The 57,671-nt window shown below is 55.4% G+C and carries 42 protein-coding genes (2 of these 42 running past the window's edge); 20 read left to right on the forward strand and 22 right to left on the reverse strand.

Features of this window, described 5'->3' with window-relative positions; genetic code table 11:
• The 3 genes in view from HY29_RS01050 to HY29_RS01060 are tightly spaced (each overlapping or abutting the next) and all read left to right on the forward strand, a layout consistent with a single transcriptional unit that may run on beyond the window.
• Nucleotides 1-760: the 3' end of a TonB-dependent receptor gene (locus HY29_RS01050; protein WP_034790101.1), read on the forward strand. The gene continues 1,532 nt to the left of window position 1, outside the view; 760 of the gene's 2,292 nt are visible here — the last part of the coding sequence; its start codon lies beyond the left edge, outside the window; its stop codon occupies nt 758-760.
• Nucleotides 663-2,957, forward strand: a complete 2,295-nt coding sequence (locus HY29_RS01055) for a beta-glucosidase family protein (RefSeq protein WP_081811160.1) — start codon at nt 663-665, stop codon at nt 2,955-2,957. The genes HY29_RS01050 and HY29_RS01055 overlap by 98 nt, the downstream gene beginning before the upstream one ends.
• A complete protein-coding gene (locus HY29_RS01060) occupies nt 2,947-4,659 on the forward strand; it encodes a carboxylesterase/lipase family protein (RefSeq protein WP_034790106.1) in 1,713 nt (570 codons plus the stop codon). Before HY29_RS01055 ends, HY29_RS01060 begins: the two co-directional genes overlap by 11 nt.
• Nucleotides 4,660-4,742: 83 nt before the next feature.
• Here the strand turns inward: HY29_RS01060 and HY29_RS01065 are convergent, their stop codons facing one another.
• Nucleotides 4,743-6,335 carry a S10 family peptidase gene (locus tag HY29_RS01065; RefSeq protein WP_034790108.1) on the reverse strand — a complete coding sequence of 531 codons (1,593 nt, stop codon included), beginning with the start codon at nt 6,333-6,335 and terminating at the stop codon, nt 4,743-4,745.
• Between the two features lie 28 nt (nt 6,336-6,363).
• Nucleotides 6,364-7,872 carry a S10 family peptidase gene (locus HY29_RS01070; protein ID WP_206741897.1) on the reverse strand — a complete coding sequence of 503 codons (1,509 nt, stop codon included), beginning with the start codon at nt 7,870-7,872 and terminating at the stop codon, nt 6,364-6,366.
• 358 nt (nt 7,873-8,230) lie between these two features.
• Between HY29_RS01070 and HY29_RS01075 the strand changes: the two genes are divergently transcribed.
• Nucleotides 8,231-8,713, forward strand: a complete 483-nt coding sequence (locus tag HY29_RS01075) for an Lrp/AsnC family transcriptional regulator (RefSeq protein WP_034790110.1) — start codon at nt 8,231-8,233, stop codon at nt 8,711-8,713.
• Nucleotides 8,714-8,761: 48 nt separating this feature from the next.
• Here the strand turns inward: HY29_RS01075 and HY29_RS01080 are convergent, their stop codons facing one another.
• Both HY29_RS01080 and HY29_RS01085 read right to left on the reverse strand, forming a co-directional pair.
• Nucleotides 8,762-10,804, reverse strand: a complete 2,043-nt coding sequence (locus HY29_RS01080; RefSeq protein WP_034790112.1) for an amidohydrolase family protein — start codon at nt 10,802-10,804, stop codon at nt 8,762-8,764.
• The gene (locus HY29_RS01085) at nt 10,801-12,342 is read right to left on the reverse strand and encodes a S10 family serine carboxypeptidase-like protein (RefSeq protein ID WP_034790114.1); all 1,542 of its coding nucleotides are present in this window, start codon (nt 12,340-12,342) and stop codon (nt 10,801-10,803) included. Before HY29_RS01085 ends, HY29_RS01080 begins: the two co-directional genes overlap by 4 nt.
• Nucleotides 12,343-12,518: 176 nt before the next feature.
• On the opposite strand from HY29_RS01085, the gene HY29_RS01095 reads away from it, so the two are divergent.
• The gene (locus HY29_RS01095; protein ID WP_034790578.1) at nt 12,519-13,775 is read left to right on the forward strand and encodes an aminotransferase class V-fold PLP-dependent enzyme; all 1,257 of its coding nucleotides are present in this window, start codon (nt 12,519-12,521) and stop codon (nt 13,773-13,775) included.
• Nucleotides 13,776-13,800: 25 nt separating this feature from the next.
• On the opposite strand, the gene HY29_RS01100 is transcribed toward HY29_RS01095, so the two are convergent.
• The 5 genes from HY29_RS01100 to HY29_RS01120 all read right to left on the reverse strand — a co-directional run bounded on the left by HY29_RS01100 (nt 13,801) and on the right by HY29_RS01120 (nt 22,466).
• Nucleotides 13,801-14,757 carry an ornithine cyclodeaminase family protein gene (locus HY29_RS01100; RefSeq protein WP_034790121.1) on the reverse strand — a complete coding sequence of 319 codons (957 nt, stop codon included), beginning with the start codon at nt 14,755-14,757 and terminating at the stop codon, nt 13,801-13,803.
• A 168-nt stretch (nt 14,758-14,925) separates the two neighbouring features.
• Nucleotides 14,926-17,832, reverse strand: coding sequence for a TonB-dependent receptor domain-containing protein (locus tag HY29_RS01105; protein ID WP_241765103.1), 2,907 nt, complete (start codon nt 17,830-17,832; stop codon nt 14,926-14,928).
• Between the two features lie 290 nt (nt 17,833-18,122).
• The gene (locus tag HY29_RS01110) at nt 18,123-19,463 is read right to left on the reverse strand and encodes an APC family permease (protein ID WP_034790132.1); all 1,341 of its coding nucleotides are present in this window, start codon (nt 19,461-19,463) and stop codon (nt 18,123-18,125) included.
• Complete coding sequence (locus tag HY29_RS01115) at nt 19,447-20,646, reverse strand: pyridoxal phosphate-dependent aminotransferase (RefSeq protein WP_081811163.1); 1,200 nt, start codon at nt 20,644-20,646, stop codon at nt 19,447-19,449. Before HY29_RS01115 ends, HY29_RS01110 begins: the two co-directional genes overlap by 17 nt.
• Before the next feature lie 194 nt (nt 20,647-20,840).
• Nucleotides 20,841-22,466, reverse strand: a complete 1,626-nt coding sequence (locus HY29_RS01120; RefSeq protein WP_034790134.1) for a M1 family aminopeptidase — start codon at nt 22,464-22,466, stop codon at nt 20,841-20,843.
• 570 nt (nt 22,467-23,036) lie between these two features.
• Between HY29_RS01120 and HY29_RS01125 the strand changes: the two genes are divergently transcribed.
• From HY29_RS01125 to HY29_RS01135, 3 genes are all read left to right on the forward strand, one after another.
• Nucleotides 23,037-24,071 carry a histone deacetylase family protein gene (locus HY29_RS01125; protein ID WP_034790136.1) on the forward strand — a complete coding sequence of 345 codons (1,035 nt, stop codon included), beginning with the start codon at nt 23,037-23,039 and terminating at the stop codon, nt 24,069-24,071.
• Nucleotides 24,072-24,358: 287 nt separating this feature from the next.
• A complete protein-coding gene (locus HY29_RS01130) occupies nt 24,359-25,783 on the forward strand; it encodes a serine hydrolase domain-containing protein (protein WP_034790138.1) in 1,425 nt (474 codons plus the stop codon).
• A 23-nt stretch (nt 25,784-25,806) separates the two neighbouring features.
• Nucleotides 25,807-27,546 carry an N-acyl-D-amino-acid deacylase family protein gene (locus tag HY29_RS01135; protein WP_034790140.1) on the forward strand — a complete coding sequence of 580 codons (1,740 nt, stop codon included), beginning with the start codon at nt 25,807-25,809 and terminating at the stop codon, nt 27,544-27,546.
• 59 nt (nt 27,547-27,605) lie between these two features.
• On the opposite strand, the gene HY29_RS01140 is transcribed toward HY29_RS01135, so the two are convergent.
• From HY29_RS01140 to HY29_RS01150, 3 genes are all read right to left on the reverse strand, one after another.
• Nucleotides 27,606-28,601, reverse strand: a complete 996-nt coding sequence (locus tag HY29_RS01140; RefSeq protein WP_206741898.1) for an N-acetyltransferase DgcN family protein — start codon at nt 28,599-28,601, stop codon at nt 27,606-27,608.
• Between the two features lie 135 nt (nt 28,602-28,736).
• Nucleotides 28,737-29,744: an N-acetyl-D-Glu racemase DgcA gene (gene dgcA, locus HY29_RS01145; protein WP_051601023.1), complete on the reverse strand. Its 1,008-nt coding sequence runs from the start codon at nt 29,742-29,744 to the stop codon at nt 28,737-28,739.
• Between the two features lie 142 nt (nt 29,745-29,886).
• Entirely contained in the window at nt 29,887-32,172 is a 2,286-nt protein-coding gene (locus HY29_RS01150) for a TonB-dependent receptor (RefSeq protein ID WP_034790142.1), read from the reverse strand.
• Nucleotides 32,173-32,504: 332 nt separating this feature from the next.
• On the opposite strand from HY29_RS01150, the gene HY29_RS01155 reads away from it, so the two are divergent.
• From HY29_RS01155 to HY29_RS01165, 3 genes are all read left to right on the forward strand, one after another.
• Nucleotides 32,505-33,119 carry a hypothetical protein gene (locus HY29_RS01155; protein WP_155838160.1) on the forward strand — a complete coding sequence of 205 codons (615 nt, stop codon included), beginning with the start codon at nt 32,505-32,507 and terminating at the stop codon, nt 33,117-33,119.
• The gene (locus HY29_RS01160) at nt 33,119-34,597 is read left to right on the forward strand and encodes a PepSY-associated TM helix domain-containing protein (RefSeq protein ID WP_051600991.1); all 1,479 of its coding nucleotides are present in this window, start codon (nt 33,119-33,121) and stop codon (nt 34,595-34,597) included. The genes HY29_RS01155 and HY29_RS01160 overlap by 1 nt, the downstream gene beginning before the upstream one ends.
• Nucleotides 34,598-34,764: 167 nt before the next feature.
• Complete coding sequence (locus HY29_RS01165; protein ID WP_241765104.1) at nt 34,765-36,171, forward strand: alanine/glycine:cation symporter family protein; 1,407 nt, start codon at nt 34,765-34,767, stop codon at nt 36,169-36,171.
• On the opposite strand, the gene HY29_RS01170 is transcribed toward HY29_RS01165, so the two are convergent.
• The 3 genes from HY29_RS01170 to HY29_RS01180 form a co-directional block, all read right to left on the reverse strand.
• Nucleotides 36,168-36,944, reverse strand: a complete 777-nt coding sequence (locus HY29_RS01170; RefSeq protein WP_034790177.1) for an AraC family transcriptional regulator — start codon at nt 36,942-36,944, stop codon at nt 36,168-36,170. The genes HY29_RS01165 and HY29_RS01170 overlap by 4 nt on opposite strands.
• A 262-nt stretch (nt 36,945-37,206) precedes the next feature.
• Entirely contained in the window at nt 37,207-37,785 is a 579-nt protein-coding gene (locus tag HY29_RS18155) for an FMN-binding negative transcriptional regulator (protein ID WP_051600993.1), read from the reverse strand.
• On the reverse strand, nt 37,782-38,564 hold the full coding sequence (locus HY29_RS01180; RefSeq protein ID WP_241765105.1) for an alpha/beta hydrolase: 783 nt from the start codon (nt 38,562-38,564) through the stop codon (nt 37,782-37,784). The genes HY29_RS18155 and HY29_RS01180 overlap by 4 nt, the downstream gene beginning before the upstream one ends.
• Before the next feature lie 591 nt (nt 38,565-39,155).
• On the opposite strand from HY29_RS01180, the gene HY29_RS01190 reads away from it, so the two are divergent.
• From HY29_RS01190 to HY29_RS01205, 4 genes are read left to right on the forward strand one after another with little or no spacing between them, the layout of a single operon-like run.
• Complete coding sequence (locus tag HY29_RS01190; RefSeq protein ID WP_051600994.1) at nt 39,156-40,082, forward strand: cytochrome ubiquinol oxidase subunit II family protein; 927 nt, start codon at nt 39,156-39,158, stop codon at nt 40,080-40,082.
• Complete coding sequence (locus HY29_RS01195; protein ID WP_081811166.1) at nt 40,079-42,184, forward strand: cbb3-type cytochrome c oxidase subunit I; 2,106 nt, start codon at nt 40,079-40,081, stop codon at nt 42,182-42,184. Before HY29_RS01190 ends, HY29_RS01195 begins: the two co-directional genes overlap by 4 nt.
• Complete coding sequence (locus HY29_RS01200) at nt 42,181-42,813, forward strand: cytochrome c oxidase subunit 3 (RefSeq protein WP_034790183.1); 633 nt, start codon at nt 42,181-42,183, stop codon at nt 42,811-42,813. Before HY29_RS01195 ends, HY29_RS01200 begins: the two co-directional genes overlap by 4 nt.
• Nucleotides 42,810-43,205, forward strand: a complete 396-nt coding sequence (locus HY29_RS01205; RefSeq protein ID WP_051600995.1) for a cytochrome o ubiquinol oxidase subunit IV — start codon at nt 42,810-42,812, stop codon at nt 43,203-43,205. The genes HY29_RS01200 and HY29_RS01205 overlap by 4 nt, the downstream gene beginning before the upstream one ends.
• A 96-nt stretch (nt 43,206-43,301) precedes the next feature.
• Here HY29_RS01205 and HY29_RS01210 read toward each other — a convergent pair whose 3' ends face one another.
• The 4 genes from HY29_RS01210 to HY29_RS01225 all read right to left on the reverse strand — a co-directional run bounded on the left by HY29_RS01210 (nt 43,302) and on the right by HY29_RS01225 (nt 50,326).
• Nucleotides 43,302-45,017 carry a thiamine pyrophosphate-dependent enzyme gene (locus tag HY29_RS01210; protein ID WP_034790185.1) on the reverse strand — a complete coding sequence of 572 codons (1,716 nt, stop codon included), beginning with the start codon at nt 45,015-45,017 and terminating at the stop codon, nt 43,302-43,304.
• Nucleotides 45,018-45,207: 190 nt separating this feature from the next.
• Nucleotides 45,208-46,014, reverse strand: a complete 807-nt coding sequence (locus tag HY29_RS01215) for a class II glutamine amidotransferase (protein ID WP_051600996.1) — start codon at nt 46,012-46,014, stop codon at nt 45,208-45,210.
• A gap of 49 nt (nt 46,015-46,063) precedes the next feature.
• Nucleotides 46,064-47,689, reverse strand: a complete 1,626-nt coding sequence (locus tag HY29_RS01220) for an FMN-binding glutamate synthase family protein (RefSeq protein WP_034790187.1) — start codon at nt 47,687-47,689, stop codon at nt 46,064-46,066.
• Between the two features lie 501 nt (nt 47,690-48,190).
• Nucleotides 48,191-50,326: a TonB-dependent receptor gene (locus HY29_RS01225; protein WP_162176656.1), complete on the reverse strand. Its 2,136-nt coding sequence runs from the start codon at nt 50,324-50,326 to the stop codon at nt 48,191-48,193.
• A 206-nt stretch (nt 50,327-50,532) separates the two neighbouring features.
• Between HY29_RS01225 and HY29_RS18160 the strand changes: the two genes are divergently transcribed.
• On the forward strand, nt 50,533-51,360 hold the full coding sequence (locus HY29_RS18160; RefSeq protein WP_051600998.1) for a helix-turn-helix domain-containing protein: 828 nt from the start codon (nt 50,533-50,535) through the stop codon (nt 51,358-51,360).
• 25 nt (nt 51,361-51,385) lie between these two features.
• On the opposite strand, the gene HY29_RS18165 is transcribed toward HY29_RS18160, so the two are convergent.
• From HY29_RS18165 to HY29_RS01245, 3 genes are read right to left on the reverse strand one after another with little or no spacing between them, the layout of a single operon-like run.
• Nucleotides 51,386-52,057 carry a DUF1826 domain-containing protein gene (locus HY29_RS18165; RefSeq protein ID WP_051600999.1) on the reverse strand — a complete coding sequence of 224 codons (672 nt, stop codon included), beginning with the start codon at nt 52,055-52,057 and terminating at the stop codon, nt 51,386-51,388.
• Nucleotides 52,057-53,262 carry a zinc metallochaperone GTPase ZigA gene (gene zigA / locus HY29_RS01240; protein WP_081811168.1) on the reverse strand — a complete coding sequence of 402 codons (1,206 nt, stop codon included), beginning with the start codon at nt 53,260-53,262 and terminating at the stop codon, nt 52,057-52,059. Before zigA ends, HY29_RS18165 begins: the two co-directional genes overlap by 1 nt.
• Nucleotides 53,263-53,306: 44 nt before the next feature.
• Nucleotides 53,307-53,702, reverse strand: a complete 396-nt coding sequence (locus HY29_RS01245) for a MerC domain-containing protein (RefSeq protein WP_034790190.1) — start codon at nt 53,700-53,702, stop codon at nt 53,307-53,309.
• A gap of 148 nt (nt 53,703-53,850) precedes the next feature.
• On the opposite strand from HY29_RS01245, the gene HY29_RS18170 reads away from it, so the two are divergent.
• The 4 genes in view from HY29_RS18170 to HY29_RS01265 are tightly spaced (at most 36 nt apart) and all read left to right on the forward strand, a layout consistent with a single transcriptional unit that may run on beyond the window.
• A complete protein-coding gene (locus HY29_RS18170) occupies nt 53,851-54,303 on the forward strand; it encodes a Fur family transcriptional regulator (RefSeq protein WP_051601000.1) in 453 nt (150 codons plus the stop codon).
• Between the two features lie 11 nt (nt 54,304-54,314).
• Nucleotides 54,315-54,890: a ZrgA family zinc uptake protein gene (locus HY29_RS01255; RefSeq protein WP_081811169.1), complete on the forward strand. Its 576-nt coding sequence runs from the start codon at nt 54,315-54,317 to the stop codon at nt 54,888-54,890.
• 23 nt (nt 54,891-54,913) lie between these two features.
• Nucleotides 54,914-55,615 carry a DUF3299 domain-containing protein gene (locus tag HY29_RS18175; protein WP_051601001.1) on the forward strand — a complete coding sequence of 234 codons (702 nt, stop codon included), beginning with the start codon at nt 54,914-54,916 and terminating at the stop codon, nt 55,613-55,615.
• Nucleotides 55,616-55,651: 36 nt separating this feature from the next.
• Nucleotides 55,652-57,671, forward strand: the 5' portion of a protein-coding gene (locus HY29_RS01265; RefSeq protein WP_034790192.1) for a S46 family peptidase. Its footprint extends 173 nt past the window's final position; only the first 2,020 of its 2,193 coding nucleotides appear in the window; it begins with the start codon at nt 55,652-55,654; its stop codon lies beyond the right edge, outside the window.

Consider the following 57,671-nt stretch of genomic DNA (forward strand, 5'->3'; position numbering starts at 1 on the left):
CAGAGGCTACAAAGGTCGCGCGTTCGACGTGATCTTTACAGCACCCCAAGACACACAAGTGGTGGATGCGGAGCAATCCGACAGCTATGAAGCTGGCCTGAAATTCCAAACCGCAAACAACCGCCTCCAGATGAACGCCGCAATATTCTGGACAAATTATGAGGACTTCCAGGCCCAGGAGAGAGATGTTTCAGCATCAACAGTGGTTGTCGCAAATGCGGGCGAAGTCAGCACCAAAGGGATCGAACTTGATGCCACGGCATTGCTGACGAACACAACGATGCTTCAGGGTGGCATTGCCTACACAGATGCCAAGGTTGATCGCTTCCCCTTCGCACAATGCTATCGAGGGCAGACTTTGAGCGAAGGATGCATCAACGGCGTGCAGGATCTTTCGGGCAAGGACCTTCCCAACTCTCCTGATTGGCGTTTCACCGCAAGCTTGCGGCAGGATATTCCGCTGAAGACACTTCCCTTTGATGGCTTCATCCAGGTTGACGGCAGCTGGCAGAGCGAAGTTCAGTTTCAAATTGACCAAAACCCAAATACGACCCAAGACGGATACGGTCTCCTGCACTTGAGCGCAGGCATTCAGGATAAGGATAATATCTGGACCGCTTCGGTATTTGTCCGGAACCTGCTAGACGAGACATACGCCTCAAATGTCTTTGCAGATCCACTCTATCCAGGTGTCATCAGCCACTATCTGCCACGCGACTACGAACGTTATGTCGGCGCGCGCCTGGCGGCGTCCTTCTAGTTGCCCTCCCTCCGGAGTTCGCCTGTGCGAGCTCCGGCACTTGTTGAAGAGTGGACAAGAGATGACTGTGAACACCACATCCAAGGTCGATGCACTGCGAAAAATGACACCGGAAGACATTCTCATGGCCTTGAGCCTGGAAGAGAAGGTTTCCATGATGTCAGGGAGCGGATTTTACCGCATCCATGCCGAGGCCAAAAAATGGGGAGCAACGCCTTACCCTGCTGGCGGCGCAAATGAACGTTTGGGCATCGACGGACTAAAATTCAGCGACGGTCCGCGCGGCGTTATTGTTGGTCATTCGACATGTTTTCCATGCTCCATGGCCAGAGGGGCGACGTTCGACCGCGATATGGAGCGGGAGGTTGGTGAAGCAATGGCAAAAGAAGCCAGAGCGCAAGGTGTAAACTTGCTCGGCCAGGTCTGTATCAACCTGCTTCGCCATCCTGGTTGGGGCCGTGCGCAGGAGACGTATGGCGAAGACTCCTATCATCTCGGCGAGATGGGCTCGGCCCTATCCCAAGGCACGCAGCATCATAATGTTATCTCAACCGTGAAGCATTTCGCCGTCAACAGCATTGAGAACACACGCTTTAAACTGAATGTTGAAGTCGACGATAGAGTCTTGAGAGAAATATACTTGCCTCACTTTCGCAAGGTTATCGAATCCGGATGCCTGTCAGTTATGAGTGCATATAACAAGGTCAACGGAGCCTATTGCGGACAGAATAAGTATCTCCTTACGGACATTCTTCGCGACGAATGGGGCTTTGAAGGCTTTGTACATTCTGACTGGGTTCTTGGCGTCTACAGTCCCCATGGCGCAGAAGCCGGTCTTGATATCGAAAACCCTGAACCCGCATGGTATGGTGACAAACTGATCCAGGCCATCAAGGACGGGAAGATATCAGAAACGGCAGTGGACACAGCCGTTCTCCGTATCCTGACAACACTTCAAAAGGTGATGCTGGCTGAGGACCCCCAATCGGACTACCCCATGGAAGCAGTTGCAGGAGCAACACACACGGCCCTCGCGAGAAAAGTCGCAGAACAATCTGCCGTATTATTGTGGAATAGAGAAGTTCTGCCGCTTAGCAGGTCGAAGACAAAACGCCTCGGCGTGTTTGGACGATTGGCAACGTTGGAGAATACGGGTGATAAAGGGTCATCCCGTGTGGACTCTCCTTATATCGTTACGCCCCTGAAAGGGCTGGAGACCTATCTCGGCGCTGACGCAGTCATATACGCTGGAGATGAGCTTGCACCAGATATTGCGGGCCATGCAGCCAAAGATTTTGACGCAGCCATCGTTGTCGTAGGCTATACCGCAGCGGAAGAAGGTGAATACATCCCGAGCGAAATAAATCTTGGACAGGATGATATTCCTGAAAACCTTTCCTCCATCCTCGACGGGGCACGCCAACGCGGCGGTGGCACCTCAATTGGGGGAGACCGGGGCAGTCTGTCTTTGCCACCAGCTCAAATCGAGCTCATTCAGTGCGTCGCCAAGGAAAATCCAAACACCATTGTCGTCATCATCGCCGGGTCAGCTGTCATGGTGGAAGAATGGATTCATACGGCACCTGCCTCTCTGCAGACTTTCTATTCAGGAATGGAGGGCGGCTCTGCCCTGCCGCGTCTTCTGTTTGGAGACGTCAGTCCATGCGGACGCCTGCCCTTTACTGTAGCAAGAGACCAGACACATTACCCATTATTTGATCCGTCTTCGGAGTATACCAGATATGGATATTGGCATGGCTACGCCCTGTTTGATCAGGAGAATACCGAGCCGCGCTTTCCTTTTGGACATGGCCTCACCTATAGCCATTTCGACTGCACGAACATAAGAGCAAGACGCACCCCGGATGGCGGGGTGGAAGTCAGCGTAACGGTTCAGAATACCGGAAGCACTGAAGCTATCGAGACGCCTCAGCTCTATGTCTCATGGCCCGCATGTGCTGTGATACGTCCGCGGAAAAGCCTGCGCGGTTTCAGCAGAGTCAAGTTGGCCGCTGGACAAGAGACTGAAACCACTTTCTATGTCGCGCCACGAGATCTCGCCTGGTTTGACGCAGCTTCACGAACCTGGCGCATCGATAGCGGCCATTATGGTATCAGTGTGGCCAGGTCAGCTCGTGATCCGGACGCACTGGAGACAACACTCAACTTTCCCGAGGAGATGGGCCTTGGCATTTAGACTCGCAGCCATTCTGCCCCTCTGCCTTCTTGCAGCGTGCGCAAAAAGCACCGTTCCGGCAGAGACCGCCCTGTCCCAGAAGGCGAGCACACTTGTACAGACAGATGCCGGTCCAGTTATTGGCGGCGTATCTGAAAACTCCGCCAAAACCTGGCTGGGCATTCCCTATGCAAAGCCACCCGTGGGTGAGTTGAGATGGCGCCCCACAGAAGCCGCCGAGCCATGGCAAATGCCGGTGACGGCGCTGGAACATGCCAATTGGTGCCCTCAGCTGACGAATGGACTGGATGGCCTGTTCGGCATGCCAAAAGGTGAGCTCCGCGGCGACGAGGATTGTCTTTATCTGGATGTCTATGCTCCTTCCGGCTCGTCCGCAGACAGCGACCTGCCCGTCATGTTCTGGATCCATGGCGGTTCAAATATCTGGGGCCGCGCGGAACAATATGACGGCTCCAAGCTCGCCGAGTCTGGTCAGGTCGTGGTCGTGGTTGTTCAATACCGGCTGGGGCCTCTCGGCTGGTTTGCGCACCCCGCCCTTGAGGACGGAATTGCGAACTTCGCCCTGCTTGATCTGGTCCAGGCGTTGCAATGGACGCATAACAACATCCAGAAATTTGGCGGGAACCCTGACGCCGTCACCCTGTTCGGAGAAAGCGCTGGCGCAAACAATGTGCTCGGCCTGCTTGCCATGCCGAAGGCTGACGGCCTGTATCGCGCAGCGATCGCGCAGAGTGGGCTCCCCGCTAGCGCGCCCCTGTCGCTATCCCGGGATGGCCTGGATGACAGAGTAACGGGAGCAGTTCCTGCAGCCCGTTCGTTTACGAATAAAGAAAGCCCCAAGGCAGAAGACCTTCGCAGCGCGCCGCTGGATAAAATCTTCGCTGAATATGGCTCGGGCCTGACGCCCGCTGTCATCCGCGATGGCACGACTCTTCCCGACATGCCGCTGGATGATGCCGTAGCGCAGCACCAGTCCGGACGTGGCCTTCCGATCATTATCGGATCCAATCGCGATGAAGCCAAATACCTACTGGCGTTTGACCCCGACATGACCAAAAAGGCCTTGCTGCTCTTCCCGAAAGCAAAAGACAAAGCCTATTACAATGCCCTGTCATACTACATGACCGGTGTCTGGCGGACTATTGGCGTAACAGATTTCGCCAAGAAACTGGTCGAGCATGACGCCGGGCCCATACGCACCTATCGGTTTGACTGGGACGAAGAAGCAAAAGTTGGCATGAGCGACCTTGGCCAATTGATCGGCGCCGCGCATAGTATGGAAATTCCATTTGTCTTCGGACATTTCGAACGCTTTCTTGGCAAGCTGGACAAGCGGCTGTTCACAAAAGGCAATCAGGAAGGTCGCAAAGCCGTGTCAGAGACAATGATGAGTTGTTGGACCGAATTTGCACATAACGATGCCCCCGGCTCTGTCACTGGAGCCTGCCCGGCCTGGCCCGCTATTGAAGCGAACGGTCCACGAACGACTATGATCTTCGACACACCCAGAGATGGTGGCAGCCGCATAGAAACAGAGACATTGACCATCTCAAAACTGACCACCGAAATGAAGGCCGACCCAGCCCTGCAGAATGACAACCGGGCATGCGAGATGTCACAGCGCCTGGTCCAGGCCTTTGGTCTTGTTAGGCTGGAAATGGAGAGTGACCTTGAGGGTCTCTGCCCCGCAGATGAATTATAGCCGGGCACTTAGTCGGATATAATATAGTCCGCCATCGGTGATGCTTCCGCGCCTACTATGCTTGGGCTAATGCGCTCTCGCCGTTAGCGTTTGGGATCTGGCTGCAGGAAGTGCCTCAGATCATTGGAGAACTTCTCTGCCGTTCCGCCCAGATAGAGCATATGGCCTGACGGATAATCTTCAAAGATGACCCGATCCATGGGAAGATCAGCTGCGTCAAGCTGTGCCCGTGCTTCTGTCGGCGTTGTCACAAGATCATAATAGCCAGACGCCACAAAAAGACGCAGAGCGGGATTGCGACGCATCGACCATTTCAGGTCAACCGCAAAACTCTGACCGGGCGCTACACCGCGTCGCTCCCAGTTCCAACTCGGAAGAAGGTCTTTCCAGTGTATGGCAATGTAAGGCCGCGTCATGTCGACTTCCAGATCCTCATGAAGCATCTGATTAAAGGCCGCGACAAATCCTGGAACGTACCGCCCCATGGCAGGATCATCCGCAACAGGATCCCCCCCGCTGCCATCAAGGGGCAATGTATAGCGGCTGTCATACATGCCGACTTCAAGGTTCTTGCCTTGCAGAAGTGTCTTGGCGAACTCCCGCTCGTCAATATGGATGTCATTTCCAATCTGCTCAGCCGCAAGGCCCGTCATGCCTGCTAGACGGCGAAGAATGGCGTCCCGCTCATCTGGCGGCAAAGTCCCTTCAGCATGCTTCAACAACGCGGCCTGATAGGCATTCTGCGCAAACTCCGTGGACTGTTGATAGATATCTGCCGGAGAGAGTTCGGCCATATTGCCCAGCCCGTGATAGGCTGCAGTCAGCACCAGCCCAGGAAGGTCACGCGCCAGCTTAGCCGCCTGCTCCTGTTCACTGAGCTCCGCTACATACCTATTGGACTCAAGCGTCGTACCGAGGAGGATAATACCATCGAGCGTAATGCCACGCATCACACCATTATAAATTGGGCTTCCCATTAGCGCCCGTGGCAGAACCGAGGCCCGCTTAGACCCATAACTTTCACCCATAACATATTTTGGGGAGTTCCAGCGGCCATGCTCGGTGAGCCAGAGCTCGATGAATTGGGCAACGGAGTCGGCATCCTCATCCACACCCCAAAAGGTTTTCGGGTCGACACCCTCTTCAGCCAGGCTGAACCCCGTTCCCACAGGATCGATGAAAACGAGATCAGCAACATCCAGCACGCTGTAGGGATTATCCTGTATACCAAAAGGCGGCACATTGGATGGGTTCACCTCGGCATCGAGAACAACCCGCTTTGGCCCGATAGCGCCCATGTGAATCCAGAGCGAGGAAGACCCCGGTCCGCCATTGAAAATGAATAGAACCGGGCGGTCCGGCTGCTGCACATCTGTACGAATGTAGCTGAAGGAAAAGATACGCCCCGTGGGCCTTCCGTTCATATCTGAAAGGACGGTCTCGCCGACAATCGCATCATAGGTAATCTTCTCACCCCTCACGGCCAGATCATGGCTCGTGATCTTGCGGTATGTATTTGCAGGTGAGGCGCCGGTAGGATCTGACACGGAACCGTCAGGCGCCGCTGTCTCGACAGAGGTCGGAATACTGTATTGCTGGGCACTCGCACAATTCGCCAGAATAAGCGCCGATAGGATGGCAGCAGAGCCCGTGATTTTTCTAACCGTGCACAACATACTTTGTATTCCCTTGCCAAATCGCGGCTTATTCTACGTTTGCCCAGTTGCCCTGACCGGTAACCCAGTCACGAATATCCTGGCCGAAGCGCTCTGCTGAGGTATCCAGAGAATACGCCATGTGGCCGCCTGGATAAAACGACAACCTGACTTGAGAGCCAGGCCAATTTGCCTGTGCCGCCAGATACTCTGCAGCGCCAACAGTGGTCATAGTGTCATGATATCCGTTGCCGATCAGGACGCGCAGATCGGGGTTGGCCTCAAATGCCTTGTCGATTCCGACACTGTAATCATATGCACTGAAAGGGGATGAGCCGCCCCAATCCCATGCGCTAAGACCAGCAACCTCGGCAGAAGGTTTGTAAGTCCCCTCAATGTCGAGCCCGAATGTTTCCGTCATGTATTGCCGGAAGCCATTGTAATACCCGTAAGAAATGACACCAGACGCATCTTGCTTCGCATCGTCACTAATATAACGACCGTCAGCGACGCCGAGGACTTTGCCCTCATCAGCTAATAGCGCAAGACGGTATTCATCCTTTTTGACCTTCAGGCCCTTTTCAACAAAATACTCCGCTGGCAGACCGGTGTAGGACTCAAGCTTAGAGGCGACCGATTGCAGTGCATCGTCACTCAACCGGTTTCCCTGGAAAAGGGCCAGAAGATATTCGGTTTCAGCAAACTCACTTGCTTCGGCCATGTATTCCTCAACGCTCTTGCCGTGCGTATCGACCTTGCCCTGCTCTACCCCCATTGCGACCAGCGTAGGAAGTGACACGACATAGCTGATGATGTTCTGGCGGCGCTGGGCATATTCGATAATGTTGACCGCCTGCCCCATCAGGAAGACTCCTGCCGGAGCATTGACGTCTTCAGCCTCGGCAAACTGACCCGCCGCCTCTGCCGCGCGCATGGTCCCATAACTTTCACCCAGAATGTAGACCGGCGCTTCCTGCCGGTTATGGCGTGACAGCCAGGCCGCAACAAAATCTGTGAACTGCTGTGCGTCCGCCTCTACAGAATAATATGCTTCAGGATCCCCCCCCTCTACGACGCGACTGAAGCCTGTAGACGCCGGATCGAAAAGCACGATGTCTGCAACATCCAGTGGGGAGTACGGATTATCGACCAGAGTATAAGCGTCGACGGACGCGCTCAAATCCTCTGGCACATGCACACGCTTCGGCCCTACGGCGCCCATGTGGAGGTAAAGCGATGCTGAGATCGGCCCGCCATTAAAGACAAACAAGACCGGACGAGGCGGCGCATCAGCCTTCGGCTCAGCCACATAGGAGACGGATACCAGCTCGACACCGGGCCGCCCCTCCTTGCCAGAAATGTCATAGGTTTCGAGAGCGGCCTCATAGCTGACCTGCTCGCCACCGAACACGCCTTCGCCTGTCACGCGCATTTCTTGCGTAAATGGCGCCGCAACAGAAACAGCTCTGGACTTGTTGGCGGGCGCGATACCCGTAGAACACCCTCCTAGTGCCAGGAGCGCAATTGCGCATACAGCCGTGCTCGCAGCAAATTTCATGATGTCTCCGCCTTATTTCACTGCCTCATGCCATGGATTTTATGCCGGCGCATGTTCTGCTCTGCAGCCGGCGCCCAAGGCTTGTCTATGTTCATGATGCTATGAGGCCGAGAGAGGTATTTTTATACCTTATGCGAGACGCCCCCCGCTTGTTGCGCAATTATTATTCCCTACCGGGGCGCATGGGCATTCCGTTCTCATATTCACGGAAACGAATGGAAAGGAGCAGAAAGACAATCGCGCGCCCGCTGTAATAGAATATACATCAAAAAGACAAAACACATATAGATATTGCCATTTTTCGCATAATGACGGATTATGTCTTCCCGATCAGATAATATCAATCATAGAGCCACCCATGACCGAAGAACTCTCCTCATTTGACATCAAGATTCTCGAACAGCTTCAGAAAGACTGTTCTGTCTCAACTGTTGAGTTGGCTGAAATTGTCGGCCTGTCACAGTCGCCGTGCTGGCGCCGACTGCAAAGGCTTAAGGAAGAAGGCTACATCAAGCAACAAGTCGCCATTCTCGACAGCGAGCGGCTTGGCTATGGCCTGCACATCTTCGCATACCTGAAAGTGTCACGCTTGTCGGAAAAGGACCGCGCATCCTTCAGTCGCAAGGTGCAGAACACCCCCGAAATTCTGGAATGCTATTCCATCTTTGGAGAGATGGACATCATGATGAAAATCCAGGCTAAATCCATGAAATGGTATCAGGACTTTCTGATGAACTTCCTGATGAACCTGCCGGGCGTCGAGAATGTGAACTCCACAGCGACACTGGGTGAAATCAAGTGTACGACGGCCGTCCCTGTTCGGGGCAATATGGCTTACTAGGTTAAGCCAGGAACGCGGCCGCAAGCACAACACTGCCGCAAGGCGCCTCTAGTGAGAGGCGCCTTTAATTTCGTCCGGTTTCGAAGCAAATGGCTCAATCGATAGAGCCTGATAGATTTCTTCCGGGAAGTATACATCACCATTCTTTACCACCATGCGTGGGGTCTTGATAACGTTGAAGGTTTCCAGAGGATTGGAGGGCAACAGGACAAAGTCAGCGTATTTACCCGCCTCAATCGTGCCGAGATCGTCGCCATAACCGAGATATTCAGCAGGCTGCAAAACCCCAATGCGCAATACATCTTCGGCAGGTATACCAGCGATCCTGTAAAGCTCCAGCTCGCGATGAACAGTGAAGCCTGTTCCGTCATCTGTGCCAGGCAAAATTACGATGCCCGCATCATACATGCGCTGCAAAGTATCCATGAGAACCTGGAAGCTGTCTCTGTACGCCTTGTCCGCGGCCTCGTCCTCCAGTGTGACAAATGTGCGCTTGCGATACCGCTGATATGAGATCGGCATGTGGTCCAGATAGTCCACATCTCCCGGAGGGGTCTCACCCGCCCGGCTCATCATCAGCCGTTCAAGTATGACAGCTGTAGGATCTATGCCGACATTATTTTCCTGCATCAGGGTCAGGGTTTCCTGAACCTTGTCAGAGTCCAGATCCAGCCCGGCTGCACGCGCCATACCCGTGAGACGTAACGGTGTCCGCGTATCCTCATCCGGTGTCAGCAACCAACCCAGCATCAACTGGTTGATATGCGTTATTTCGTCATAGCCAGCACGGATCATGGCGTTTGCATTCGTGAATGCCGGAACGTGGCCGATCACACGCATACCGCGGCCATGGGATTTCTTCGCCATGGCAGGCACCCAAGCCGGATTCATGGAATTATAGATCTTGATGAACGTATAGCCTCGCTCAGCATACCAATCGACGGCATCGAGGGCCTCCTGCTCACTCGCGACGACAATGCCGTAACGCGCTGAATAGGGGCTGCGCCCCTCAATGAAGCCAGCTGGGGTAATGCGGGGTCCGATCAGTGTCCCGTCATCAAGATCTTTCATGAGCTGTTGAAGAAACTCATTATTGTTGCCCATATCACGCGTGGATGTGACGCCCGCCGCAATATAATATAGGCCTGAGCTCAATGAGGCGTGTGAGTGCATGTCCCACATGCCGGGCATGATCGTGCCGCCTGCCCCATTGAACACCGTGACATCATCGGGATAGGTCTTGCCTGGCTGATAAGGCTCAATCGCCTCGATGCGCTCGTCTTTCACCAGTATAGTTGAGGGCGCGCTGATGCCTGCTGTGCGTGGGTCCAGTATATGGACATTCACGATGGCATATGGAGCGTCATAGGTATGACGCAGTTGCTGGGCCAAATCCTTGTAGCGCTGCGTTTGAAGCTCACGCGCCAATTCCATGAGAGAATTGGCCAAAGCCACATAGCCGTCCTTCACAACAACTGAGGCCTCAGAGAATTGAGAGAAAAACTTGCCCTCCTCGTCAAGCGCGATCAAGGTGGGGGCAAGGTCAATACCTGACAGCCTGTACACTGACAGAACGGCCTTCTTGCCGTCCGCTGCCAGGGTGACGTCCTCGACCTTCTCCAGCTTCATCTCACCGGTCGGAATGACAGGCAGTCTATGGTCTGCGTCTGCAAGCAGTGCCTTCGCGTAAACATAGTTTGCCCATGGACTGCCATCATTAACAGCATAAAGAACATCTCCCTGAACATCAGCATGCCCCTGGTCGGCCTGGCTATTCCAGATTGCCACGCCGTCTGACAGCTTGAAGCTTTCCTCGACATCCCCACCCATGAGAGACTTGCCCACAATAGACCATTCTAGCGGCACATTGTGTGGCCCCATAATGATCTGCTCAGTGTGCTTTGGGCCCCTGCCATTATCGTCCATGTAATATTCTACTGACGTCGAAGCTCCATCTTCGATGACCTTCAGATACCCGATCTCTTCATCATTCTGAACAAGACTATAGGAATAGGTTTCCTGTGCTGCAGCCGTCAGGCCTGAGCAGACCAGGCCACAGGCGGCAACCAAAGCACCAGCGATATACTTCATTCTTTACCCTCAAAATCCTTTGACGAAGGCAGGGAAGCGTGCGTCAAAAACCTGTAAATCCTGTTCGAAAAGCGCGCCCTGCCGTCCACCTCATCAAAGGGAGAATGCCCAGTCGGCATCTTGATCAGGTCAACACGCTCTTCGGGCAGACCCGCATGGCTGAGCGCGTATTGTGTGGCCAATACCGGCGTAGCGAGATCACGGTAACCGCCAAACACCAATAGCGAGACATTGTCATGGTCCTGCAGGAAGTCTCCCAACAGAGGCGCTCCATTGGTATAAAATAGACCGCTATTCTGGCTGGACCAGCCCCAGGCAAAGTTCGCATCCAGGTTAAGGGACCAGTATCCATCAAGGCCTGCCAGGCCAGTTGCCTGCTCCAGATAAGAAGCAATGTCTTCCGCGATAATCTTGTTGGAGCTGCCGAGTCCAAGTGACGGGTCATTTGCGGCAGCCGGCCTATCCGAATTTTCCGGTTTCTTCACCGGGCGAACAATCGCCGTATTGAGGCGGCTCACCAGCATGCCCTGATCTGCCATGACGTTTTCAAGAAACATCTGCGTATCGATACGCAATTTCGACGTGAGGATATCCTGCTTGGCAAGACCGGTCATTGCAGCCAACTTCGCCGCTATATCCTCAGCCGTTTGAGGACTTAAAAGATCGCCCTGCTGCAAGGCGACGAGATACTCTGTTTCAGCAAATTCACGGGCGACATTCCATACTTCGCCTTCGCTATCGACTTCAAGGTGAGACTTGCCCAAACGCCAGGCAGTAGCTGCCATGGTTGGCAGAGCAAAAACATAGCCGAGATCGCTCTCACTCCCACTGGCATCCAGCATGGGTGAGACAAGGACAAGACCCGCGACTTTCACGTCCCCTATCGACGGCATCATGTTTGCCAGCCGGAAGCCGCCATAGCTCTGCCCTGTGATGAAGACAGGCGCGTTTTCCCGGTCGTGCTCTGCCAGCCAAGCATGAATATATCTGCTGACAGCCTCCGCATCGCCATCAATGCTTAGATACGGGCTCTTGCCATCAGGATCTGAGGCGCGGCTAAAGCCAGTTTCGACCGGGTCGATGAAGACCAAGTCGGCTGCCCTAAGAAGAGTGTCAGGATTCTCCGGGAATACGCCATCTGCGCCAGTCCCCTTCTCCGGACGACTACGCGGGCCAAGAGCGAAGTGGAGAGGAGAAGAAGAGGCCCCAGGCCCGCCATTGAACAGGAACATGACGGGCCGTGCGGCGCCCGCCTCGCAGGATTGACACAGATAGGATGTACCGGAAATCGTAGTGGCATGATCGTCACTCGTAATTTCGAGCGCGAAGCTGTCCCAATGCACCACATAAGAAAGCGGGTCTGCGCCGTAAGTATCAGAGACATGGAATGTCTTGTCGGTTTGCACATGCTCCCAAACGGCAGGCGCGGGCTCTGCTGCGGCATGCAAGGCCGCTGCACCAAATGCAGATGCCAGCGCAGCAGCGAAGAGAGACTTTCGACAAAACATGCTCATCATATCCTCATTTTCAGCCAACATGCCCTATCTTTCCTATGCCTATTTCCACGCCCTGGATGATAGAACCGAAAAAATCATGCTGGAGGGCGGTATTCCCTGAATGATCCATTCTGCGAGCCTGTGATTCCTGCATGTCTTCACTGTCGACTAGCCTCAGTAAAGAGTTAGACTCGGTAGCGTAATCGAGAGAGATGATCATGCTGCTGTCCCGCCGAAACTATTTGCTCTTGTCTGCTGCGGCGCTTGCTGGGTCGGCCTCCTGCAAATCTGCCTCCGCTTTAGAGACGCCGCTGCCTACGGCGCGCAAGAGTGATGTAAAACTGCCTGATCGCAATGACTTTCGCCTTGGCGATACAGTCTATCTCGATGCCGGATCACAGCACCCGATCTCAAACATGGCACGCGCATCGCTGGAAGCTTATACCGACCACCGGCAAACCCTTGCACCTGACGACGACTATTCCCTGAACAGCGACGCGGCGATTGAAAAATTCGCGCGCCTGGTCAACGCAGACCCCGACGAGATCACTTTTGTCCAGAGCACGACAACTGGAGAACAAATGATCATCAGGTCACTCGGCCTACCTGAGAAAGGCGCAAAAGTCGTCACCGATACGCTGCACTTTTTCGGGTCTTTTCCGCTCTATGAAGAGCTGGAGAAGCAGGGCTGCGACGTAACTTGGGTATATGCAAAAGACGGCCGCATTGACATGGCTGACATGGACAAGGCCATCACGCCGGGAACTCGGCTCGTCAGCCTGTCACTTGTATCTACACTGAATGGATTCGAGCATGACCTCAAGGCTGTGTGTGACCTAGCCCACTCGCGCGGTGCGCTTGTCTATGCAGACATCATCCATGCGGCAGGCTGTGTCCCAGTGGACCTGCATGCCAGCGGCGTCGATTTCGCTTGCTGTGCCAGCTACAAATGGCTGATGGGAGATTTCGGACTAGGCTTTATCTATGCACGGCGTAATGCCATGAAGCACCTGCAGCGTACAAATTACGGCTATTATGGCATCAGCCAATTCACCTCTCACGTCTATCCGTATGACACGCCGGGAGACACAGTAGCTGATTATGCTTTTGCAGATGATGCTGCCGGATGGTTTGCGCTGGGAACTTATTCCCACACGACCGTGGCAATGCTGAATGCCGCTCTGGACCTGATCCTGGATCTTGGAGTGGAGACGATCCAGAACCATGCCATCGGACTGACGACCAGGCTGAAAGAAGGCCTTCTTTCCAGAGGGTACAATCTCATCACTCCGCCAGAAGCGACGACACCTCTTGTAGCGTGCGCTTATGAAGGTGCGCGTGAGAATCTGAAAGAGCCGATGAAGAAAGCCGGTATCGTAACGACACTGTCTACCAACCGCTTTCGTCCGAGTGTCTCCATCTTCAACACGGAAGATGATGTGGACATGTTCCTCGAAACCGTCGGAACAGCCTGATTGGAACAGTCACAGGGTTCACGAATTAGCCCGGCTCCTGAGACATGCTCATCCAGACATGGCCAGCTGCGGCGATGTCCTGAATGATGTGACCCAAGGATTTGTAGATTGTAATGTCTGCATCGGATGTACGGCCGTCTACCTTGCTCAGAAGAACCTCACCGATCTCTCCCAGAAGATGGCTGGCCTGTATGGCACCGCTTGCAAGAGCGTGACGATATTCCGACCCTTGAGCCTCAACAGAGGGCCGGGAGTCGGCAAAGTAACGAGACCGGCTCACCAGCGCATCATCCACCTCGCGCGGGCCGTCAAAACTTGAGCCGACAACATTCACATGTGTGCCCGGCTTTACCATATCGGCCAGCAAGACGGGTAGATCCGAAGACGTCACTGTACAAATGATATCCGCCACGCCTACCGCCTGTTCAACATCATGATGAGCCGTCGCGCGTATGCCCATCTCGTCTTCTACCTTTGCGGCTAATGCTGAGGCCTTTTCCGGCGTTCTCCCCCAGATGCGAATCTCATCCAGATCGCGAACTTCCGGCAAGGCCCTGGCATGGTGAAGTGCTTGCTCACCCGTGCCCAGAATTGCCAGAACCTTACTATCCTCGCGGGCCAGAACATCCGTTGCCATGGCACTGGCACTCGCGGTACGGCGCGACGTGATCTCTCCTGCTTCCGCTATGCAGGCGGGCGCACATGTTCGGGGGTCAAAAACGACCACGACACCTTGGTGGGACGGAATATCATTCTGAGCGGAGTGCGGCGTTACGCAGATCAGCTTGGAACCAAACGCTGCGCTCGTGCCCATCGTACCAGCCATGATCCCGAACATGCGGCCTTCATCCAGTGGCAAGATCTGCCTCAGCATCTGCTCCGTCGTGCCACCGGACAAGCGTGCCATGGCCGCGCGCATAACAGAGATGCAATCATTGTAACTGAGATGCGCTTTGATGTCGTCTGCACTTACAACAAACATGGAGTTTTACTCTGCTGTCTGAAATTAACTTGCGCCGATGGCCACAGACCAAAGCCTGCGAACATCGGCGCAAGACCGGAGGGGGAGATAGCAAACAGACATTTACAGACGCTGTTCGGAGGTACCCCAGCACTGCGTAGCATGTAAGTTATCTCCCCAAGCCGAACATCAGAACTTGTAGTTCACACCGGCGAAGTAACGACGGCCCAGAATATCACCATAGGACAGGGTCGGGTAAGACGGCTGCTCATCGGTAAAGTTCGTGATACCTGCGCGGATCGCCAGACCATTGTCGAAATCATAGATAGCAGAGATATCGTGGGTGATGTTACTGTCGATGAACGGGTTCGGATTATTTTCGATCGTCGCCCCTTGCTCAGCGCTGACATTGTCCAGATAGTTCAACTGATAAGAAACGATCAGAGGCCCGGTTGCATAGCGGGCGTTGAAACGGCCCGTCCAATCAGGATCATCAACCGTGTTATCGCTGCGATTGAAGGTCGTGCCGGTAACTGATGTGCTCAACTCTGACACGTGTGTTGCCTCAAGGCCAAAGGACATCTGACCAGGCGCACCATTCCAGACAGCATCAAGGTCGAAATCATAGTTCGCGTAATATACTTCGCCCTTGAAGATGATTTGACCGGCATTGAAGGTCGTCGTTCGCCCCGTCACCACCGTGCCCGCCGGGTTCGTGCCGTCTGCCGCCTGAAGGCGGGTAAAGGCAGAACACACCTCATCAGAGGGGCTAGCGCTGTCATAACAGGCGGCCATGAAGTCTTCCGTCGTGAAGGCCGAAAGACCGTCTGTCAGGTCGATTTCGATGCGGTCCGCAGACAGAGTCAGACCCGGGACTAGGAAGTGGTCAAATACGATACCGTAGGTGACCGTATCAGAGACCTCGTTGCGCAGCTCCGGGTTACCACCGACAGCAACGCTCGTGATCGAGAAGTTCTCGGCCGGATCCTGGAAGGATGCCAGATCACCATATTGAGGATTAGCAGCCCATTCGGCTTCACAATTGGCGCGGCGGATAGACGGGTTCGGCCCCGCATCGATCCGATCAGCGTCACATGGGTCATTCCCCGCATTGGAGATCGTCGTGTTGGCGGGTGCAAACAACTGCTCAAGCGTCGGTGCACGGAAGTTACGGCTCTTCGTGGCACGAATCGTCACGCCATCTGTCACTTCCCAGCGCGTGCCTACACTCCAGACAGATTCCTCGCCTGCGATGGAGTTGTCGACAAAACGGTATGTACCATTCAGCTCAAGAGCCTGAGCGAAGGGCAGAGTTACATCACCGCCCAGAATAGGCACCAGAACCTCAGCTGACAGCTCGTTCGTATTGTAGTCGCCGGATGTCGGCACTTCCTGCGTGCCGCCAGAGAGAAGGCCAAGCTGGTTGGCTTCATAAGGCGTGAAGCTGGCTTCCTCACGGCGATGCTCATAGGCCAGCACCATGTCGATTGCGCCAGCCGGAAGCTGATAAACTTCCGTACCGATGGTGGCCAGGAAATCGAACTGCTTGTTCTTGTAGTCCATGCCGGACATCACAGAGACATAGCGAGATGCAGCTTCGCTGATATTGCCGGCACCGAACGGGTTCAGCGGGGCACAGTTCGGGTCGTCATTCGTCGTGTCAGAATCTGCATTGATGGCACAAACAATGTTGCCGGCGCCGTCATCTACAGCCCGAACGGCATTGTTGAACTTGGCGATATCCGCATCCCAAACGGACTGTGAACCGCTGACTTCAGCATAGCTGCCTGATACGGTCCAGTAGAAGTTCCTGTCGGCGGCATCAAAGTCACCTTCCAGGCCAACGAGACCGCGCCAGACTTCTGTTTCGTTCTTCTGAACATTGGATGGGAACGTATCATTGTAGAAGTTCCGAGACAGCCACAGAGGCGCACCAGCCGCAAAAGATGGGCTTGCGGCGGAAAGTGACGCAATCGCATCATCCGTCAGGAAGGGATTGCTGCGAGTGAATAGAATTGCACCAAGCGCAGGATCTGTCTGGTTCAGAACCGTACGCGCATATCCCTGTGGAACGCTCTCAGCATCCGTCTTGGAGTAAAGAAGCTCCGTATTGAGACGGATACCCGGCGTAAGGTCATAATGGCCAATCAGGTTACCGCTCAAGCGGTCAACACCTGTGCGCAGGCCTGCAAGATCGCTATAGCGCGTGCCCTGGCCACCTTCCGCGAACGGGATCCCCAGGACATCACCCGGATCGTAAGAGATGATCGAGCCATCAGGCGCAAACTGGATAGGCGTACCATCCAGCGTCGTCTGGAACATTTCCAGCGGCGCCGGGACGCTGTAGACAACACCGTTGCCATTGAAGTTCCAAAAATAGGCCGGGATGACTTCCCTCAAGGACGGAATGCCGTCATTGGGCCCCGTATCATCCGGGTTGCCCTGCGTGATGCGGGAGCGATTGGACGTCGGGAAATCCGAGAAGCGGACAAGCGGCGTGCTGGAGCCTTCGATATTGATCGCGACATTACCGCGGTCATTGTCGAAGTTCTGCCCCGCAGTTACGCGCCAGGACGTCTGCTCGTAATTGTTGAGTTCGGTGTCACCATACTGAAAGTCCAGTTCGACGCCTTCGAAGTCATCGCGCAGGATGTAGTTTACAACACCGGCAATCGCGTCAGAGCCATATACAGCGGCGCCACCAGCCTGCACGACTTCGATACGGTCAATCAGGCCCGTCGGGATGATATTGGCATCAACCTGAGCATCACCGAGACCGCTGGAGGTCGTAACGAAACGACGGCCATTAACCAACGTCAGAGTGCGCCCGGCTCCCAGACCGAACAATTCGGCATATTGCTGGCCGTCGCCACTACTGCTGCCGTCGCCTGCTGCCTGGTTATATTGCGGCACCAGAGAAGTTATCTGGTTGAGGGCGTCTGCAGCGCTGACAAGTCCGCGCTCGGCGAAGACCTCGTCACCGATGCTCGTCACCGGGGCAGACGTTTCCGCGACGCTGCGGCGGATACGGGATCCGGTTACAACAACAGCATCCATGGTCGCCGTTTCATCTGCGGCCTGCTCGGGAACTGACAAGGTGTCACTTTCCTGGGCGTTTGCCGACGATGCGACGAGAACAGGCACAAGGGCCGCAGCGGCACAGGTGCTAAGCAGATTTTTGATAACAACGGCACGTTTCATTGAGGACCCCATTTTCCTGCACGACTTTTGTTGGCGCACCAACTTTGTCGGTCGGCGCAAATTTCTCTCTGAGAACACGCTAGAAACAGGATGACGAAAATTTTATCCTATTTGCATGACTTGCCTGCTGCGTAGCGCAACAATTATTCTCCAGGCCTATTCCCATGAATATTCATTTCAGATGGTCAGGAGACTGGTGCAGCCTTGGACGCACGGCCCTGGCGAAACACGATGAAAGCGTAATAGGCGCAGCCCAAAAGTGACCAGACCAGCAACAGAGCATAAGGTCGCCAATCGGCTGACCAGCCTGCTACGATTATGAATATGCCAAGAACTATGCCCAACCCGGACAGAAAGAAAAGAAGTGTTCGGGAGGGACGGAATTTCGAGGCTTCATGCAGGTCCGGCCTCTTTACGAGCAGGGAGATCGTGGCGAGGCAGGTCGCGGAATATTTGAGAATGGTCGGGATATTCACCGCCAGAAACAAAAAGACCAGATTGCCTGGCAACAACAATCCCGCACAGCACATGACAAATGTGCATAAAATAGCCGCGCGCGGCACACCATGCCGGCCATCCACCGTCGCCAGACGGGCGGGCAACATACCCTCCCTTGCCATGGCGTAGAGGAATCGGGACATGATGATGAAGGTCGCGTTCACTGAGCTGCCGATCGCAACAATGGCGCTCAGAACGATCAGGTAACGCCCCCAGTCGCCAAAGACTGCCATGCCGGCATCCAGCAGAGGGGCTTCGGAAGCGGCCAGCTTTTCCGGCCCCAGCACACCGAGCGCAGCAAACGCGACCATGAAGTAGGTCGCCGCTGTCAGCAGAATGGAAATCGTGATCCCTAGCGGAATTGTGCGAGCGGGGTTCTTTACCTCACCACCAACTTCCGTGGCACTCTCAATCCCCAGAAAAAGGGAAATCAGAAGCGGAATGGCTGCGAAAATGCCCACCACCCCTTCACTCATAAAGGGGTGAAAGCGGGAGATCTCAATATCCGGAACACTGCCGACAGTGAACAGCACGCAAGTGGCCAACAAAACGAGTAGCATGATGAACTGGCTCTTTGCGGCAGCAGATACACCCATCAGGTTCACCAGCATGACGAAGACCAGAAGGCCAAACATGGTGGGTTTCAGAGGCAGCGCGAAAATGCTGCTGACATAGGAGACAAGCACCATGGTGAGCACGATCATGGCTGACGTGCTGCCAGCGATACGCAACCAGCTGATAAAGAAGCCCAGAAACGGGTGGACGAAACGGCGCGGCCACTCAAAGGACGCTCCCGTCACGGGAACCGCAGCCCCCATAAACGCATAAATTATGGCGTAAACCACCATCGGGATCATCGCCAGCAACATGGCAACCAACATGGCAGGACCAGCCAAAAGCGTCGCGGGCGCCATGATCGAGAAAACGGAAACGCCCACAGCTGTGCCCAGCCCGAGCGATACAATTCCGCCTACCCCGACATCCCGGTGAAGCTCCTGAGAGGCCTTGGCCTTATCGGATGCCGACATTGTCACTTACCTTTTTCACTGCGCTCTCGCCGCGTCGACGATACTCAGCTAATCCTTTGGCCAGGCGCTCAAGACCAGACTTCAGCTGCATTTCCTCATGCGCAAAGCCTATGCGGATGTGCCCTGCAATTCCGAAGCATTCGCCCGGCACAACAACAACGCCATGATGGCTGATAAGCCAGCCGGACAGGGCCCGTGTGTCACTGACGCCAGGAACGCGCGGAAAACACGTGCAGCCGATCAGCGGCATCTCGATGTCCAGCAGATTGTCCTCAACCATTTTCGAGATGGCGGCTTCAGCAACAGGCCGCGCTCCATCCATGATCCGTGTTCTCCAGGTGTCATATACATCTGACTGTGACAGCACTTCTGAGGCTACAGCATGGGAGAATTTGGAAACACCAAAATCGATATTGTTGAAATATTTTCTAAGCTTTTCCTGGATATCTCCAGCGGCAAAGACCCAGCCACACCGCAAGGCATTGAGGCCGAAATTCTTCGTCATGCTGCCAATGCGAATGACGTTCTTATGCTTATTCATATTGAGGCTTTGGCACCCTTCAACGGCGTAATCCTGATAAACCTCATCAATCAACAAAGTCACATTCCGAGCTTCCAGCGCGATCGCCAGCCGCTCAAGCGTGTCCAAAGGAATGCAAACACCGCTCGGATTGTGTAAATTGCTGATCACAACCATCCGGGTTGTGTCTTTCAATTCACCAATGACTTCATCGACAGAGACTTGAAATTCGGGTGCCGGACGATCAAAAAAGGCCACTTCCAGCCCGGCATGTTTTGCGAAATTCGCGAAGATGTCGAAGCCCGGTCTTTCAACCAGAACTTCCTCTCCAGGCGACAGTAATGCCTGATAGATCATCGAAAGCGCGGTTGTAGCGCCGGTTGTGCAAATCACGTTTTCCTGGGACACGCCATAGCGTTCTGCCAATTGAGCCGCGAGGACAGGATTACTCCTCATAAAGACGCTCTGGAAGCTGCTTGGCAGCCCAAAGCGAAATGCGCGTGAGGTGGTTTCTGCCAGCAAGGTCGACGGTTCCGGTACGGAGCTGTCGAACAGCCCTACCTTGCCCGGTGCCCCAGCATGCATCAAGCGGCTCGCATCACGCACCCAGTGCGCATAGCTAAGCCAACTGTCTTCCGAAAAGTAATCGCCAGATGAATTCACGTGAGCAGACCCCAAATATCACTTCAGCTCTCAGGGTCAGGAACCAACAGCCTCACATAACCCGATAGTTGCAAGAATACGGAAGGCGGGAAGAATTTTTATGCGAAGCCTCCCCAAAGCATCCCTCAGAACGCATAAATGTTCTGACAGCGCCTCATATTGGCCCGCAGCTAGCCCGCCTCATCCTGTTGCAATCAAAGCTTCTCCCGGCACACTTCCACGGAAACATCCGGGACGATGCGCCATTCCATCAGGTCATAGCTTTGGCCGTCGATGTCCTTGGTTACGCGCTCCCCTGTGATACAGGGACCGAAGCTTTCCGGATCAGGATAGAGTGTCATACCATCTTCATGCAGCTTCTGAACGAAGATTGCTTCATCCTGGCCCAGCGCCTTGCTCACAAAGCCGCTCCACGCATCAACAGTCAGATCCACTTCACCAGACTCGCGGGCCGCAAAGACATCCTTCATGAACTCATGCAGCCCGCTTTCCCCGTGGCTGGCATGCTTCAGTCGCGCATCCAGATCAGCGAAGTAAAGCGCGCCGCGCTGATAAGGGACATGCCTGACAACATCATTGCCGAAGCCAACCTTCATGATCTCTTCAATTGAGCCGTCACGCGAGGGATTCGTGTAGTACATCTCGCTGAGATGATTGAGACCGGCGACATACTGCTCAAGTGAAATCTCACCGGCCTTGAACGGCAAGGTGTATTCGTAATACGTCGTCAGGCCTTCCGAGAACCAATTGGTCTGGATAGGATGCCCCACAAGTGAGCCGGTCCACTGATGCAGCAACTCATGCGCTAAGGTTGATCGGGGGCCATCCCTATCGTCTAGTTCTTCGGGTCGCGCAGGCCCTCGTGACAGCATGAAGGAGTTCGCCAAGGCTGTGCCGCCCCCATAAGGCTTGGTCTCCATCAGGCGCATGAACACACGATACTCCGGTGCAGGATCAAGGTGATCAAAGTACTGCTCGAAATAGTCGTACATGTGGCTTGTGAAGGCCATTGCCGCCTGCTCATCAAACGGAAAATCCCCAAGCCAGTATGCATGGAAGTCGCTCTCGGCATCGCCGGAGGGATAGTATTCAGCGGGGCCAGCCATATACCATCCCTGGATGATGTTCGCTGGTGGGCCGTCCACCTTCACCTTATCCTCGCCAAATGTTGTGACACCGACGGAGGGTCGTTCGAACGAAGAGAGGTCCCAATTCAGTTGCGACGTTTCTGACTTCACATTCACCGGCACAAGCATAAAGCCCGCACCTGCCCCGCTGATGCCCCCAGCCGAAGGTCGAATACCAAAGGCAGGACCGCGCGGCCCGCCCGGAGGCTGCACCAGGGCGCGATAGCGGATATTGACCGGAAAGGAGACATCGCGTGTCGCTGTCCAATGGCGAAAATACGGATAGCCACCCGGCGCGGGGTCATCATCTTCAATTGTGAACTCGACGGGACCATCTGAATCGGTAACGGAAAGATTCATGATGCGGTCGGCAATGTGCTCCACATTAGCGTATACCACGGGGGCCATGAGCTTCAGGCGGCCCTCTCCTTCAGCCAGCCCTCCATTCATGACGCCAGACACTTCGATTGCATCGACCTCCTTGTCGGCCCCAAGCGTAGGTTTGAGCGTGACAGAAAAAGCCGCAACTTCCTGCTCCTGCTGCGCGGGAACAGAAGACTCCCGAGCATCCGTCTCGGCCTGGCCACAGGAGGCCACTGACAGGCATGTCAGCACTGCCACAGTCGTGAAGACAGTAGAGGCAGAGCGCCCCCTCACCGCCTGCGCCCCACGAATTCCAACATTTTGCGACATGCTTACGCCTCCCAGGAACAATTACAGGTTTCAGCATCTCTGAGCGTTCAGGCAATAACAAGCCAAGGCATTTCGTCCACACACCGCTTGCCGCATGATTTGCCTTACCGGCCCGCAGTTCGAACATAAATCTTGCGACCACCCCGAAACGTGCATCGAGACCATCGCCGCCGCAGCGCTTCACGAGCAGACATAGACTACGCATCCGCCAAGTTGCTTTGATGCAAAAACAGTCCTGAGGCTGACCGCCTTCTCAAACGCTATCGTTTCAGGCTTCCGGCCTTAGTGAGCCTCTGACGTATTTTTCGCGGTTTTACTGGGATGAAGCAGAAGCGGAGCGCAGCGCCCGAAGCAGCATTAAATTACAAGACGAAACCAAATCTTGACACACTGCCCCAGGCTGCTGGCATTTCAGATTCTCCATATTCTGCCCAACAGATGAATTGCTTCGAAAGGGCCAAACGATCACTGGACTGGGCCGATGTCTGCCAAGACGGTTGCAGGCCTTGTAACAAGAGGCCAAATGCTGGCCCGCAAACGACGCCCGATATCTCTCAAGAAAGTATGTGCATGCTGGTATTCCACACAGATCGCTCGCTTGGACATGACCCTGATAGATACTTCCGCCGAGGCAAAATCGTTGCACATCCGGAATCGGCTGAGCGTTACGATGTATTGCTTGGCGCGGCACTCAAGGCAGGCGCACTATCACAGGCGCCGGAAGACAACGGCCTTGAACCTATTCTTCGTGTCCACAGCCAGGACTATGTGGACTTCCTGGCTCAGGCCTGGAGTAGACGGGCAGAAATTCCCGGCGGCATTTCGGATGAGATCCTCGGAACACATTTCGCCAAACCGCAAATGCATCGCCGCCCGGTGGGGCTTCTCGGCCAGATGGGATATTACACGTGCGATACGTCAACGCCCGTCCGCGCAGGCACATGGGGGGCCGTTTACTGGAGCGCTCAGGCCGCGATCAGTTCTGCCGAGGCCGCCTTGAAGGGTGAACCGGCCTATGCCTTGTGTCGCCCACCGGGACACCATGCCTTCTCAGATGCCGCCGCAGGCTTTTGCTATTTCAACAATGCCGCCATCGCGGCCCGCCATATGGGTCATCTGACAGGTGGCAGAATCGCCATTCTGGATATTGATGTGCACCACGGAAATGGCGCGCAGTCGATCTTCTATGAAGATCCGAATGTGCTAACCATCTCGCTGCATTGCGATCCGTCAGACTATTACCCCTTCTTCAGCGGCTATGAAGATGAAACAGGATCAGGCCCTGCCGAGGGACTTAACAGGAACTTCGCGCTTCCGCCGGGTACTGGCGACGAGGCCTTCCTCAGCGCGCTAACAACTGCCATCGAAGCGATCCGTACTTTCAATCCGGCAGGCCTGGTTGTGGCACTGGGACTCGACGCCGGTAAGGATGATCCGGTCGGGGCCTTCGGGATCACGGAGGACGGTTTCGCGCAGATTGCGACACGGATCGGCGATGCTGGCCTGCCGACTACCTTCATACAGGAAGGCGGCTATCTCTGCGATGCCCTGCCAAAGAATCTGACGGCCTTTCTGTCAGCCTTCCAGTCTACCCAAGCAGACTAGACAATCTGCCTGCCTGACAGGCCCTGAATGCGTGGAATCCATTCAGCTGGTGCTGGCTACTGCGACGCATTTGTGTGCATAGGAAAGCCCTGCTGGCCCGTCTCACCTGACGGCACCTTTTGCCATGGGTCAAAGGCTGTTCGGGCCGGGCCCCGGCCTTGCTACGGCTCGCCTCAGCCGAATACGTTCAGACCAGACCAATCCACGCATCCTCGCCGCTATACCGGTCCGGCAAACCACCAGAACCGGATCGGTGTGATCCCAAGTGCCATTGCAGGAGACTATTCATGAACCGCAGAGAGATGATGTTTGCCACGCTGGCCGCAGCCACTCCCCTGGCCTCCTGCGCGAGTGCCGCAAAAGCGAGTGCCCGCCAGGCCATGTCACCCTCCGCCTCGTCTGAAGTATCGGACATCGTTGAGGAAGTGATGGCACAGGAGCACATTCCCGCCGCGTCTGTGTGCGCTGTGCTCGGGGATCAGACTGTCCTGTCTCAAACACATGGCAAAGCCAGCCTCATTTTTGATGCGCCAGTCACCTCATCGACCTTGTTCGCCATCGGATCCGTCAGCAAGCATGTGACCGCAATCGCCGTGCTCAGACTGGCTGACCAGGGCCGCTTGTCTCTGGACGCGCCCCTTTCGCACTTTCTTCCGGAAGTCTCGCCCGAGTGGGGCACGCGAACTCTCAGACACATTCTCTCCCATGTCAGCGGACTGCCGGACTATTTCAACGGTTTCGGCTTCAGCAGCTTCGACCGCCCCGTGACCCGCGAGACCATGTATGAGCTAACTCGGAACATTCCTCCGATTGCTCCGCCAGGAGAAGCCTTTTTCTATTCCAATGCCGGATATACGCTCATTGGTTATGTCATCGAAGAGGTGACAGGTGAGTCGTATGCAGATCATATCGAAAAATTGTTCCGGGAATACGGCCTGCCCCACGCTCGCGGAGATGATGGTCAAGCCGTAATCAAGAACCGCGCAGACGGCTACAAATGGCAAGACGGAAAGTATATGCGGTCTGTGCAAATGGCCAGCACCACGTCTGCCGTGGCGGCGGGTGGACTGCTCATGACAGCCGAAGATATTCCGGGCTGGAGCGCTGCGCTGGCCAGCAGCTCATTGCTGTCAGACGAGTCACGCGAACTGCTCTACGAAAGCTGGGTCTACCCAACCGGCCGATCAAGCGGATATTCCATGGGCTGGCGAACCGATACGCTGGACGGAAAAACGCCCTTCTATCACCATACCGGCTTTGTGCCTGACTACACGACTCTGCACCTGCGCCAGCCTGCAACGGGTCTCGAAATGATGGTGATGTCGACCGGCAATGGCGACATTCAGGATCTGGGCTTCCGTATCGCCGAAAAGATCTGCCCTCAAAGCACCCCGATGTCCCTCAAAGAAATACCGGACGGGAATCCTGATCTGACGGCGACGATATCAGACATCGCGCTGCGGTCGACACCCGTCGATAGCGGATACTTCGCAAAAGAGCTGAGAATACTGCCTGCCTTTGTGCAGGACTATGTCACGCCCAAACTATCGGAAGCGCAGCGCGAAAACCTGCAGTCCATCACGCTGGTGCAAGACACGCGGCAAGGGAAAGATTGGTGGCGCCGCTACAGGGTATTGGCAGGCAACAAGATCAGCCACCTGATCGCAGCATATGACGAGCAGGGAAAAATCGGGTTCCTGCGCAGGGCTTAACTCCAGAAACAAGGTAAAACCGAATGAAGATCAAGCGATGGATTGCGCCCGCGATGGTGGCGCTTTTGACAGGCTGTCAGACGCCTGGTGAGCAAACATACTATGACCTGCTAATCGAGAATGCCTCGATCTATGATGGGCTGGGCAGCACAGCGCAGGCCGGTGAAATTGCGATTATTGGAGACCGCATCGCCTATATCGGGCCGGACGCGCCGTTTCAGTCAAAACAGGTTATTGATGCCCATGGCCTCGCGGTAGCACCGGGCTTTATCAATATGCTCAGCTGGTCGAATGAAGCCCTGTTTGAGGACGGCACGGGCGAAAGCTCTCTGCGCCAGGGGATCACCCTGGAAGTCATGGGCGAAGGCATTTCAATGGCGCCGCTCACCGGCCCCATGGCGGCAGCCCTCAAAGCACAGCAGGGTGAAATACAATATGACGTCAATTGGCGCAGTCTCGACGAGTATTTCAAAGAAATGGAACGCCGGGGCGTGGCCTTCAACATCGCATCCTATGCCGGCGCCGCCACCGTGCGCATGAATGTGCTCGGCACGGATGATGTCGTTCCGACAGACGCGCAGATGCAAGAGATGCAGGATGTTGTGCGCGATGCGATGGAAGATGGCGCCATGGGCGTGGCCTCCTCCCTGATCTATCCGCCAGGTGCTTTTGCCGAAACGCCTGAGCTGACAGCGCTTGCATCGCAATCGGCCAAGTGCGGCGGCATCTATGCCACCCATATGCGCAGCGAGGGAGACCGCTGGATCGAGGCGATTGAGGAGGCCATAACAATCGGGCGTGGCTCAAAAGCGCCGTTGGAGCTGTTCCACCTCAAAGTTGGCGGAGCGAAAAACTTCCCCAAGACAACAGAAGCGCTGAAGATGATGGACGATGCCAGAGCCGATGGCGTTCATCTGACGGCCGATATGTACGTATACAATGCATCCGGCACGACCCTCGCAGCCTCTATCCCGCCCTGGGTACAGGACGGCGGACTGGACGCCATGCTTGGAAGCCTGCAAGACCCAGACACACGGGCAAAGATCATCGCCGAGATGAAAGATCCCGATGCAGGCTGGGAGAACGTCATGGAACTGGCAGGCGGCCCGGACAATGTCATGCTGGCCGTCGCGAAAAGTGCAGAACTGAAGCCCTATCTTGGCATGCGTGTAAGTGAAATCGCCGAGGCGTGGGGCGTCTCCCCCGAAGAGGCCATTCTGGATCTGATCCTCAAGGAAAAGGGCCATCCGGAAGCGATCTATTTCACGATGTCTGAAGACAGTATTCGCGAGATCATTCAGAAGCCATATGTCAGCTTTGTGTCAGACGGTGTCGCAATGGCACCCGAAGGCGTTTTCCTGGAAAGCGGTACGCACCCGCGTAGTTATGGAAACTTCTCCCGTGTCTATGCGCACTATGTCAGGGATGAGAATCTGCTGTCCCTGCCGGAAGCGATCCGCCGGATGACGAGCCTCCCCGCTGGCGTCCTTTCGCTTGAAGACCGCGGCGTTCTGAAGGAAGGGAATGTGGCCGATATTGTCATCTTCGATCCCGAAACCATTCAGGACAAGGCGACTTATCTGGAACCTCACCAGTTCTCAGTGGGAGTAGATGCTGTGATCGTCAATGGCCAGGCAGCCCTGCAGGATGGTGAGCCAACAGGCGCGATGCCTGGTAAAGCTCTGCGCGGAAGAGCGTGGAGCGAAAGATCTGACGGCGGATGCCGCGCCAGCGCGGATGACTGGACATGGTCGGATAATTAGAAAATCACGAAAACACCAATAGGCGCCCAAGTGGCGCCTATTGGCATAATGGATCTGGCTTAGTCCAGGACGGCGTCAGCGATGCTTGCAACGCCAGTCCGGATAGGATCAACACACGGCAAGCCAAGGTCGTCCTCTGTCGCCTGCAGGAGCGCTTTGGCATCCTCGTCAGAATAGGACGACGTGTTGAGGCTAACCCCAACGACTTTCGCACCGGGATTGGTCAACCGCGCCGCATCCGTATAGCGGCGGACACATTCAGCGAGGCTCGGCTGCGGGAAAAGTTCGAACGCGGCAATCCGGGTGCGTGTAGGATCTGAGCACAAGACCAGCGCATCTGGCTGGCTGCCGTGAATAAGCCCCAGTGTGACACCCGCATAGGCCGGGTGGAAAAGGGAGCCCTGCCCTTCAATAACATCCCAGTGGTCCGCGGCTGCTGGCGGGCTCAGCTGTACGGCTGCGGACGAGATGAAATCCGACACGACAGAATCGATCGGGATGCCCTCACCCGCGATGAGAATGCCGGTCTGTCCGGTTGCGCGGAAACTTGTCGATGTTCCGCGCTCAGAGAACTCGCGGTGCAGAGCAAGAGCCGTGTATTTCTTCCCGACGACGCAATCTGACCCGACAGTGAGAAGACGCTTGCCCGACCGGCGCTCGAACTGGCCCATCCCGAAGCTTTGTTTGACGGACCGGATGTCCCACAGATTGCGGCCAAGCTTTTCGGCCAGCTCGCGCAGTCTCGTATTGTCGGCCAGCTTATCATGTAGGCCGCTGGCAATATCGAGCCCTGCTTCCAACGCGGCGCATATATCATCAATCCAGTGTTCCGGAAGGCCGCCGCCAGCTGGTGCTCCCCCCAGGAGCATTGTACGCGCACCGGCCTCATAGGCTTCAGCGAATCCCATCTCCGGCAGGCCCAAATCAATCGGGTTAGAAGGATAGCGATACTGGGCGATGCACTGATCCGGACGCCAGTCGCGCACACCACGCGCCGTTTTCACGAACTCGGTGTCACCCGTAAAGATCAGATAGGGTCTTTGAATTTTCAGCATGAATGCTCCGCATACAATAATATTGGCCTTGTGCCACAATAGGCATTTTCACGGCTCAGGACTGCTGCAGGAGGGTCAAATTGGAGATCAAAGTGGCAAACTTGGCAGTCGGCGACATTCGCCCACTTCCTGGCGCTAGCCCCACAATTCCGGCGAAGACGCCGATACTTGTCCGCCATTATAGTGAAGGCCGCCGGGGCGGTCCTTTCCAATAAGAAGCGGGGCATCAATGTCTACATAGGCGCAATTCTGAGCAATGAGATGAGCCGGCGCCATGGCAAGCGATGTGCCCAACATGCACCCCGTCATGGTCTGCAGGCCGAATTCCTCTGCCTTGCTTTTCAAGCGCAGCGCTTCTGTCAGTCCACCCGTCTTATCGAGCTTGATGTTCACGACATCGTAATAGTCCCGGATCTTGAGCAGATCGCCTGTGACGTGGCAGGATTCATCGGCCCCGACCGGAACCAGCCGATCAATACCGTCCATGTCGCTATCGTCACCCGCCTTCAAAGGCTGCTCCAGCATGTTCAGCCCAACCTCTGCCATGACTGGCAGGAATTCTGCCAGCATCCCGCGCGTCCAGTATTCATTGACGTCGGCAATCAATGTCTTTTCCGGCACGGCTTCCCGGATGGCTCTGACACGGTCGCAATCAATTGCCCCGCCGCCGAGCTTCAATTTCAGTTTTGAATACTGTCCGGCATTGCGGGCGGCGGCCGCCATATTTTCTGGCGTGTCGACACTGAGTGTATAAACGGTCTCAACCGTCTTTGGCGCCTGCAGGCCCAGAATTTCATATACGCGTTTTCCGCTCGTCTTCGCGACCAGATCCCAAACGGCGCAATCCACCGCGTTACGCGCAGCGCCGGCTGGCATCTCGTCATGCAGGTCCGCCCAATGCATACCTTGTTCCAATAGAAGTAAGGCCGCTCTGATCTGCTTGCAGACGCTCTCTGGCGTTTCTCCATAATGGAGAACCGGACAGGATTCCCCACGGCCTGTGATGCCCTCACTCTGTAAGGTCACCAAAGTGAGAACGATATCGTCCTGCCTGCCCCGCGCAATGATGAAGGGGCTCTCCAGCTCCCATGTTTCAATGTCGACCTGCGCCGAAATTGAAACAGGCCAGGTTTCATCACGCATTCTCATCAGGGGCTGCATTGGAATCACGCTCCAGTATCAATTTCAGAAAGCAATTCCCTCCGTATACTGGAGGAAATAGGGCACAGAAACCATCCTCGCCTAAAGTAAAGGCAGAATGGTTTCTGGCTAAGGAAATATCGATCTAGAAGTCGAAGCCCAGTGTCACGCCGACCACACGAGGGTCGCCAACCATGACACGGGAGGTCAAGACCTGATAATATTGCAGGTATTCTTCATCAAACACATTGTTGACGAAGACCGACAGACGCCAAGTATCGGCATCATATCCCGCATTCGCGTTGACAACGACACGGCCGTCAACCTTCCCCAGAGCCTGGTCAGCGGCGACCGTGCTGTACTGCGAAGAGCGATAATTGGCGCTGATATCCGCGAAGTAACCAGAGCTGGTTTCATAGTGACCACCAATTGACGAAGTCCAGTGCGGCGCAAAGGCAAACTCTGTCCCCGTCAGATCGCTGGCGATTGTTCCTTTATCCAGCTCGAACTCATCAAACTTGGTCTTTGAATACCCAACAGATCCATAGATATTCAATTCGTCGTTCACCCTGTAGGACGTATCGAGCTCTGCACCATAAAGGGTCGATTTACCCGCATTCACGGTATTATAGTCATACTCGTTCAGGCCGAAGTAAACCGTGACCTGCTGATCCTTCCAGTCTGTATAGTAGACGTTGGCATTGGCCGTCAGTCTGCCATCCAGCCAGCTTGACCGCAGGGATGCCTCATAGTTCCAGGTGTATTCCTGATCGTAAGGAACGACAGATGCCCGCGCGACATTGTAGGTAGAACCGCCGGAGCGATAGCCCCGCTGAACAAGGAAGGCCGTGGAGAGATCATCCGTCCAGTGATAGGTCAGGCCTGCCTTAGGCAAGAAGGCCTCGAAAGTGCGCGGCTCGTTGCCCAGGACAGACCCCTCGGCGCTGGCAACAAGGCCCGCGACACCGGCATTGATGCCAATGATGGCATTATAGAAGGCAGAGCCTGGCGCGCCATAATCAGCCGGATCAGGGTATGTTCCAACGAAGTCCGTTGTTGATACAGCCGTTTGCGTGAACTCTTCATAATCGTAGCGGAAGCCTGCAAGAAGATCGAGTTTCGGCGTTACGGCATAGGTGCCGTCGGCAAACAGGGCATAGTTCTCGGTCTTGAAGAACCCGACACCCCGATAGTCGACCGGAATGATAGGCAAGTCCGCCGCATAGAGCGCAGCCAACGCATCCGCGCTCGCCTGATCCACACCGCCGCCCTGAAGTAGCGCGGAAATCGTCCCGACCGGCGTGACGACATTGGACAGGCTGGTATCTACGAAAGGACGTTCACGGTTTGAATAGTACAAACCGACCAGACCCGTCAGGCGTTCTGTTTCATAGTTTGCCCGCAGTTCCTGAGAGAATGTCTCATAGCTCTCATCAATACCGCCATAGTTCTGGGGCTTTGCGGTATAGTCGAGGTCATATGTGGCGCTGATATCTTCACTAGACCAGGCCGTGATTGAGTTCAGGGTAACAACGTCATTCAGGTCATATGACAGGTTGAGCGATGCAAAATCGGAGTCCCGCTTGAATGTGTTTGCTTCGTCAGAGAGATCGATGCGGCGATTATAGACATCATCGACATCTGCCCGGCTGTAGCTGAACATGTAGCCGCCATCATACTTGCTATGAGAGTAGCTGAGACCGGCAGTCAGCTCAGGAATGCTCTCCGGCTCCCAAAGCAGCTTGATGCGACCAGAGCTGAGTTCCTTGGCGTTCTCTTCGGTGTTGCGCGTAACGTTCTGCACAAACCCCTTGTCGTTTTTGTATTCCGCAGACACGCGAAAGGCGAGTTGGTCCTCAATGATGGGACCACCACCAGCGATCGAGTAGGTCTGAGACCGGTGATCCGTGTGGGTTACGCGGCCGCGCAGATCCCAATCATATGTCGGCTTCACGGTATTGATGATCACCGCACCTGCCAGAGTGTTGCGTCCCTGCAGGGTGGATTGCGGCCCGCGCAGAACTTCAACCTGATCAATATCCCACATATCGGTCGGCGCGCCGGTGATATAGGCGTCCGGTAGTGCGGCCCCATCCAGGAAGACTGTGGCCAGGCCGCTTGCGCCGCCGCCGGAGACGTTACGGTTTGACACCCCGCGAATGGTGAACCCTGCGCCTGGGTATGTCTCTGTCACGTTCGCGATTTGATCAAAGACATTACCCAGTGTGATAATGTTTTTCTCTTCAAGCTGCACTGATGACAGAACCGCTACGCTCGAGACTGTGTCCTGGAGTGAGCGCTCAACTTTCTCGCCCTTAACCACCACAACATCAAGTTCATGCGGCTCGTCTTCTTGTTCTTGAGCAAATGCATGCCCTGCCGCGCTAAAGGCACCCATCCCTAAAAGTAGTGTTGCTACCGTCCGTTTCATGACATTCCTCATTTCAATAGAACCATCCCTACGAGTCCCGGCAGCTTGACTTTGTATCTGCGCGAATTGAATGCAATCATCCGCAACAGCCGTCGCATGCGGATAATCCGAGAGTCGCTTCCCGGATCGGACGCTACATTTCTTTCCTGCGGTATACTTTGTGATCGGGGCCTTAAAGCATTGCGCTGAGGCCCATAGGCGCATGACCTGCAGCGAACCCTGAGCCGGATAACCCGTTCGAGACACAAAATGACCGAATCGAAACAGCATGCGCCTGTTTCATCTCTACTGTCAGATCCTGAGAAGAGTGTGTTTGATATGGGGAGGATCTTTTGGAAAAGATCATGATTGCGTTGGGTCTAACGCTTGCGATCTTGCTGAGCTGGGTCGGCCTTTATCTAATTAAATCAGTATGGTCACAAAGAGGTTCAGCCCGCAGGCATGTATTACTGGCCGCATGGATCATTTTAATTCTGGCTCACTGTCTCGCCTACGCGATTTACCAGGATGCGGGCGCCGCAATCTGCTCAATGGCCACAGCTTGTGTGGCGTGTTTTCTGGTCATGGCATCAAATCGCGCTGAGTTGAAGGCAGCCATATCACCAGAAAAGAAAACTCGGAAGCGCACCAGGACAGCACGAACTAAGGCAGATCCTGACATATCCAAAGGCGGGCGCTTTCGCGCTGGGACCGTCTTTCTACTCGCCGGTCCCGGCGCCATTATAGGCGCAATGTCTGCCACACTATTAATCTATCAGGTCTGTGCACATGCGGGCGCCGCACCGGCAGACTCAATCGTAATCGCTTTTTTTGCGTTCCCTGTTTTGGCTGCCGCCTTGTCCACTTACATCCTGATGGGACGCGAACACCTTCTCCGCATGACCTCATGGACAGGGGGCCTGATGATGGTTTGTGCTGTCCTGATCTCAATAATGGGAGACTACTGATGCCCAACTGGCCAAAGCTCCCGCCCCGTCTGGTTCAGAAGGCGCTCAGCGCGCATTTGCTGTTGGGCCTTGCGCTCTCCGCCTTGCTCTACATTGTTTCAATCACAGGCGTGGTGGCAACATTTGCACACGAGCTGCGCATATGGGAAACCCCGGCATCACCTGTCATGCACTCTGTCTCTGCTGAGGATATTGACCGGGCCTTGGATAATGTTCTGGAATCATCCACTCCCCTTCCCAGCCGCATCAATCTTTATCTGCCAACAGATGAGACCCCCCATTTCAGGCTTATGGCAGACAGGGCCGAAATTGTGCTCGACGCGGAGGGCAATGCTCAGAACTCCCCTCAGTCGCCGTGGACTGATTTTGTTGTCGGGCTGCACCATCAACTAAATCTTCCACGTATTCTGGGGCTCGCCGTCGTCGGACTCGTCGGCATGCTCATGCTCGCATCAATTATGAGCGGGTTTCTGGCGCATCCGAAAATCCTACGCGACGCCTTTATCTTTCGTGTTTCGGGCAGCAAACGCCTGCAGCAGGCAGATATTCATAACCGCCTAAGCGTCTGGACATCCCCCTTCCATATAGCCATCGCCTTCAGCGGGGCCGTACTTGGCCTATGCACAATCGTAGCTGTAGCAATCGCGCCGCTGGAGTATGGCGGCAATAGCGGCGCGGTCTTTCAAACTATATTTGGCAATGGACCTGCTGGCGCGTCCTCTGGCAGCACGCATGCGGCCAGCCAGGCATTTTCCTGGTTTCGGTCGGAGCATCCGGATCTGGAGCCAGACATGATCAGCCTCTCCAGTCCAGGCACAGATCATCAGACGATCCAGATTCTCGCGCGGCACCCGCGCCGTCTCATCTCAGGCGAATATTACTATTTCAGCGGCGATGGCACATTCACAGGTTCCGCTCATGTCTCCGACGGCTTTATTGGACAACAACTCATGTCTTCCATGTATCGCCTGCATTTTGGAACCTTCGGTGGGCTCACCATCAAATGGATATATGCCCTACTCGGACTTTTTCTGAGCGTGATCGTGGCGACCGGAATGAATATCTATTTCATGAAGCGGCAGGCGGCTGGACGATCTGCCCCGAAATTGGAGGCGCTCTGGGCATCCATTGTCTGGGGCGCTCCGGCATCAATTGCCTGCGGGTTTCTCCTGGAACAGCTATGGCCGGATTTTGGTAACCTGCTCGTCATGCAGTTCTGGTTGCTGCTCTGTATGATTTCGCTGGCAACCATCAGCGGATGGCTAGCCCGACCGGCCTTTCGTTTACGCTTGCTGACATTTGCGGCGATTAGCGTCGGTGTCGGCCAGCATTTGGCCCAAAACTATCATCACCTTGGCAAGTCCCCATCGCTCATGACCAGCGGCACATTGCTGGCCGTCGCAGTGTGCTTTCTGGCACCTGAACTGGTAGGTCTTTTTGGCCGAATCCTTCACGCCCGGAATTTGCCGGATGTATGAGCAGCGCCTCACATTCGTACAGGCGATTTTCATGATACGGGCCAATCACCCTCGCCTGCGGGCCAGAATACACCCATGAGGTTTCAGGGCACGCCCGCATAAGGTCCATTGGCTGAAATGGCAGAGTCGGCTCGGCTTGCGAAAAATATGGAAATACAGTGGTCTCAGTGTTGAATTATATTGAGCTATTCTCGCAATGGCTCGTTTCCGTCGTGTTCTTTTCCGTCTCCATAGGCGGGGTGGATGTAAATTTGATTGTCGTCTGGCTCGCCAGTGCAATGGTCTTCTTTACGATCAGGCTGCGATTTCTGAACATCCGGGGATTTGGGCTGGCATTGGCTCTGGTGCGGGGTAAGCACAAGGAAGAAGATGCTCCGGGAGAAATGACTCATTTCGAGGCCCTTTCCACCGCGATCTCCGGCACTGTGGGCCTCGGCAATATTGCAGGTGTCGCGATCGCTGTAGCAATTGGCGGACCAGGCGCACTGTTCTGGATGGTCATCATTGCACTCTTCGCAATGTCGCTGAAATTTGCCGAAGTCCTGCTCGCGGTGAAATACCGGACAACCCTACCCAATGGACGGCTGTCAGGCGGCCCGATGTGGACTCTGCGCAATGGCCTCGCCTCCTATGGCCGGCCACGCCTTGGCCGTCTGCTTGGGGGTGTCTATGCAGTTTTCGCCCTCTTCGCATTCATTCAGACAATCCAGGTAAACCAGTCCTATTCACAGGTCCGCACGGTCCTGAGTCTGGGAGACGGGATCGGCCCGGCCCTGATTTATGGCGCGGTGATTGCCAGCCTGGCTGCGGCGGTTTTGCTAGGCGGCGCGCATGCCATTGCAAGGGTGACAGCCCGGCTGACCCCCATCATGTGCGTGGTCTATCTGATGGGCATCCTGACCATTCTTGTCCTGAACGCGTCCGAATTGCCACATGCTCTGGCGCTGATCTTCAGCCAGGCATTCGTCCCGCACTCTGTTGTGGGCGGCGCTGTAGGCGCATTCATTGCCGGAATGAGACGAGCCGCTTTTTCTAATGAAGCCGGCATCGGAACGGCTGCGATTGTTCACGCCGTGGCCAAGACGCGCGAACCCGCCTCCGAAGGGTTTGTTGCTTTGCTCGAGCCTTTTATCGACACTGTCCTGATCTGCAGTGCAACCGGCCTCGCCTTGATCGTGACCGGTGTCTGGCAGTCTGACTATTCGGACATCGCCATGACATCTGCGGCGTTCGGCACAGTGTCATCATGGTTTCCCTATGTGCTTGCCTTGGCGGTCTGCCTGTTCGCGTTTTCGACAGTGCTTTCCGTCGGCTATTACGGGCTGCAAGTCTCCGCATACCTCTTTGGATCTACGCCGGCACGTAATCGCCTTTACCTGATGTTCTTTTGCGGAACGCTCCCGCTCGGCGCGCTGGTAGACGTCAACACGGTCATCAATTTGACCGACAGCCTGTTCTTCCTTCTCTCGGTTCCGAACATTATCGGCCTGTACATCATGTCAGGAGACATTGCCCGGGAGTCTGAATCCTACTTCAAACGCATGACCGGCAAGTCAACTGGTTCAGCGTCTTAATCTGACACCCTGCTAGACAGATACTGACTTGGCGGAACTCCAAACGACCGGTTGAACATGGCGGTGAAGGCGCTTGCACTTTCATATCCTACATCGAAGGCAATACTGGTAATCGGCCTACCCGTTGAGAGCAGCGAAATGGCCTCCATCAGTCGAACCTGGTGGCGCCATGCCGCAACGCCTATACCGGTCTGCTGCTTGAATAGGCGTGTAAACGTCCGCCGTCCCATGCCCGCCTTTCTCGCCAGCTCATCCAGAGAGTGGGTCTCTTCCGGCCGCTCCATAATTGCCTGACACACACGCATCAACCGGAAGTCTGACGGCATCGGAACCGCATATGGCGCATCAGGCGTTTCCTTCAATTCGCCCACCATCAGTTTGATGATGCTGTGCTCGCGCTCCGTGAACGCTCGCTGCGTCTCGAGTCTCGCAAGCTCCACGATGAGCGCTCTTAGAAAGTCAGACACCTCGACCACATGGCAGTCCCTGCCCGCCATGCCAGTCGCCTCTTCATCAAAATAGAGCGTGCGAAGAGACACCGGCCCCCGGCACGAGACGCTATGCATATGACAGGACGGGATCCAGACGGCTCTTTGAGGCGGAACGACAAAGCTGGCATTCTCGACCGTGACGGACATCACACCCGACGACGCGTACAGAAGCTGCGCGCGGCTGTGGGAGTGGGGCTCATCCCGGAATCCGGCGCTATACTCATCATGCAAGCCTACGACCGGCCACGCTGAAAGGTCCCCAAAATCCTCAAAATGCTTCATGGCCCGGCCTCGATATTTTCAATTAAACTGTCGTATCGACCCTATAATTACGTAGCCTCTCGTCAACCATGCAGGCCCGTATAAAACAAAAACAGCTGTAACTTTCCTATCGGGAAGCATGCTTGCGCACATAATAAGCATCGCCTGCAGCACCAATGCACAGGCCTATCTACCTCTTTAGGGCGTCTACCAAAGAATGGGATCGAAGTGTCAGCCCTCTTCGTATCTTGCGAAGAGGTGCGAAATCAGCCGGTGCGCAGGCTCAGCGCATCCAGTCCTGAAGGGCATGGCCGGTCAGAGCATCATAAATTTCGGAATATGTGACACTGTTCTCATCCTGACCAACTTTGAAGCGCGGCAGAACCGAAGAGATCCGGATACGAAACCCGGTAATCCCCTTCAGCAGCGAAGTGTAACGCTCGCCCATTGCGGCAATATCCCAATTCGCGCCTGTCAGGCCATTCATGTGCGCAACGAGGCTGCGAATGGCTTCATCGGTCAGGGCCTCATCCAAGACCAGTTGCCCACTTATCTTGAGAGACACAAAATTCCAGGTCGGCGCCCAGTCCGGCTTGCTGACCCAGTCAGGTGATATGTAGGCATTGGGGCCCAGAAACAGACAGACAATTTCCGGCTGTTCCGTCAGAACAGATGCGGCAAGCGTCGATTTCGGTAGGTGGCCCAGTAGGGACACAGGCATGCCTTGCGCGTCCGTTTCCAGCAGCAATGGCATAAGGGTGGCCGCCGAAGGGTCCCCGACCGGTACGATCCAGGCAAGTGGATGGACCGCAGCAAAGTCTACGATTTGGCTATTCGGCACAGTCTCAAAAGCAGAACTCATCGCGAAAAGAGGTCCGATACCCAGTCAGCCCCGACCTGAACCGCACGCTCTGCACATGACGAAACCCCAACGGCTTCAAGAAAGCTGTGAGTGGCGCCCTTGTAGAGATGGGCAGAAACATGGACACCCGCGGCTTCAAGCCGGCGCTCAAGTTCCAGATTCTCATCCCTTAGAATGTCACATTCGGCGATGCAGAGATGGACAGGAGGCAGCTCCGCAAGATCGGCCAAGAGCGGCCGCGCATACGGGTTCTCCGTGGACTCCGCGCCAAGATAGTTCTTCCAGAAAATTTTCATTTCGGAGACATCCAGCATGTAAGGCGCGCCATCATAACGGTCATTCGACGGGTAATGATCCGTCTCCAAGGCAGCATAATTGAGCAACAAGCCATCTGGCATGAAGCGCCCCTCATCCCGGCGCCGCAGCGTGCTTGCCAGCGCCAGATTGGCCCCGGCTGAATCTCCTCCGATCACGACATGCCCCGTCTCAAGGCCTAATGATTCTCCGGCGCTCAGAACCCAGTCATGACATTGGTCGACGTCATTCAAGGCAGTCGGAAAACGGTTCTCTGGAGACAGGGAATAATCGAGGCCAATAACCGCGCAGCCAATGCGCTCGGCATATTCGCGCATCAGGCGATCGTGCGTGTCGATGCTGAAGACCGACCATCCACCCCCGTGCAGATAGATCAATGTGCCCTTGCCAGCCCCTGCGGCCGGAATATGAATACGGGCGCGGCGTTCCCCCGCCCCCACACGAACCATAAGAGTTTGCGCCATGTCGGGCCCGCCCAAAGTCCAAGCTTTGCGGGCCTGCTCAGAAATTTCACGCATTCTGTCCATAGTTAGTGGGTCAGGCCCTGCCAGAGCCCTGAAATCTGCACAGGCCCGTTCGACGAAAGCCCGGATTTGGGGGTCGATATCGTCACCTTTTAAAGAAGACTGCGTAGTCATGACGGCCCTGCCTCTCTCAATATTGAGACCTGATAAGCAGGCAACGATAGGAGGCGAGATAGAACGCTGATACCATCGCACGGGCCGAAAACGTCGTCTTCCGGGTCAGCCGCAACAAGACTGCTTGCGACGCAAAAAACCGGGCGACCTGCCGCCTCTTCGTGGCCACTATATGCATGATACGGATAAGCGAAAAACTTTTCGGCATGTTGCTAGCTCACCCCATACGAAGTAAGCTTTTTCCTCTCCCTGACGATGTGTGGGTGAACGGTCGCAATATTGCTGGATACGCGACGTGTTTGCTTCTTCTTCAAGGGCCCGCACAATCACGCTCCCAGCCAGAGTTCCTATGCTGCAAATCCGGTATCGATGAGATCGCTTAAAACCGTCCGACTTTTGGCATTATCCGCAAGCCTGATGTCTGCCTTGATCCTGACGATGTGGCCCGGAGCCGCTACGGCTGAGACCTTGGCGACTCAATCCTTTCTGCAACCGATGGGACCTGTCGCCGAAGAGCAGGCCGCGCACCTGCTGCGCGTTGTCGCGATCACCATGATTGTGATCCTTCCAGTGCTCGTCGGCGTCCCGCTGCTCCTGTGGCGCTATCGACTGAACTCCGACAAGGCGAAATATACTCCCGAATGGGAGTATTCCAACAAACTCGAACTCGCGCTTTGGGGCGTGCCGATTATTATCGTCGTCGTGCTTGCCAGCTGGCTTTGGTACTCAACCAGCAAACTCGACCCTTATAAGCCGATTGGAGAAAATCCGCTGCAGGTCCAGGCGATCGGGCTCGATTGGAAATGGGTCTTCATCTACCCTGAAGACGGCGTCGCGACTGTCAACGAACTGGCCATTCCGGTCGGGCGCCCGGTAGAACTGACACTGACGACAGATACCGTCATGCAGAGCATGCTGATCGCGCCTCTCACAGGTCAGATCTACGCGATGCCAGGCATGACAACGAAATTAAACTTTTCCGCTACGCGCACCGGAACGGCAGAAGGTGAAAACACCCAATTCAACGGCACCGGATTCGGACGGCAGAAATTCACCGTGATTGCGTTGGACTCAGACAGGTATGATGCATGGGTTTCAGACGCGCGTAGCGCCCCCACACTGGATGACGCGACCTATACAATCTTGCGGCGCAGGTCCGTACTAGCCGAAACCCGGACAGACCTAGGCCTGACCAAGGATGCGACCCCGATCTATTTCAGCGCCCCAGACACCGCATTGTTCGACAGGGTCGTACAGAAGTACCATCAATCAAGAACAGCCCACACAGTCGACGAACTCGGGGGCACGGGCCTGCCTCCGCAAGGTGGTGGAGGCCCCGAATGATCCAGCAGACCAACCCTATCTTCGGCAGGCTAGACTGGAGTGTCACACCGTACACTGATTTGCTGAACAAGGTAACCAGCAGCACGATTGTTGGCGCCGGGGCGGCCACCGTGCTTGTTGTTGGCGCGATTGGTGCAGTCGCGCTCCTAACCTGGATGCGTTGGTGGAAGCCTCTGTTTCGCGACTGGCTAACCTCGGCCGATGCCAAGAAAATTGGCATCATGTATATCGTGCTGGCTCTGGTCATGATGGCCCGCGGCATCATCGAGGGCTTCGTGATGCGAGCCCACCAGGCGACGGCACTGGGCACACTGGCAGCACCGGAAAGCGGGCTCGTCGCGCCTGACCATTTCGCCCAGCTGTTCAGCACGCACGGGACAATCATGATCTTTTTCGTCGCGATGCCGCTGCTGATCGGCCTGATAAACTTCGTACTGCCGCAGCAGCTTGGCGCACGCGACATGGCATTTCCTGTGCTGAACCAGGTAAGCCTCGGCATGACGGCCGCGGGCGCGGGACTGATCATGATTTCGCTGCTGGTTGGCCAGTTCGGAACCGGAGGGTGGACAATGTATCCGCCCTATACAGGCATCGAATACAGCCCCGGTGAAGGCGTGGATTACTGGCTCTGGGCGATAATGATTTCAGGCATCGGCTCTACGCTGACCGGCATGAATTTCGCGGTCACGATCTTCAAGAAACGAGCGCCGGGAATGCATTTCATGCGTATGCCGCTGTTCTGCTGGACATCGCTTTGCGTCGCGATCATGCTGATCTACGCTATGCCGGCTCTGACGGTCTCCAGCACAATGCTGCTGCTGGATCGATACGCAGGCTTTCACTTCTTCACGAATGCCGCGGGCGGCAACATGATGAACTATGCGAACATCTTCTGGATGTTCGGCCATCCGGAAGTCTACATTCTGGTCCTGCCGGCATTCGGCGTATTCTCCGAAATCTCTTCGACCTTTTCTGGCAAGAAGCTCTATGGCTACACCTCGCTCGTGATCGCCAGCATGAGCATTTCGGTGATCAGCTTCACCGTATGGCTACACCATTTTTTCACCATGGGCTCCAGCGTTCCTGTCAATATTGCCTTCGGGATCGCAACGATGGTCATCGGCATCCCGACCGGCGTGAAGATCTATGACTGGATGGCGACGATGTGGCGAGGCCGCATAAGGGTGACGACGCCAATTGTCTATCTCGTTGGCTTTTTCATGCTGTTCGTCATCGGAGGGCTTTCTGGAATCATCCTCGCCAACCCGTCGATTGATTACCAGGTCCACAATTCCACTTTCCTTGTCGCGCACTTCCACAATGTGATCATACCAGGCGTGCTCTTCGGTATGCTGGCCGGCATCCATTACTGGTTTCCCAAGGCGTTCGGCTTCCGATTGAGCGAGACGTGGGGGCGGCTGACAGCTTATCTGTTCATCGGTGGCTTCCTGTGCACCTTCATGCCGCTTTATGTTCTGGGGCTTATGGGCATGCCACGCCGATCACCGACGTTCCAGAACCCCGATTTCATGCCGTGGATGTATATCGCCGCTTTTGGCGGGGTCCTGATGCTGGCGGCTCTGACGAGTCTGACATGGACCTTCTGGACGAGTTGGCGCAATCGTGAGCGGCTGGCCGTTCCCGGCGGCGATCCATGGAATGGTGCGACGCTGGAATGGTCGAGTCCGGCGCCCGTGCCTGAGTGGAATTTTCCGCATATTCCTGTTGTCACCGCGCGTGACGATTGGGGCGCCACCAAGCGCGGCGGTGACCCCTGGAGAGGCCCGGATGAATACGTCGATATCGAGATGCCCGCCAACACCTATTTCGGCGTAACCCTCGCCGGGGCGGCCTTCCTGCTCGGCTTCGCCATGACCTGGCACATCTGGTGGCTGTCTATCGTGAGTCTGTTCACCATAGTCGCAGCACTTTTCTGGCGCGGCCTGCAGGTTGTCGAGCCGGTTATTGTGCCCGCCGAGGAAGTCGAGCGAGCCGACAAACAGTACCGCGACAGGATCGCCAGCCTCACCCCCGTGCGCCGCGTCGAGGAGGAGACGGAGCACAATAGAGGCGTTCCTGACATTACGGAGTTTGCGGGATGAGCAATACAGACAACAGTCTATATCCCGGCCTGAACCTGACCGGCGTCCAAAGTGAAGCCAATGAAAAGGCTGAGACCAACGTCTTCGGCTTTTGGGTCTTCCTGATGAGCGACCTCATCATTTTTGGCATCCTGTTCGCCACTTATGCTGCGTATCTGAACCCCGTCGGCCTCGCCGGTGGCCCGGGACCACAAGAGCTGTTCGATATAAAAAGCGTCGCGATACAGACCGGCCTTCTTCTGCTTGGCGGGGTCGCTTATGGCGGCGTATCGCTGGGAGTAAAATACGACAGCGCCGCGAAAAAAGTCATGCTCTGGCTCGCAATCAGCGCGATCCTCGGAGCAGGATTCGTCTTCTTCGAGGTTAGCGATTTCATAGACCAGGCGCATAAGGGCGGCATCCCTCAGGCAAGTGGCTGGCTCAGTTCATACTGGACGCTGGTGGGGCTTCATGGCCTGCATGTCAGCGTCGGCATACTCTGGATTATCGCGATGATCACCCAGATCAAAACCCGGGGGCTGGATGACACCGTGAAGATTCGTCTCTCCATGCTGGGGGTCTTCTGGCATTTCCTCGACCTCATCTGGGTCGGGATTTTTTCCTTAGTCTTTCTGGTGCCGCTCTCATGACCAAGCCCAATACTGGAGAGGTAAACCCCAAAGACACTGCTGCGCATGAGATACGCAGCTATGCGACCGGATTCGTCATTAGCCTGATCCTGACAATCGCGGCCTTTGCCGCCGTGCTTTCGGATCTGTCTCCGACACTCAAGATCCTCATCATCTGTATTGCGGCGCTGCTACAGGTGACCACACACCTGCGGAATTTCCTGCATCTGAGCTTCTCCGGAAACCAGTCTCGTGAGGATCTGCTGCTGGTTCTCTTCTCCGCCAGCCTCCTGTCGATCATGGCGGGTGGGACGATTTGGATCCTGTCGGATCTGCACGGCCGGATGCACGGCGACCAGGCTGCGCATGCAGAACCTGCTGAGCATTCCCACAATAGGGCACCGGAAGACTGAAGACCTCAATCATCGGAAACCGCTGCATCGATGGGCTGATGGAACGGATTCCGATGAAGCTGACTGTTTGCGCCAGCCAGCCCCAGAGAGGCCGGGCTATCGCAGGAAATTATTCCGCAAAAGATCCACGACTTCCTTTGTCCTGCCGTCGAGAACCGCCTTCATTCCAAAGAGGGCGGTTGATGCGACCTGAGAGACCTCAATCTTTGGCGGCATGACCAGTTCCATCTGGTTTACATGCACATCCAGCAGAGCCGGTCCTTCAGCCGCCAGCCAGGCATCCATTGCCGTTTCGAGATCGTTACTGTTTTCAACATGCCAGCCCGTGATTCCGCAGGCTTCCGCCAGTTTCGAAAAATCGGGATTGGTGAGACCTGTGAAGTGGTCGACCAGCCCCTCGACACGCTGCTCCATCTCTACGAAACCCAACGTGTTGTTGTGGAATACCACCAACTTCAGCGGGATCTTCTCCTGCACCAACGTCAGCAGATCGCCCATCAGCATGGTCAGCCCGCCGTCGCCGCACATGGCGATGACCTGGCGATCAGGATAGGCCAGCTTGGCCCCCATAGCCTGAGGGAACCCGTTGGCCATGGTGCCATGGAGAAGGCTGTTCAGGAAGCGGCGCTTGCCGGTGGCCTTGAGGTGACGGAGCATCCAGACCATAGATGTACCGACATCGGACACAAAGATCGCATCATCCGCCGCCTTTTTATCGAGCATATTGGCGACGAATTGTGGGTGGATCAAATTCGGATCGTTTTCCTTGCCTTCTTCGAGGTAGCCTTCCAGATCCTTGTTCCACTGCTCCTGATACTCTTCCAGATGGCCGGTATCCGACTTTGCGCTCACCATCGGAACGAGCGCAGCAAGCGTCGTCTTCGCATCTCCGACGAGCCCCATATTGATGGCAGAACGCCTGCCGAGATGTGTGGGATCAATATCGATCTGCACGATCTTTTTCGACTCTGGATAATATTGCGTGTAGGCAAAGTCGCAGCCAATGGCGATCACAAGATCCGCATTCTCCAGCGCCTCCACCCCCGCGCGATTTCCGAGAATGCCGTTCACCCCGACATTGTACGGATTGTTCGGCTCAAGGAATTCCTTTGCACGCGTGGTATGGACCATCGGCGCTTTGACCTTCTCGCAAAAGGCCATGATTTCCTCGCGGGCGTCACGCGCGCCGATTCCTGCATAAACCGAGACCTTCTTGGCAGCATCCACCAGAGCGGCGAGATCGGTCATTTCCTGGTCGTTTGGCCGGCATACTGGTTTGGGCCGGTAAACCTCCCAATCCATCTCGTCAGCATCCTTCTCAGAAAACATGTCGCCATTCACGATGACGACTGCCACCCCCTTCTTGTTGAGGGCAGCCTGCGCGGCCTTGGTGATAATGCGGCGCGCTTGTGAGGGGTGCGAAATGTATTCGCAGAAATGCGAATGCTGTTCGTATATCTTCTTCTGATCGACCTCCTGCGGAAAATTGAAGCCGCTTTCCGTGCGCGCAACGTCTGATGCGATCAGCAGCACAGGCGCACCATTGCGGTGGCTTTCATAGATCCCATTCACGAAGTGTAGCGAGCCGGGACCGCAAGTCCCCGCGCATACGGACAATTCGCCGGTCATGTAGGACTCACCGCCAGCGGCGAACGCGCCGGCTTCCTCGTGGCGGACGGTGATCCAGCGCAGATCGGATTTGGAGACTGCGTCAGTGAAGTGATTGATGGTATCTCCAGGAATGCCGTAAACGCGCTTGGCGCCAGCCTTTTCAAGAGCATCGACAACGATGTGAGCTACAGTTTTTGCCATGTCATTCCCTTTCAATACCACGCTGCCGGCCAAGGATTGAGAGCAGCAGCGCGGCGGACGGCTTTATATTCAGGCGCTCTGGGGTTGGGTCCTTATACCTCTTCCAGATGCCTCAGCGAACTGACCATACATAGCCTCATTGATATCGTCTTCCATGAAATCGGCCGGTTTCGATCAAGATCTCGCGATGCTACGCTTTAGAATGGGCGTGGATCTTACCATCCCTTAACATCATACAGGTTCCGCGTGGCAAAGGTTCCCAGCCTTCTGCATCAAGAGGCACCGAGGCGAACAGGTGGACCGGGCCGGATATCTCGTTGATGCTGACACCAGGTCTCTCCCACTTCTTCCCGTAATGCTCAGTATCAAAACTACGGATGTTGAGGCCAGGTTCGCGTGGCTCGGTCACCCCGGTCTCGGTTTCGAAGCGCCGGCGATCTGCGTGAACGAACAGGTACAGTCCATCGAAGAAAAGGAAGTTCGCACTCCCCAGTTCGCGCATCTCGGCTGCAAAGCGTACGAAGGTTTCAAATCGGGCTGCAGGATCGTCGCCCTCGAGTTTCCGGAGACGTGAGAGCAGTAACATAAAGGCCAGCTCGGAATCCGTGTCGCCGATGGTTTCGACTGCAAGTTCGCTGGTATCTTCGCGATCCTCGATGCCTGACAATGCGCCATTATGGGCAAAGGCATGCCGCCGTCCATGAACCACGCGGTCAAAGGGATGTGTGTTTGCCAGCTCTGGTTTGCCCGCTGTAGCCCTTCGAACATGTGCGATAAGATGTTTGCAGGGACGCTCGTTGCGGACCACCATCTTGGTAAGCTCGCTTGTGGCAGCCGGATCAGGCTCACGAAACAGATATGCGTCTCGATCCTGCGCAAACATAATGCCCCAGCCGTCGCGGTTACGATGACGCTCGCCCCCTTCGGCCGCAAAACGATCAAGCTCGTAGCGAACTCTCTGAGGGGTCGATGCGCTCATCGCGAACAGCTCACACATAGGTGCCTCCTGTCAGGATTGTCGGTTTTCTGAATGAGACGGGGCGAGGTCACATCACTGGTTTGAATGAGTCGGGATCCGCCATGCGCCAGTATTCCGCGAAAGACGTATCGTCGGGATCACTCAGAAGCTTGCCTGCCTCTACCTCATCAACAATTTGAGACCACGGAATCATCTCCGAATTGTTCTTCCATTGTCGTAAGTGGCGCGGCGTGAAATCGTCTGGCGTTTCCAGTCCGCACGCGACCACGATGTCGTGAAGGCTATCAAGCGTCTTTGACTGGAAATTGGCCACACGCTGAGCCTTTTCAGGAATGACCAGACCACGTTGTCGCGCAGGCGAACTCGTTGCCACGCCGGTAGGACAGTTTCCGGTATGGCATTGTAGCGATTGCACGCAGCCAAGCGAGAACATGAAGGCGCGGGCTGCATTGCACCAGTTGGCGCCGAGTGCGGCATTCATCGCGATGGAGGAGCCGGAAAATACTTTTTCCGAAGCTGCCAACCGAACCTTGTCTTTCAGGCCGGTGCCGATGAGCGCGTTGTTCACATAGTAGAGACCAATGCGCAGCGGCAGCCCCACATGGTCAGACAGTTCCAGAGGTGCCGCGCCCGTACCTCCCCCGCCGCCATCAACAACGATGAAGTCGAGATAGATACCGCTATCAACCATCGCTTTGCAGATGGCGAAGACTTCATGCGGCATGCCTACACAGAGCTTGATGCCAACCGGTTTGCCCCCGGACAGCTCGCGCATTTTCGCTGCGAATTCGAGCATCTGGCGCGGCGTTGAAAAGGCCGAATGGCCCGGCGGTGACAGACAGTCCTGGTGGGCCGGCACTTGGCGCGTGTTTGCAATCTCCTCAGTGACCTTAGCAGCAGGCAGTAGCCCGCCATGCCCTGGCTTTGCTCCTTGGCTCAGTTTGATTTCGGTCATCTTGACCTGATCGTGCTGCGCTTTGTCGCGAAAACTCTCGGCGTCGAAATTACCGTCCTTGTCGCGCGCACCGAAATAGCCAGACCCCAGTTCCCAAACAATGTCTCCGCCATGCTTGAGATGATAGGGAGACAGACCGCCCTCACCGGTATCGTGATAAAAGTCGCCGATCTTGGCGCCCATGTTCAGCGCCTCGATGGCATGGTTGCCGAGCGCGCCGAAACTCATTGCGCTGATGTTGAGGCGTGCGGCATCATAGGGTTTGCTGCATTGCTCTGTTCCGACTTTCACACGCGTCCGCTTCGGCGCACTGGGATTTGGATTGATGGAGTGACAGAGCGCTTCATACTCTTCCGAGTAAACATCCAGTTCGGTGCCAAAGGGGTGCGCATCCTCTTGTTTTTTCGCGCGCGCGTAGATGAGTGTTCGTGAGACCCGGTCGTAAGGTCGGCCTTCCAGCGGCCCCTCGACGATGTAGCTGCGCAGAAAGGGACGAAGATCCTCGAAGAGCCAACGAAAACGGGCGGTAAGGGGATAATTCCGGCGAAGAGAATGCCGGGTCTGGACCATGTCCCAGATGGCGATCAACAGCAGTGGAACAACGGCTATCAAAGCCCAGAAAAACCCCTCGGCGACCCATACCCCCAGAGCGCAGATCAGCAATGTGAGAGCCAATGGGCCCCAAAAGCCGAGATTTCTTGCGAGGCCTTTGTCGGCAAACAAACTCTGAAACACCATTGAGCGTATCCTTTTGGCAATATCCATGCCGACTATTACGGATCGCATGAGCTAAGTACATACGCCAAGTGCGTGCTGATCTGGTGCATCACCACCGGCACAATCTTCTGAGGCCGGCCCGCTATACACATAAGGGCTCCGGTATCGCTCACAATCAAGCCTGAAACCGCTGAGCAGATCCGCGCAGAGTGAACGCGAAAATAATCCTGACAACCAGACTGCCTGAACGGCTTGGAAGTATCCTTGTTGAGAAGCATGCATGACTACCAGCCGTTGCGATAGCGCGTTGCCACCTCTCGCGAGATATCCGGCAGCGGAATATTGCCGTGCCTTTCGATGAAACTGTCGCCCGAGACCTGCTTGCGTTTCACCTGGGATCTGCATGAAGAGATCGACTTGTTATGATGATCTCAAGGAAGGCCCAAGAGGAGAAATGGCGCTATTGAGCGGCGCGATGGGCCAACGCGAAATCTGTATATCGACCACTAAAGGCTTCTAGCATCAGTATCTTGCTTCGAGTTCAATGCCGACGATCCGCGGGGCGTCCAGCGGCGCGTAAAAGAGTCCATCTGAGCCAAACGCCAAGTTTTCGATCGCGAGGCCGCTACCTCTACGCTCATCGGTCAGGTTCTCACCGAACAGGCGGATAGCCCAACGGTCTGATTCATATCCCGCCTGGAGCCCAAATGTCTGGACAGCGGCCTGTACCACATCCCCGCGCGACCGAAGCGAGGTCTCTCCGGTCAGGCCAACTTCGCCACGCAGGAAGACACCGTTTGACCACTCATAGCGCAAGGCGATGCCACCATCATATTCCGGCACGAACTGGATGGGCTGACCTTTTACATTCGTCACTCCATCAAGTTGGAGATCGCGATATTCAGCATCCACGTATCCGACATGCGCATCAGCTGAGAAGGCCTCGTTGATCTGCCAGTGGGTCTCGAACTCAGCACCTTGACTGCGGATTGAAGCATCCGACCCGATAAAATCAGAGCTGACAGGCCGACCAGTATCATCCGTGGCAATCTGAACTTCCTGCCAATTCTCGGAGGTGATGTAGAAGATAGCGCCAGACGCCCGTATGCTGTGGTCTTCAGACTGCCATTTGAAGCCGATTTCCCGACTCCACAGGGTCTCACTGTCATATGAAATAACGTCCTCGTCCTCGAAACCTTCCTGAACAGCCACCAGATTGAAGCCGCCCGGGATATAGCCCTTTGAAGCCGTCGCGTGGATAGAGAGACCATCTGAAAACTTGTAGTGTGCGGATACGCGCGGAAGAAGCGCTTCGTAGGTCTTTGAGAGATCAGCATCGACATAGTACACGATTGAGCCCGCACCGAGATCGAGTTGGCCTTCCTTCTGCATGGTGCTGCGCGTGGCATTGTCGTATCTTAGCCCGCCACTGACACGCAGCTTGGGTGTCATGTACCAGTTGGCAGACCCGAAAACACTATAGTCCTCGCTTTCTTTCCGCTGGGCTGGCGCTGCAATATAGGAATCCAGATTGCCGGCCCCGATAAAGCTGGCTTTGGTGTTCTCTTCGTAATCCTCATAATAGGACGCACCGAGAATATAATCGAAAAAGTCGCTCTCTGGTGAGCTGAAGCGGACTTCGATATTCGTGAACGCTTCCTGCTCTTTTTCCTGCCCTGAAACCACAGGCGTCGCCGTGAGGTCGAAGTCCAGGCCTTTGGCGTTCTCTTCAAGTTTGCGGTAAGACGCGGCGAAATCGAGTTGTCCGTAGCCTAGTTCCTGAGTGGCGCTGAGCCCCGCGACCCACTCCTTCTCTGTCGTATATTTGGGCGCATCCTCAAAAGAAGTCCACTTCTCTGCGCGACGCCCACTATTGAAGTAATCAGCATAGAGCGTGTTGTAGAGTGAGAGGTTCAGAGGGACGTATTGCTGATCGAAAAGGCCGGGGGCATCCATGTCCAGCAGGTAGGCCGTGGCATTCACTGTAAGCTGATTTGTCGGTGTCCAGCGGAGGCGCCCCTGAACGAAGGTTTCGTTTATTTGCCCGGTTTCACCGGTCGAGCTTCCCACATTCTTCACAAAGGCATCTTCCTCTGCGAGATTAAACGCCAGAGAGCCTGCGAGTGTATCGCGGATCAGTGGCCCGGATACAAAACCATCGGCCTCAATGCCTGACCCGGATTCGAAGTTAGTTCCGGTCAGTCGAAATTCCGCACTAAAATCCTCTGAAGGCTGCTTGGTCGTAACGATGATCAGGCCGGATTCCGAATTCGCACCATAGAGGGTGGCCTGAGGTCCACGCAGCACCTCAATCGACTGGACCTGATTGAGAACAGAATTGCTGAGTTCCCGGAAAGGTATCCCATCAATGTAAACGGCTGCCCGGTTGATGATGAACGGGTTGGACTCAACGCCGCGGACCGAGATGTAGATGCTGCCGCGCTGCCCGGACTCATTGAACTGCACATTTGGTGCAAGATCGTCGATCCTGCGGAAATCCCTCAGGCGAGCCTCTTCGATTGCTCTTATATCAAGAACGGTTACGGACAGGTCGGAATCGATAAGCGCCGTGTCGCGCTTAGAGCCGGTCACGACGATTGTGTCCTCCCGTCGCTCTGCTTCGGCTTCGCCTGTTTCGGTTTCAGCTGACTGGGCCAAGGCGGATGCGCAAAAACAAGGAAGCATTGCAGCGATTGCGCTGCAGAGGAGGCGATTGGTCATAATCTGAAATCTCGGGAGGTGGTGTTGTAAACGGTTCGAATTCTCAATAAGAATAGTTATATTGTAACTCGCTTTGGGTGCGCCACTCCGTTCCTGTCGTTGGGAATTTTTAAGGCAGCTCTTCGAAGATCTAGGGGCATAGAATGCGCGAAGACCTGGACAAATACGCCCTGACGCCCTTGCAATATGTTTCAAACGAATCTGGATCTGTTGTGCTGATCCGGTCGCGCTTTCTTGCCTTTGAAGGCGAGATCGCCGCCTCGCACTACACCAAACTGGCGCTCAACATCGGGCGGACAAGCCATCTGTTCCGAAGATCAAGTGCCGGGCAAATCGATGCCGCCTGGCGACGAAACAGCATCGCTGTCCAACTGGCCAATGATGCCGCCATTGGTAGATCAGAGGCGTCCACCATGATCGGGCTCGCGATTGATCTGGTAGCGCTCGGACTCGAGGCTGAATCTGCAGCAGTTGAAACCCGGGCAAATCACGTCGTTTCGGATACTGTTGCCGCTCATCAGCTACGGTCGATGATCTTGGGTGCCGAATATCATGCGCGATCAAATGCTTTCTTTGAGCAATCAGCTCAGGCAATTATGCGGCAACTCACCTTCGGCCGGACCAACTCCAGTAAAAAAGCCGTCAGTCCACTGGGGATAAATCAGCTGGCTCGTATTCAGGAGTTCATGGATGCCAATCTTGCCGCAAATCTCTCAGTGCGCGAAATGGCATATGAAGTGGGCATGTCTGAAGCCTGGTTTGCGAAACGCTTTACCGCTTCCACCGGACTTGCGCCTTTCATATATCTGACCAGACGGAGAATGGAGCGAGCAAAAGAACTCCTGGCTGCGGGTAGCACGGTGACGGAGACGGCGCTCGAAGTCGGTTATGAAAACGCGAGCAAGTTCGCGGCGGCCTTCAAACGCTCTAGTGGGCAACTCCCAAGCGCATGGCGACGTTCATCAAATTAACACCTCAGCTTGGTGTCTACTCAGACTACGTGATTCTTTGGACGGCGCCTTTCAGAGAGTGGGAAACCCAGCCAGGCCGTTCGATATCGAGAACCAGAACGAGCCGGGACAGATCAGACGACTGTATGGGCGGCGAACGGTGAAATACACGCTGAGCCCTGCCGTCCCGCCTGCCAAGAAAAGCACCGATATCGAAGGTCGCAAGATCCTGTATCAGAGGCTCGCTTTCAGAACTGGCGATATCGACCCATTGTGTGCCTGCGCCCCGATAGGTGGTGATCAGACGAATATCTGTCCGATCCTTGTGAAACTTTCGGCAGGCATCGTCATCGACGCTTTCGAGGCGGAGCGCATAATGTGGCGACCAGAAGGCGCTGGCGTCGATTATCGCCCGAACATCTTCGAGCACCTGCTCAACGACAAGTCGTGACCAGTTCAGAGAATTGAGCTTACTCTCAAGCGTAACAAGCACTTCGACGCCTGCGCCTTGCAAACGTATATCTTCGAAAACACAAAGATCGAGATTGGCGAAGGCATCGGCGCTATGCTGAGAGAGTGTGCGGTTCCACAACGCAAGTTCGGCCTTTTCACGGCCAGCCTCTGCCACTAATTCGGCAAGGCCTGAGCAGAGGCGCGCGGCGGTTGGATCTGGAACGACGCCCTCAGCCACTGATCGTTCGGCCATAATTGCACGCATCAGCCTCGGCTCCATAGCGGAAACGGATCTGTGCTGGATTTGGAAGCGACAATCCCGCCGGTAGAGTCTCGCCGCGGATTGGTGAGGCAACTATCCAGCCTCCGGGAAATTGCCTCCTGATCCATGCCGATACCGATAAAGACGATCTCTTGGCGACGGTCGCCGAACTCATCATCCCAAACAGAGTTGAGATAGGTCTCGAGATTGTCGGCGTCCGGCCAGCGCTCACGTGGCACAGCCGCCCACCATGTGCCGACACCGCTATGCCTGACAAGCGCCCCCGCTTGGCTGACCTCGCCTAGCCAGTCCGGCCGGGTCGCCAACCAGAAGAAGCCCTTTGCACGCACAACATTCGGCCATGTTTCATTGAAGAAAATATGTAGCTTCTCCGGATCGAAAGGTCTGCGGGCTCGATAAACGAAGCTTTCAATTCCGTATTCATCCGTTTCCGGAACATGCTCTTCGAACCCATAGAGTTCCTTTGCCCAGAGCGGATGATTGTGCGCCTTCTCAAAATCAAATCGGCCGGTTCCCATGACTTTGCTGAGCGGGACCTCGCCGAACGCGGATTCCACAATATCTGCATCGGGGTTCAGGGATCGCACGAGCTTCCGTACGGTTTCCAGGTCATCCGCCGCGACAACGTCCGTCTTGTTCAGAATGATCACGTCTGCGAACTCAATCTGATCGACCAGCAGCTGAACCAGCGGGCGGTCATCACCTTCGCCGAGGCTTTCCCCACGATCAGCCAGAAAGTCTGAACTGCTATAGTCTTTCAGCAGGTGCGCGGCATCCACCACCGTCACCATTGTATCAATCTTGGCAACGTCTCCCAGAGAGAAGCCCTGTTCGTCCCGAAAATCGAAGGTCGCGGCAACTGGCAGCGGTTCCGATATCCCGGTCGATTCGATCAGCAGATAATCAAACCGGCCTTCCCGCGCGAGCGCGGTAACTTCCTTCAACAGGTCGTCCCGCAATGTGCAACAGATGCAGCCATTGCTCATTTCGACCAAGGCTTCGTCTGTACGGGACAGGTTCGCGCCGCCGTCACGTACCAATGAGGCGTCGATGTTGACCTCACTCATATCATTCACAATGACTGCCACGCGGCGGCCTTCGCGATTGGCTAGCACATGGTTCAATAGGGTAGTCTTACCTGCGCCGAGAAAGCCGGAAAGGACGGTGACCGGTAGGTTCGGTGACATGGAAATTCCTGACATGTTTTTTTGTGGATGTAGTAGGCGCCGCTTCAAACACACTGGTCTGATGGGCAATTTGCATGACGTGACCAGCGCCAGATATGCGCTGAGGCGAGCATCAAGGCCCCTAGGACGGTCAAAGGCATCTCGACCTCATGTAGTGCTTCGACGAAGGCTGCGGCTATCAGCAAGACGAGCCCCGCTACGGCGAGACTGGTAAAGCCAAGCCATCCCTGCGAAGACAAACCACGCAGGATTGCAAAGCCCGACAGAGGCAGTGCCAGGACCACAATAACCTTGTGCACCCATTCCGCCTCTGCCCATGTACCGGCGATGGGGAGAAAAGCCGCAATTAATGGCCGAGCCAGGCAATGAACGCCGCAAAAGCCAGAGAGCGTGATGGCCGAAGCGTCGATGGTGGCAGCCCGCGAAGCGCGACTCGCCATCAGGTGCGCCAATCTGTTTGGGCTGCAGACAAGTGGAAATCAGCTGCAGCGGGCAGCATGGGTGTGGACATTACAAGACCTCAAGTTGCGTTATGATATAACATCATGCTACAGAACTTAAAGTGCTTTGCAAGAGGTCTTATCAATCATGTCCGGATTTCAAGGTGATAGGCGAAAGCAGGCCCTATTGCTTATAGCTGAAAGGACAGCCCTACGCGCCGGTGTCACCCTGACCCAGATTCGCCGACATGTTTACAGCGTGCTGTTGGATGCTGATGCTCCCTTGGGCGCCTATGACATTGTCAAAACACTTGATGGCGTAGGGGCGGTGGCGCCTGTGACGGCTTATCGTGCCTTAAACTGCCTTCAAGAACTCGGCCTGATCCACAAGATCAGGTCAACAGCGAAATATGTGGCCCTCACTTCCGGGCCCAGTGATTTACCGGTTGCTTTCGTCGTCTGCAGGGAATGCGGAACAACCGAACAAATCCCGCTCGACCTTGACCCTACGCGCCTACTCGCTTCGGCGGAGGCCCATGGATACGGAAATCTCGACCCCACAATCGAAATCACCGGATTTTGTCAGAATCATCAGACCTAAGGAGACACCACATGACCCTTCGACTTGGCCGGATAGCAATAAGCGCCACGGCCCTCAGCCTACTGTCTATCCCCGTTGCGAATGCGCAATCGCATGCCCCCCATGTTCATGGAGAGGCAGAAATGGCGATCGTCATAGAGAATGACGCTGTTTCGGTCTCTCTCATGAGCCCGATGTATAATATTACAGGTTTCGAGCACGCGCCTGAAACAGATGCACAAAGAGTAACACTGCAGTCTGCACTCTCCACACTCGCCGACGGATCGCAACTCTTCGAAGTGAATGAAACAGCAGGCTGTGTGCAATCATCCGAGCATAACAACCTTTCCGATGAGAAAGCTCATCACGAGGCCGAACATGAAGATGAGACAGATCACGATGATGGCGACCATGACCACAAGGATCTTGAAGCTGACTATGAGTTTACCTGTTCGCATGCATCCAAATTAAAGTCCGTTCACGTCGGATTGTTCGACCATTTCGAGAACTTGTATACAATCAACACCGTTCTCATGCGCAATGGCCGCCAAGCGGCCGTCAAACTGACGCCTTCAAACGCAATCCTGACACTGGATGATCTGTTTTAATGACGCTTACGGGCAAACTAGTAATGACCCTGCTGGCTCTGGGCCTGACCACAGCCTGTGAGCAACACTCAGGATCAGACACCAGTATAGACCGGACACCCCCGCCCCTCCCTGAAAATGCCAAAACGGCAGACTTCAAAGCAGCGTCTGAAACAACAGGCGAGGCTTCCGTTGACAGCCAAGTATCAGACCAAAAATCGGCCTATTGGGGCGTCAAACCTGGCGACCCCATTCCGCTCAAATGGGAGGATTTATTGCCTGATGGGGCCGAAGAAGCGCTCGTTCACCAGCAGGAAGAATTCTACGCCATGCTGGAGCAGCGCTACAGGGCCAATGCCACAACATTGGCAGACGCCAAGCCTTTCGATCAGATCGATGAAGGTTCAACACTCGATTACATGCCACAGCTCGGAACATTTGACGTCGTTGAGGGTCTCAATGGCCAGGTCGTCCGTATTCCTGGCTATGTCGTGCCCTTCGATTTTGAGAAAAACAGGCGGCAGACAGAATTTCTGTTCGTGCCATATATGGGCGCCTGCATTCATACCCCGCCCCCGCCCCCAAATCAGGTCATCTTCGTAAACGCCGCAACACCCATCCGGCTCGGGGATATCTGGTCACCCTACTGGCTGGAAGGAACGCTTTCGACAGAAGCGAACCGGAACGAAGTTGGAAATGCAGCTTATACGCTAGCGCTTGAACATCTCGAACCATACACTCGGTAAAATTTCATACGTCACAATTCCATTCATGGAGTCCACATGCCCCTTTCCCTACGCCTTCTCAGCAAGACCACCGCGTCAATCCTGGCAATCACCACTATGGCAGGCAGCCAGATTGCAAACGCCAAGGAAGGAATGTGGACGCCGGATCAACTGCCGGCCATTGCGCAGGACTTGAAAAAAACAGGCCTTGAACTCGACCCGACTTCGCTGACAGATCTGACCGGCTTCCCGATGGGTGCGGTTATCTCTCTTGGCGGCTGCACCGCAAGCTTCGTGTCGCCGGAAGGCCTGGTGGTCACTAACCATCACTGTGCGCGCGGCTCGATCCAGTATAATTCCACTGCAGAAGAGAATTTTCTGGAGAATGGCTTCCTCGCAGCAAACCTCAAAGATGAACGCCCGGCGGCCCCCGGCACGCGCGTCTATGTGACGGTCAGGGTTGAAGATGTCTCCAATAAAGTGCGCGGCGGCATCACCGAAGACATGTCAGGAGAGGACGTGTTTGCCGCGATCGACGCAGCGGAAAAAAGCCTGATCAGCGAGTGTGAGACCGAAGCCGGGCACCGCTGCCAGGTCGCCTCCTTCTATGGGGGCCTGCAGTACAAGCTGATCGATCGCCTGGAGATCCGCGATGTTCGTTTGGTCTACGGCCCGGGCGACAATATCGGCAAATATGGTGGCGACATCGACAACTGGATGTGGCCTCGCCATACCGGCGACTTCTCCTTCTATCGCGCCTATGTCGGCCCGGACGGTCTGCCTGCAGACTATGCCGAGGAGAACGTCCCCTTCGAGCCGGAACATTATCTCAAGGTTTCAGCGGGCGGTCTCGATGATGGTGATTTCGTCATGGCGGCCGGATATCCTGGCTCCACACAGCGCTATGCCCGTCTCGTTGAAGTCGAGCAGACCTTCGACTGGCAGTATCCAAAATTCGAGGCGCTCCTGAAGGACTGGATCCATACAATCGAGAATACCGCACCGGCAGACTCGGATGCGCGCATCAAATATGAATCAAGGCTCGCTGGCCTTAATAACTACATGAAAAATCTGGGCGGCCAGATCGAAGGCGCACGCCGGGTGGACCTCGTCGGACGCCGGGCTGAGCGCGAAGCTGCACTGGATACCTGGATCGCCTCGGCAGGTAACGCGGAAAACTATGCTGAAACACTGGAAGCGCTAGATGCGCTGACGTCTGAATCAGCGAGCGCCGCGCGGGACCTATGGGGATACCAGAATGCAAAACGTGCGCAGCTCCTCTCAGCCGCGCGGAATCTTTACCGCCTTTCAAAGGAACGCCAGAAGCCAGATTCCGAACGTGAAAGCGGCTTCCAGGCCCGCGACATGAACTTCTTCCGTCAATCCCTGGAAGCACTTGAGCGCCGCTACGACCCTGTAGTCGACAAGGCGGAATGGATGATGTTCATCAAGGACTACATGACCTCCACTGAAAGCGTGCGCGTGCCTGTCTTCGACGAGGCGCTAGGCCTGCCCGAAATATGGGACGCCGCGACCGTCTCAGCCCTGCTCGATACCTATTATGAGAAAACCGAGCTTGGCGATACCGAGTACCGCCTATCTCTCATGGACAAGGATCCAGCTTTCTTCGAGCAAAGCGATGATCCATTCATCGCGCTCGCTGTCGCACTGTACCAGAACGACATGGCGCTCGAAAAGGAAGAGAAGGACCGGGCTGGCCGGATGGCGGAACTGCGGCCGACTTACATGCAGGCCATCATTGACTGGCAAGCGAGCAAGGGCTTCGCAGCCTATCCCGACGCGAACTCAACCCTGCGAGTAACCTATGGCAACGTTAAGGGCGGTTCGCCCAAGGACGGACTTGTCTATACGCCCTTCACTTCCCTCAAAGGCATTCTTGAAAAGGATACTGGCGAAGATCCGTTCAATGCGCCCCAGCGCGAACTCGACCTGATCGAGACTGCTGACTATGGCCCCTATGAACTGGACACACTCGGCTCAGTACCTGTGAACTTTCTCTCCGACCTTGACTCGACCGGCGGGAACTCCGGTTCACCTACTCTCAACAGCAAAGGCG

The sequence above is a fragment of the Hyphomonas beringensis genome, assembly GCF_000682755.1.
Taxonomy (GTDB): domain Bacteria; phylum Pseudomonadota; class Alphaproteobacteria; order Caulobacterales; family Hyphomonadaceae; genus Hyphomonas; species Hyphomonas beringensis.

Coding starts and splice junctions, on each gene's coding strand:
- HY29_RS18155 (WP_051600993.1), bottom strand. CDS start 37,785: ATGAGTTCTGCTTTTGAGACTGTGCCGAATAGCCAAATCGTAGACTTT.
- zigA (WP_081811168.1), bottom strand. CDS start 53,262: ATGTCACCGAACCTACCGGTCACCGTCCTTTCCGGCTTTCTCGGCGCA.
- HY29_RS18170 (WP_051601000.1), top strand. CDS start 53,851: ATGTCCGGATTTCAAGGTGATAGGCGAAAGCAGGCCCTATTGCTTATA.
- HY29_RS01135 (WP_034790140.1), top strand. CDS start 25,807: ATGAAGATCAAGCGATGGATTGCGCCCGCGATGGTGGCGCTTTTGACA.
- HY29_RS01190 (WP_051600994.1), top strand. CDS start 39,156: ATGTCTGCCTTGATCCTGACGATGTGGCCCGGAGCCGCTACGGCTGAG.
- HY29_RS01070 (WP_206741897.1), bottom strand. CDS start 7,872: ATGAAATTTGCTGCGAGCACGGCTGTATGCGCAATTGCGCTCCTGGCA.
- HY29_RS01085 (WP_034790114.1), bottom strand. CDS start 12,342: ATGTTGGCTGAAAATGAGGATATGATGAGCATGTTTTGTCGAAAGTCT.
- HY29_RS01220 (WP_034790187.1), bottom strand. CDS start 47,689: ATGGTGTTTCAGAGTTTGTTTGCCGACAAAGGCCTCGCAAGAAATCTC.
- HY29_RS01210 (WP_034790185.1), bottom strand. CDS start 45,017: ATGGCAAAAACTGTAGCTCACATCGTTGTCGATGCTCTTGAAAAGGCT.
- HY29_RS01080 (WP_034790112.1), bottom strand. CDS start 10,804: ATGAAGTATATCGCTGGTGCTTTGGTTGCCGCCTGTGGCCTGGTCTGC.
- HY29_RS01215 (WP_051600996.1), bottom strand. CDS start 46,014: ATGTGTGAGCTGTTCGCGATGAGCGCATCGACCCCTCAGAGAGTTCGC.
- HY29_RS01095 (WP_034790578.1), top strand. CDS start 12,519: ATGCTGCTGTCCCGCCGAAACTATTTGCTCTTGTCTGCTGCGGCGCTT.
- HY29_RS01245 (WP_034790190.1), bottom strand. CDS start 53,702: ATGGCGAGTCGCGCTTCGCGGGCTGCCACCATCGACGCTTCGGCCATC.
- HY29_RS18165 (WP_051600999.1), bottom strand. CDS start 52,057: ATGCGTGCAATTATGGCCGAACGATCAGTGGCTGAGGGCGTCGTTCCA.
- HY29_RS01140 (WP_206741898.1), bottom strand. CDS start 28,601: ATGCTGAAAATTCAAAGACCCTATCTGATCTTTACGGGTGACACCGAG.
- HY29_RS01160 (WP_051600991.1), top strand. CDS start 33,119: ATGCCCAACTGGCCAAAGCTCCCGCCCCGTCTGGTTCAGAAGGCGCTC.
- HY29_RS18160 (WP_051600998.1), top strand. CDS start 50,533: ATGCGCGAAGACCTGGACAAATACGCCCTGACGCCCTTGCAATATGTT.
- HY29_RS01125 (WP_034790136.1), top strand. CDS start 23,037: ATGCTGGTATTCCACACAGATCGCTCGCTTGGACATGACCCTGATAGA.
- HY29_RS01170 (WP_034790177.1), bottom strand. CDS start 36,944: ATGAAGCATTTTGAGGATTTTGGGGACCTTTCAGCGTGGCCGGTCGTA.
- HY29_RS01110 (WP_034790132.1), bottom strand. CDS start 19,463: ATGTCGGCATCCGATAAGGCCAAGGCCTCTCAGGAGCTTCACCGGGAT.
- HY29_RS01205 (WP_051600995.1), top strand. CDS start 42,810: ATGACCAAGCCCAATACTGGAGAGGTAAACCCCAAAGACACTGCTGCG.
- dgcA (WP_051601023.1), bottom strand. CDS start 29,744: ATGCGTGATGAAACCTGGCCTGTTTCAATTTCGGCGCAGGTCGACATT.
- HY29_RS01055 (WP_081811160.1), top strand. CDS start 663: ATGTCTTTGCAGATCCACTCTATCCAGGTGTCATCAGCCACTATCTGC.
- HY29_RS01195 (WP_081811166.1), top strand. CDS start 40,079: ATGATCCAGCAGACCAACCCTATCTTCGGCAGGCTAGACTGGAGTGTC.
- HY29_RS01100 (WP_034790121.1), bottom strand. CDS start 14,757: ATGTTTGTTGTAAGTGCAGACGACATCAAAGCGCATCTCAGTTACAAT.
- HY29_RS01255 (WP_081811169.1), top strand. CDS start 54,315: ATGACCCTTCGACTTGGCCGGATAGCAATAAGCGCCACGGCCCTCAGC.
- HY29_RS01180 (WP_241765105.1), bottom strand. CDS start 38,564: ATGGCGCAAACTCTTATGGTTCGTGTGGGGGCGGGGGAACGCCGCGCC.
- HY29_RS01120 (WP_034790134.1), bottom strand. CDS start 22,466: ATGTCGCAAAATGTTGGAATTCGTGGGGCGCAGGCGGTGAGGGGGCGC.
- HY29_RS01200 (WP_034790183.1), top strand. CDS start 42,181: ATGAGCAATACAGACAACAGTCTATATCCCGGCCTGAACCTGACCGGC.
- HY29_RS18175 (WP_051601001.1), top strand. CDS start 54,914: ATGACCCTGCTGGCTCTGGGCCTGACCACAGCCTGTGAGCAACACTCA.
- HY29_RS01065 (WP_034790108.1), bottom strand. CDS start 6,335: ATGTTGTGCACGGTTAGAAAAATCACGGGCTCTGCTGCCATCCTATCG.
- HY29_RS01075 (WP_034790110.1), top strand. CDS start 8,231: ATGACCGAAGAACTCTCCTCATTTGACATCAAGATTCTCGAACAGCTT.
- HY29_RS01130 (WP_034790138.1), top strand. CDS start 24,359: ATGAACCGCAGAGAGATGATGTTTGCCACGCTGGCCGCAGCCACTCCC.
- HY29_RS01150 (WP_034790142.1), bottom strand. CDS start 32,172: ATGAAACGGACGGTAGCAACACTACTTTTAGGGATGGGTGCCTTTAGC.